The following is a 47,036-nucleotide window of genomic DNA, read 5'->3' as shown; positions in this document are numbered from 1 at the left end:
AGTCACGCAGGCTGGTGCGAGACTACGAGGTGAAAACAAGCCATTCGGAATCGATGATCTACCTGTCCATGAGCAAGAGAATGCTCGCCAGAATCGGCTGATAGATAATTTTAAGACAGCCTCTGAGATTTCGAAGTTGTTCAGCAGTTTTTTGAGCGATTGAAAGCCTTGTTCGTTGAGCGAAAAACCCTGAGCTTTCTCTACCCAGTAGTCTGCAATCTGGTCAGATACGTGATCCTCGAGGTCGAGTAATCCCTTCTGCCACTCGAACATGAGTTCGATCTGTTCCTTGCGTTCTTGGAGTGCTTCGAGTTGCGCCCGCTGCTTGTCGATGACAGGGGAGTCTGATAGTTCCCTGTCTGATTTTCCGCTGTTACAGTCCTCGCATGAAGTGGTGAGATTCAGAAGATCATTGGTACCGCCCTTGGAAGTTGGCTGAATGTGATCAGCATTTAGCAGCACATCCGGAGCTTTTCGCCCACAGTATTGACAGGTGAACGAGTCGCGTTTGAATACCTCGAAACGGATCTTCTTTGATAGCGACTTTCGAGCCATTTTTAGGAGAATGTTATTGAAAGGAACGCCGCATTTGCAGTGGTTGAACCGCACGTTGTATAACCGCGCAAACGTGGCATGAAAGAATGTTTTCGCGGAGCTTTCCCGCCAGTCTTACATTTCCAGAGATTCTGGCCATCGTCGCTTCCCGATGTCGACAAATGATCACCGCTTTCGTCGCGAGGACCGCGCGGTGCGCTGGCAGCGGATTGCTGCCTACATCGCGGAGCACCCGGAGAATCTCCCCATCCCGCTTGCGAATTTCGACCGCCGGCTCTCCGGGGGGCGCGTTCATCCCCCAGGGTGTCGATGTCACCTCGCACGAGCCGAACTATTACTACACCCGCTTGGGCGAACTGAAGCTGGAGATGCTCGCGGAAGCCGCGAAGGACGCACGCGCCCGCGCCGAGAACATCCTCAACTCGGCCGGCAACACTGGCGTGGGCAAGCTGGTTTACGCGGATATGGGCACCATCAATATCAACGCCGCCAACTCCACGGAAACTTCGAACGAGGGCAACAACGATACCTCTTCGCGTGACAAGGACATCATTACCATCATCCATGCCGAGTTTGAGGTAAATTGATTCCCGCCGCACGGATCATCCCTGCGGATGAATCGGGAGAATGCTCTCCCAGTGGAGCAGAAGGCCGTAATCTCGTTGGGATACGCCAGCATTCCTAACCGAAAGGGACGCTTCCGGTTGATCGAGTGTCCGAAAGTGTTGCTCAAGTTCGCGCAGTGGCAGGTGAGCTGGTTTCGTCCGGCTGGGGCGAATGAAACGGGTGAAGTTTCGATGCCGCTGGCCGGTCCGCAGGCGGATTTACAAGTTCTTAACAAATTTGTGAGAACCTCCTCACGCGCATTTCACAAAAGCAGCGTTTCATGGTCGCAAGTTCCGGGACCGCGGAACGCAATCCAGATCAAAGGCCCGATGAAAACCCTCCCCATACTGCTCCTTGCCGCCACTGCTGTTCCTTCGAAGGCTGACCCGCAACTGACTTCGTGGTACACCGCGGATTCCAGCCAGTACGCGCGTCTCTATCAGAGCACTGCCGACGAGACGGCGGGCACGGTTTCCAAAACGTGGAGCCGCGGCACCGGTATCCAGAGTTCTCCGACCTACGCCGGAGTCAGCAAGATCGCCTATTCGACAAGCTGGGTCTATATCCGTGCGACCGGCCTCGCGAGCCACATCATGGGGCCGTGGTATCTTGATGCGGCGAAGACGTCGAATTTCCCCAATTTCCCCTCCAACAACGCGAAAATCTATCGGATCCCGCGGGTGCCTTCGGTTCCCGCATCCAAGACCCTCACCGGACTGGGAGCCACCGGTTGCATGGTCAACGGAGTTTCGATGTTCGACTCGCGCGACGCGTTTTCCTACGTCAGTGCCAGCTCCACGGATGCGACTCCTGTCAATGGTCTAACGGGCTACGGCGTGTGGAACCGCGATGGCTATCACAATGAAAATGTCACCTTCGATCCCGCGTTCGCCCATCAGGCGGGAAACAACTACCACTACCATGCCCAGCCCATCGGCTTGCGCTATCAGCTTGGCGACCATGTGAACTACAATTCCACCACCAACCGCTACACCGAAAGCACCGCCGCGGTGACCGCGCACTCGCCGATCCTCGCATGGGCTGCGGATGGATTTCCGGTTTACGGGCCCTACGGCTATTCCAGTCCGCTCGATCCCAACAGCGGCGTGCGGCGGATGGTTTCGGGCCACGTCCTCCGCAACGGCAGCTATGGAACCACCAATCTAACTAGCACTGGACGGACTACGTTGCCGCCGTGGGCGCAGCGGATCCAGACTGTCGCGTTCAAAAATGGGCCGGGGGTCAGCACGACCTATGCGCTCGGCCATTACATCGAGGATTTCGATTTCCTCGGTGATCGCGGTTACACCCAGGGCGTTGATTTCGACCTCAATGAACAAAACGTCCGCTGGTGTGTGACACCGGAGTTTCCGGCGGGAACCTATGCCTATTTCACTACTATCAACGCGGACGGCACTCCGGCCTATCCCTACACCACCGGCCGCCAGTATTATGGCAATCCGACCGGCGGCACCACTACCATCGGCGAGGCCGTCACGACGTTCTTCGATGGTGGATCTAACAAAATTGAAACATCAAAACAGCCGGCCGTGAATACCGTCAGCGGAAACGTAACCGTCACCTGGAGCGCGGTCGAGGGCGGCACCTATCTGGTCGAAGCCTCGGACGATTTGAAAACCTGGCCCGATCTCACTCCCGCCGTCACCGCCACGGATGATGTGGCCGCTTTCACCGAAACCGGCGCGAAGAACAGCCATTCGAATCGTTTCTATCGGATGTCGCGGACCTCGCTCGCCTCCTTCGACAGCTATGGATTCGACTACACCGCCAGCGGAGGCGGCACCACCACCGCCGTCGCTCCCGGCGGCAGCGCCGCGCGGGGGACCACCGTCACCGTCACGATCACACTGCCCACGACGCCGCCGAATCCTCCCGCGAACCTGGTCCCGACCACCATCACCCTCGGCGGAACGATCACCGGGACATCGATTTCGCGGCCGAGCGCAACCACCGCGCAGGCGACTTTCGTCATTCCGGCGAATGCCACGACTGGCGCGCAGAACGTGGTCGTCACCTTCACTCCCGCACCCAGCTACACGTTGACAGGCGGGTTCACGATCAATTGAGTCGTTGTGATGAAACTCCATCGATGGTTCCTATCAGCCGCCGCGATGGCCTCGCCGTTGTTCGCGACGAATCTGGAGGTCACCATCGAGCCGGTGTTCAACGGCGAACCTCTGCGCCTCGACTCACTGCGTTATGAGACGGCCGCGGCGGAAACCATCTCCGTCACGCGGCTGAGTTATCTATCGAGCGGATTCGCCTTGGAGCGTGACGATGGGAAATGGATCGAGTTTCCGGAAAGCATCGCGTGGATGGATGCGGCGACCCGGCGGAATACCTATCCACTCGCCGATGTTCCGCCGGGGCATTACCGGTCGCTGCGCTTTTACATCGGTCCGGATGCTCAAACGAATGCCTCCGATGTCTCGAAGTATCCCGCCGATCACGCTCTCAATCCGAACCTCGACGGCCTGCACTGGAGCTGGCAGGGAGGTTATATTTTCATGGCGCTTGAAGGTCATTTCCGCACGGGAAACACCACGCCGGAGGGGTACGCGCTTCATCTGGCCCGCGATCCCAACCGCACCCGCATCAACCTGACCGTTCCTCTCGATCTCACCCATGACGCCGGAGTGTTGATTCATTTTGACCTCGCGGCGTTGTTGAACGCGCCGCGGCCGCTTTCGTTTGGAAAGGACGGGACGGCGACACATTCACGCGACGGTGATCCCGTCGCCGTTTCTCTAACATCGAATCTGCCGGGAGCCTTTCGCGTGAACAAGGTGGCGTCGGTCGAGACCACTGCGAGGAAGCTGCCTCCCGTCACGCCGATCGATCTGCCGGAAAAGTTCACGCCGTACCGTTTCACCATGAGCCGGACATTCCCCGTTCCCGATCTGCCGCGGGACAATCCGCTCATCAATGAACGGGTGGCGCTCGGCGAAAAGCTATTTCATGAAAAAGCCCTGTCGCGCGATGGCTCCATTTCGTGTGCGTCCTGCCATCAGTCTGACGCAGCCTTCACCGACCGGCTTCCTGTCAGCAACGGAATCGAAGGCCGGAAGGGCGACCGCAATGCCATGCCACTTCTCAACCTCGCGTGGAAAAAGGAATTCTTCTGGGACGGCCGTGCGAAATCCTTGCGCGAGCAAGTGCTGATGCCAATCCAGGATCATCGCGAGATGGACGAATCGCCGGAGCATATTTGTGAAAAACTAACAGTGGATCAGGACTACCTTCATCTGTTCCAAGCCGCCTTTCACTCGCCCGGAATCACTGCGGAAAAGATCTCGCTCGCTCTCGAACAATTCCTTCTCACCTTGAGTGCCAGGGATTCCAAATTCGACCGTGCGCTTGCCGGCAAAGCCGAGTTTTCCGACGAGGAAAAGCGCGGTTTCGAACTGTTCATGACGGAAAACGAACCCCGCACCGGCCAGCTCGGCGCGGATTGTTTCCACTGCCACGGCGGTCCGTTATTCAGCGATCACCAGTTCCACAACAACGGTCTTGAAGGCGACGAACCCGGTCGCGCCAAGGTTACGGGGCTTCCGGGCGATCAAGGGAAGTTCTCCACCCCGACATTGAGGAATGTTTATCTAACCGCGCCCTACATGCACGACGGTCGCTTCGCGACGCTTGAGGAAGTGGTGGAACATTACAGCAGCGGCATCCACCGCAGCGGGACGCTCGATCCCAACATCGCCAAGCATCCGGAGAAAGGCCTCAATCTCAATACCGCGGACAAGGCCGCTCTGGTCGCGTTTCTTAAAACCCTCACCGACGTGAAGCCCTCCGGACCATGAAAATCCTCATCCTTCTGGTGTCGGTCGCCACCGCTTGCGCTGGAAACAATGTGCTGCTGATCATCGCGGACGACTTCGGTGCGGACAGCCAATCGCTTTACAACACCACCGCCGGAGCCACCGCTCCGACGCCTAACATCAACGCGCTGGCCGCCAGCGGCGTTCGCTTCACCAACGGTTACGCTTGTCCCGTTTGTTCGCCGACGCGGGCCTGCCTGCTGACGGGAAGGTTTGGATTCCGCACCGGAGTGGGAGAGGTGATTTCCGCGGTGAACTCCCTAACATCCGCCGAGCTGACCCTTCCCGAGGTCATCGCGCGGAACTGCGGCCTCGGCATCCAAAGCGCGTTGTTTGGCAAATGGCACCTCAGCGACGGCACGCCCGCCGCCGTGAAGGATTTTCCTAACACCATCGGTGGCTGGCCCCACTACGCGGGTTCCACCGCCGGGGCCCTGACCAGCTACACGAGCTGGCTCAAGACAACCAACGGCAGCAACGCGAACACCACCACCTACGCCACGACCGATCTCGTCAACGACGCCGTCATGTGGATCAACGCCCGCAACGCCGCGAATCAGCCGTGGCTCGCATGGGTCGCCTTCAACGCGCCTCACACGCCGTTCCACGTTCCGCCGACCAACCTTCACGGTTACAGGGCGAATCCCGCCACGAATCTTTTGAAATACCGCGCGGCCGTCCCGGCGATGGACACGGAAATCGGACGCTTGCTTCTATCTGTTAATGCCGCCACGACGGATATCATTTTCATCGGCGACAACGGGACGCCGGGGCAGGTCATCCAGCCGCCCTATGGCAGCACCCACGCCAAGGACACGTTGTATGAAGGCGGCGTCCGCGTGCCCTTCATCATCAGCGGTCCGAGCGTGACGGCCGCCGGCCGGACCGACGCATCGTTGGTTCATGTGGTCGATCTGTTCAGCACGATGCTGGAAATGGCCGGAGTTCCCCTGCCGACGGACGTCACCCTCGATTCCAAAAGCCTGAGGCCCATTCTCGCCAATCAGGGCGATGATTCGCGCAACCGGCTCTACATCGATCAGTTTGACCAAAGTGCCGTCACCACCGGAGGTCGCGTGATTCGTGACGACCGCTACAAGTTGATCCGTTTCAACAGCGGCAACGACGAGTTTTACGACATTCTAACAGACCCTGCGGAAACCACGAATCTTTTTGCCGGAGGCCCCGCCACCATGAGCGCCACCCATCAGGCCCGCTACTACCGTCTTCGTTTCAATCTCGGAGGCTACACCGCCGCCGCCACGCCTTCCGCGTCGGGCCATGGCATCGATGCCGGCGGATTCTGGCTAACAGTTCCGGAAAATGCCGCAGCCACCCAGACGTTGGGGCACAGCACGGATCTCGACTTCTGGTCTCCAGCCACCAACGCCACCCGGAGCGGCGCCGGAGGCAATATCACGTTCACGGTGCCCCCTCCACTGCCTGAAAATGGCTTTTTCAGCGTGCTGACGGAGCAGTCTTGATGGCGGGGCGATGAGAATCCGGGGTTGGCAAGGCGGGTTCCTTCCGCAGGTTCGGGAGTCCCCGGAATTTCACTTCGCGCTTGTGGCAGGCGGGTGGGGATTCCAATGTCCCGCCGCATGAGTGAATTGACGCCCGCCATCGAGGTCTGCATCGCAGGGACCGGCAGTTATCTCCCGGAAAAAATCCTGACCAACGCCGAACTCGCCGCACGCGTGGACACCAGCGACGAGTGGATCGTTTCCCGGACCGGAATCAAGGAGCGCCGGATCGCCGCGGACGATGAGTTCACCTCGCACATGGCGACCAAGGCGGCCCAGCGGGCACTTGAACAAGCAGGGCTCGCCGCCGAGGACATCGAGTTGATCATCGTCGCGACGATCACGCCGGACACCCTGACGCCGGCGACCGCCTGCTATGTGCAGAAAAATCTCGGAGCCTTCCGTGCGGTGGCGTTCGACATTTCCGCCGCTTGCTCGGGATTCCTCTACGCGATGAAAATCTCGAAGCGCCTGATTTCCGATGGGGCCTTTAAGAACGCGCTGATCATCGGTGCCGAAAAACTCTCCGCCGTGACGAACTGGGAAGACCGCGCGACTTGCGTCCTGTTCGGCGACGGAGCCGGTGCCGCCGTGTTGCGCGCCGCCAAACCCGGCGAAGGCTCGATCCTTGCCACCGAGATGGGAACCGACGGAAATCTCACCCATCTCCTCAATATTCCCGGCGGCGGATCGGCCTGCCCGATCACCAGCGCCAACGTCGGCGAGCACCTTTTCGCGCTCACCATGATGGGCAAGGAAGTCTTCAAACACGCCGTCAACCGCATGAAAGAGGCGGCGGAAAAAGTCATCGAACGCGCCGGATTGCAGCCCGAGGACATCGCCTGCGTGATTCCGCATCAGGCGAATTTGCGGATCATCGATGCGATCGCCGACCGTCTCGCGGTGCCGAACGAGCGGGTTTTCGTGAATCTCGACAAATACGGCAACACGTCCGCCGCCGCAGTGGCCATCGCCCTCGATGAGGCGAACCGAACCGGTGCCTTCAAGCGCGGCGAGCACATCGTGCTGGTGGTTTTCGGGGCCGGTCTGACGTGGGCGGCCGCCGCCATCCGCTGGTAACCATCCGGCGGGCGATTTGGAAATCGTTTGGAAACAAGGGGTTCCACCGTGATTAAAAATGAATCAATCTGGCTTGTTTTGCGTCAAGCCTACCTGGAATACCCCGCGAAATGGTCTTTTGAGAGTTGACGGAAGAGTGACAATTCTTAGGGTTTTCCATGTCAAAAATTCATCGTTCTCAGCAGTCACATTACTGAAAGTTGAGAAATTAGCCGCCCGAATCCCCATGGTTTGACGAATCATTGCTATGTTGCCCTCACTCTCCCTTGGAACCTTCCGTTTGGATTCAAACACCAGCGAACTGAGTTCCGTAACGCTGCCAATTCCCGATCAGACCGATCACACGGGTGGCCCGAAGGTGACGAAAAAGCGCAAGGTGCTGATTGTGCAGGGCGACTGGGAAGCGGGAATGTCGCGGTTGGCATTGGATCTTAAGGACTCCGGTCACGAGGTGGGAAAGGTTTTCTTCTGTGCGCCGGATGTCGTTTACAAGTTCCGCGGCATCCAGACCCACTTGTTCCGCAAGACGCTGGCGGATTTCGACTTGTGGCTGCGCGAGCTGATCCGGACCGAGAAATACGACACATTTTTCCTCTACAACCATTACCGGCCTTACAATCAGGTGGCTTGGAAACTGGCGGAGGAAATGGACCTCGGCTGTTTCGTTTTCGAGCTGGGTCTGATCCGTCCGAACTGCGTGACCGTTTTCAGCCGGAAATCCCTGCCGCTCGGGACCTTGGCGAAATCCTGGAAACGGTTGCTCGCTGGTGGCCCGCCGCCGGAGAATGTGGAGACCCCGCGCGAGCTTTGCCAGGTCAGCACCCCGGCCAAGCTGGTTTCATTCTGCACCAACTTTTTCCTCAGCCGGGTGACTTCGCCGCTTTTCCCGAACTTTGTGGATCAACGGGATATGAAGCTCTGGAGCCATTTCAAACATGGCGTGATCCACCTCTGGCGGTTCATCGAGCGCAGCCGGGATTGTGAAATGGACCCGCTTTTCGCCGGGGAATGGTCGGGGCAATATTACGCGGTTCCGCTTCAAGTACACAGCGACACGCAGATCACCAGGTGCTCGGATTTCCAATCCATCGAGCAGTTCATCAAGAAGGTGGTGCATTCGTTCGAGAAATTCGCCCCGGCGGACACCAAACTGGTTTTCAAGGTCCACCCGATGGATCGCGGCTACAAGGACTACACCGACCTCATCGCCGGATTGGACCATCGCCTCGGCGGCGGCAGGATTTTCTACGTGGACCGGGTGCAATTGCCGACGCTGCTCGGGAATTCGCGCGGTGTGGTGAACATCAACAGCTCGGTCGGGATTTCCGGACTCGTTCATCACGTGCCGGTGATCACCTTGGGAACGGCTGTTTATAATTTGGTCGAGCTGACTTATCAGGATGGGCTCGATGCCTTTTGGACCCAAGCCGAACGGCCGAAAGGCCCGCGCGTCAGGCATTTCATCAATTTTCTGCTGACCACCAGCCAAGGGCGCGGGACGCTTTCCCAGCGTTGCTTCGATGTCACCGGGCGTTGTAAAATCCAGTGGCCGGAGCCGTTCCGGAAGGAGTTTTTCCCGGAATATCCTCAGGCTTCGTCCAAGCCGGAGAAAGACTCCTGATTTTACCCGCGCTTTAGGGAACTCGGTCCTTGTGCCGGAAAGCTCATGTCCGTTAGCAATTCCCCTGTGGATGGCCATGATCTCCTGAGCATTCCCCGGCGCGAGAGCTTCGGGCGAATCCTCGGGCAATGCCGGGCGATCCCCGGAGTTTCGAAAATTCTCCGGGTCGGCCGAAAGCGTTTCATCGAGCGCATCAAGAGTCCGCAGCGTCAGGTCTTGATCGGACAAATCCTGCGCTACGGAAGCGGACGGGATTTTCAGGCGGCTTTGGGAAGTTGGGCGCGGTCGGCATCGGTTCCGGTGGAACCCTTTTTTCTACCTACCGGAGAGATCACCAAGCGCTGCTCGGTCATCGTCAACACCGTGGACCGGGCGACCGAATTGGAACAAACACTCGCCTCTCTGAAAACCGAGTGGAACTCCGCCGACGAGCTGATCGTCGTTCTCGGCCCGACAGGCGACCGCAGTGAGGAAATCATCGGGCGGTCACCGGTGCCATGCCAGTTGATCCGTTGCCCGGAGCGAAATCTGGCCATTTCGAGAAACCTGGGACTGCAAGCCGCGTCCGGGAGTTTCGTGGCCTTCATCGATGACGATGCCTCTCCGACACCCGGCTGGCTGGATGCACTTCTCCAGCCATTCGAGGAAGATCCCAAGGTCGGGATTTCCGCAGGCTTTGTGCTCGATGGCGAGGGCCGGCATTTCCTGAACCGCTATGTGGTGGCCGACACGCTCGGCCGTGCGTTTTGGATCGATGACGCTGCCCCGGCTCGGGAAAAAATCGACCGGCTCGGTCCGCAGCGGGCGTTTCTCACCGCCACCGGTTGCAATATGGCTTTCCGCCGTGCGGCACTCGAAAGCATCGGCGGGTTCGATCCATTCTATCGGTATTTTCTCGAAGAAACGGATGTCGTTTGGCGCGTGATTTCCGCTGGTTTCAAGTGCGCGATTTCACCGACGAGCAAAGTAATGCATCGCCTCGGATCGAATCTCGCCCGCACTCCAAGCTTCGATCCGGAGTCCCGGAGCGCTGTCGTCCGCAGCCAGATCCACTACATCGGGAAATTTGGCAAATCGACTTTTACTGCTCTGGAAATCGAAGCCTGCGTCTGGGAACGCGTGCTTCTGGATTTGGAAAAAATCGCCTGGGATTGCTGCGAAAATACCTCGCGAAACCCGCTCTGTGGCGACCTTCAGCAGCGCTATCTATCCGCCGTGGCGGGTGAATTAAGACTCGACTCACCCCCGGATTCATCCAGCCTTTCCCCCCCTCCGCGTCCTTCATAGAACCAATGCCTTGCAGCAATGTCACCGGTCACCCGATTTCTTGACCCACTCCACGAAAGAAGGCGGCGGTTGTTCTGGCACCCCGTGGTGAAGGAAATGAAAAGGCGGGCGGCGAGGGCGTTCAGCCACCTCAAGCCGATCTACGATCGGACCCATCTCATCAAACCCGGAGCCAAGCTCCTGATGACCATGGGGCGCGACGAGAATCCCCGGATTCCCTATTTCCTCGAATATTACCGGAACCTTGGGATCGACCATTTTCTGTTTGTTGACAACCAGTCGGACCCGCCGATGGCGGACGTTCTGGCCAACGAGAAGGATGTCTCGCTGTGGAGTTCCGAAGAGGCCTACGCAGACACCCGCTTCGGTGTGGACTGGATGAACGCCCTGCTCGGCGCCTACGCCGTCGGCCATTGGACGCTAACCGTCGATCTCGACGAGTTCTTCGTCTATCCGTTCATGGAAAACCGTTCTTACGGCGAGCTGCTCTCGTTTCTAACCGACTCCGAGCGGCTCAGCTTCTACACCCTCCTGGTGGACATGTATCCGCAAGGTCCGATCATGGACGCGCATGTCCCGTCGGGCGAGGCACCCTTGAAATACGCGCCGTATTTCGACCAGTTCGGTTATTACGCGATCAAGGGCGGGCACGAGGATACCTTCGTCCGCGGCGGTCCGAGGCTGCGCGCATTCAATACCGAGGATTTCAACGCGGCACCCGCGCTGAACAAGACGCCATTGATCAAATGGCATTCGCGGTTCGCCTACTACCTGAGCACGCACGTCGCCTATCCGGCGATGTTGAATCACGCCCACAAGAAAAACCACGAACCGACCGGAGCGCTGCTGCATTTCAAGTTCGTTTCCTCGTTCCGCGAGAAAATCGACCACGCCATCCAACACAAGAATCACTACAACGATTCCAAGGAGTATCAGAAATACCTCGATCATCTGAAGACCTCGGAAGACTACACCCTGTTCTCTCCTGTATCCACTCGATACGAGGGAACGGAATCGCTGATCAAGGCCAACATCATGACCTCCGGCTGTTGGAAATAAGCCGGATGTTTCCATTTTATTCATGAACCTCGGATTCATCATTCTCGCCCATCACCAGCCGGATGCCGTCCGGCGGCTGGTTGATCTGTTAGCGATCGATGGCAACCGCGTGGTCATCCATTTCGATACCAGCGCCACCAAGGCGGACCAGCAGGCGGTGGAACGCATCGCCGCGGAAAAGCCCGGCCAGGTTATCGTCATTTCCAAAGTCCATTGCGTCTGGGGCGAGTGGAGTCTCGTCGATGCCGTCCTGCACGCCCTGCGCGAGTTCGAGAAGCTTCCCGAGCGGCCGGAGTACATTCACCTGATGAGCGGCGCGGATTTTCCGATCCGCCCGGTCTCCGAGCTGAAAGAGTTCCTCAGCAGGAATCCTAACAGGGACTTCATCGAGTGCTGCGACATCACTCAGAAATCCTGGGTCAAGGGCGGCCTGGGAACCGAGCGCCTGCGCTTTTTCTATCCGTTCAACTTCAGGACCAGCCGCGCCGCGTTCGACCGGATGGTGCGCTGGCAGCGGAAACTGAAGATCCGGCGGCGGATGCCGATGGATCTGAAACCGCACATGGGTTCGCAGTGGTGGACCATGCGTTGGCCGACCTGCAAAAAGGTGCTGGATTTCACCCGCGATCATCCCGAGGTCCCGGAATTTTTCAAATCCACCTGGATTCCCGACGAATCGTATTTCCAGACCGTCATCGCGAAGATCATCCCGAAGTGGCAGATCGCGGATCTCCAGTTGATGTTCCATCACCTGACGCCGGCCGGGCGGCCTTATGTTTTCTATAACGACCACCTGCCGTTGCTCCAGCGCCTGCCGCACTTTTTCGTGCGCAAAGTCTCGCCGGACGCTTCCGTGCTGTTGGAGAATCTCTATCAGCAGAATGGTCCCCCCCGGCGGATTCCGCGGTTGAAGGCGCTGGCCAAAGCGCGCGATCTGATCCAGGCGAAGATCGATGAGAACCACACCTTCACCACCGGTGTTCCCGGTTACTATCAGGACAAGCTGCAGTTCGTGGCGAAGGCCGATGAGCCCGGCGCCCTGCCGAAACAGCTCGTGGTGAAGTCACCGATCACCCGCCCGGTCGTGATGCTTTTCGTTGAGGATCCGGCGGAGCTTGCGGAACTCGAACGGATCACGACATCCCATCCCGGTTTGTGCTGGCTGGGACGGCCGTTCGCCCCGAAATCCATCCGCATGCCGGCGGAGCAACTTTCACGCAGGGGGCTAACTGCAAAAAGCTGGCGGACGCGCGACGGGTTTGCCCGGCAGTTCTGCCGTTACCTGGTGGATGCGACTCCCGAATCCATGATTCCGGTGATGGCGATTCTTCCATTGGAAAGTCGCCCCGAGCTCGAGGTTTTTGACAAGGTGGAGCGGTTGCTGCCGGTGCACGTGATGCCCGCAGACTCCGCGCCGCATGTCGTCACGCGGATGAAGGCGTCGCTTTTTGAAATCTCCCCGAGGATCCTCGCGCGGACCGTGCCGGTTCCCGGCAACGGGATCACGGCGATGTTCGAGGCGCTGCTGGCCGATCCTTCTTACCTGTCCCGACAGCGTTAGAATTTCCTCACCGGCAGCCTGGCCTTTTCCGCCTGATAGTGGGCGAGCAGTGCGGCTCGTTCGTCCGTTTCCCACGGATCGAATTTCTTCGGATGGTCCTTCAGCGGATAGAGACGTCTCGCGACTTCCGCGATCACCGCCGCCGGAAGCGGGCGGCCTGGAAGTTTTCGGAAGTCCCGGATGAATCCGATGGCCCGGTCCGACAGCGACTCGCGAACAGGCTCGTCGATAATCTCCATCGGGGCATCGATGCCGGTCAGGAATGCCAAAACTTTGGCAGGGTGCGCGACCGTGTCCTTGAAATCCCAAAGCGTGACATTTTCCGCTCCGAACACGGTGCTCAGGTCGGCATGGACACTTGACCACAGTGTGGGAATTTCTCCAAACAAGCCCCGGATTTTTCCGAACCGTCGGTACCGGTGATTGCGGAGGATTTCGGAGTAGATGGAGGTGAGAAATCCTGGGTAATCGCGTATCGAGAATGATACCTGGATGTTAGGTCCGAGCTCGTCGTGAACGTGGTGCCATTTTTCGGCCAGGGAGGTGTAGATCTTGCCCTTGATGAATCCGCCGGGCCCGCCTGATAGATTTTCGTCGGAGATGAGGACGGTGTGGCAGCGGGCGAGGTCCTCGCGGCCGAGTCCGTCGAGCACGGCCTCGCGGTGTTCCGCCAGAAGCGCTTCGTCGCGAGCGGACTTCGAAAGCGCGACCAGGTGTTTCGAAAGCCTGGCCCGGGTGTCGGGCAACGACAGGTAGAGCACGCCGTGGTCGAGCAGAGTCGCCTTGTTCGTCGCGAGGTTTTTCTGAATGTAGGTGGTGGCGGTCTTGTGGGCTCCGAGATGGAGATGGATCTTACGATCACCGAGTATCCACGGTTTTTCCTGCTGGTTGGAACTGAGATTGCGGCGGAACATGGTCGGAAAGCGAAATCAGTGTTGGCAGAGTTCCAGGAAATCCGCAGGGAAACGGCTTTGCAGATAGGCCCACTCGGCGGCGGTGCGTTCCTCCAGCAGTTTCACGATCGGCTCGGGAATCGGGTGCTTCTCGGTGACGTGAATCGGCTTCTCCGCCGCCTTCGGGGTGAATGGCTTGATGGCGAGATGGTGAGTGACTTTGCCCAGAAACGCGGCCGGATCGTTGCGGATCATGTCAAACGGAAGGAAGGTAATCTGGTTGCCGAAATGCCGCTCCCAGCGCGGGATGTATTGGGAATAAATGCCGCGCTGATAGAGATTCTCGTCATCGATGAAACCATGCCACTGGGCGGTGGTGAACGATTCGACATTGCGGCCGGTGACCGAGATTTTCATCCGCAGATGGGAGATGACCCGTTTGAGCGGATTGCGGACGATCATGATGATCTTCGCGTCGGGGAGCAGTTCTTTGACGTATGTGACCCCCTCTTCCGGGATAGTGCAATAGGCGGGGCTGATGTCACCGCGGATCATCCACGGTTTGATGGGGAATGAGAAACAGTCCTTGTACCACTCCAGTGACGGTTTGGGATTGCGGGAAATTTTTTCGAGATAGGTGTCCCAAGCGAGTTTGCGGGCGGGATTGTTGAGAGTTTTCTTCTTCTCAATGAGCCGTTTGATCGCCTTGTCACAGTGGTTGGTGGTAAAGTTGCGATGGGACGGGATGAATTCGTGATTGAAGAACTGCAGCTCCTTGAACGGGGGCATCCAGATTTTCGGATGCTGCCGCAACTGGTCCCAAAGCCATGACGTGCCGCCTTTCTGGACGCCGATGACCAGGAAATCCGGAAGCTGGCGGGCGGTGCGGGCGACGCGGGGTTCTTGTTTTTTTGGTCGGAAGATGTCGAAAAATTTCATCGGAGAGAAGTTCAGGCGGGTGAGGCGGGGTGGCAGGGAGCGTAAACCCGGAGTTTGCACTGGCGCAAGCCGGTCTCGTCGAGCGGTGAAGATGGGGGAAGGCTTCCGAGGTCGGGCAAATCCCCGGGGTCGAGGGTGGTCAGGCCCGAGCCAAGGGCGACGATGGACTCGTGTTTCTGCTGATAATAGGAATTATGTGCCAGGTAGAAGCCGCGTGCTCCGGCCCGGGCGGCCGCCAGGTGGACGTGGAACCGCTGGGTGATGAAGACGTCCTCATCGCCGATGGGCGGGCGGAAATGCACCAGTTCGCGTGCCGTGAAAACCGTGCTGCGCGGGACTTCCGCCTGCAGTCGGGCGATCGCCTCACGGTCTTCCCAAGGAAAGCTGACCCAGAAGACGATTTCATCGAAAGCCTCGGATTGTTTCACCAACCATGGCCAGAAAGAGGATGGAAGATCCTTGAGGTGACGGGTGATCAGCGACAGATGAAGGCGGCGCTTCGTCGAGTCCCGCCGGAAAATCCGGTCCACCGGCAGAATAAAACTGTCGTCGATACCGTCGATGATTTTAGCGGACGGAGCGAGGCTGGAAATGAACTGGTAGCTGATCGCATCCCGGGTTTCGAACTGCGTGAAGTACGACATGATTTCAGCGAAGCGCGAAGGATCGGGGCAAACATCATCGAACGGACCGATGCCGATGCCCGTCGCGAACGCCGGCATTCCGTAGATTTTCGCGAAGGATGAGGCAAGCCCGAGGAAGAAGCCCTTATCACAACGGGTCTGATAGAAATATCCGCCGCCGTGAAGGTGGAACGAAATCGCCTCGAACAGATCGCGCGATCCCTTGTAGCCGATGCGGAAAAATCCGAAGTCGCGCATGAAGGTGAACCCGCGCTCGACCTGTTGCCAGAAACTGAGATCCGGGACCGACTTCGCAACCGTATTCAGGTCGTCGCGGAAGAGCACACGCGTCCGCAGCGGGTGTTTCCACGGGATGTGGAATTTGCGCAATGGTTCCGCGGAGTTTTCGAAGAAGACGAATTTCTCGCCGTCGTGGCCGGGCTGGGAAAAGTGCTCCAGCCAGCCTCTGACGATGAGTTCGTCGCCGTAGTTAGGCGCACCCGCACCACCTATCAGGATGCGGGTGGATGTGGCGGTAGGAGATGACGTCACTTCGAAGGAGGATGGTAGGTCCGGTTCAATCGAACAGCCAATCATCGAGACGGATGCGTTTGATCACTTTCATGACCTCGCTGTAGTTCTTGATCTTCTGTTCGAGCGGCTCGGGGTTCTGTCTCAGCGCGGTGACTTTCTCGGAATGAACCGCGCGGTCCGGACCGAAATACGCGAGCAGCCGGTGGAGTGTGGCAGGATCGTTGATCTGGTTGTATTCGATAGGGGTGGTGTGCTGGCCGGTTTGGTGGCAGCGGCTGATGATATGGTAATAATACGCGGCGTTCTTTAGCGCGTAATTTTTGAAATCTCCCATTTCAATGGTGATGGGAGCCCACGGCTTGCGGGTGCCGGCGTGATTCATGATCCACTGATTGTTCTGTTGGGCGATCTGCAACGAGGTATAGCTTTCCAACAGGTCGCGGGTGAGAATGATCTTGTGAACTGTGGGATCCTCGACGAGCGACTTGAGGATGGGGTTGTGATGATCGGGAAAGATCCTGAAGCCGACATGTTCGGCAGGCGTCCGGTCGAGGATGGCGTCGAGATATTCGCGTGGCTTTTCCACACGGAGCGATGGCCGAACGACAGGGTGATCTCCTTCGACCAGGTGGCGGACGGACGAGTTGACTCCATTGGGCTGGTTCAGCAGTTCGCCATGGCAGGTCACGCCTTCGATGGAATTGAGCATCTGTTCTAGCAGATTTGATCCGGTTCGCATGATGGAAAGGATCACAAAGCGGCGGGCTGGAGTGGGCATGATGACGGAAAATGAAATCGGGAATGGATGGTCTAGCGACCGGACAAGTTGTTATAGATCCGGTAATCCGCCGCGAGGTAGGTTTTCAGCCTGGCGAGCAATTCATCGGACAGTTCCATGGGCTCCGGTGGGGGAAGGTTGGCCTCCACCGCTTGTGTTGAGCCGAACCAGCTGCTCGGGTCGAACAGGCGTCGCTTCTTCACCACCGGCGAACCCGTGCTTTCGGGCGAAGCGTTGCGATGGGGAATCACGATGGGTTTGCCAATTTTTTGGCTCAGGTATTCGGCAACGGTGTCCATCTGGTCCAGCCGGAACACGTGGTCCACGCCGAGCTGGCCTTTCGCGAGATTCATGAAACCGGCCTGGGTGCCGATCTTTGCACAGTAGGCGGGTTTGACTTTCGAGATGTATCCTTCGACGAACTGCTCGAAGGAAATTCCTCCGGTGTATTTCTGATGGGTCGGATGCGCCTCGTCGCTCAGCACGGCTCGCGTTTGATATTTATACCAACTGTAAACGCGTTCGACGGGCTCGCGGACGATACAAAACGTTTCCATCTGCTCGGCGATGCCGGCGCGGCGGAGGAGGGGACGGATATGACGTTTGAACGTCTTGGCGTTGATGTGCTTGAGCGTCGGGATTCCGCCGAGACCGCTTTCACAGTAGGGATTGATCGCCTTCTCGATGGATGTGGATCCGCATTTGGGATTGCACAGGAATGCGAACTTGTAATTGGCACTAATTTTCATGTCAGAAGTCCCGATCAGGTGAGTGTTTCGGAATCTGCCACCCGGGGGATGATCAGGCGCGCTCGAATATCGAATGGGTCAGGGCACGGAGGATGAGGAACAGCATTAGTCCGAGGATGATGATGGCGACCGTGGCGTAGGGCCGGCGGGGGATCGCGATGTCTTCGGGCAGATAAGGGGTCTGGATGACGGTGAAGAACTTGGAGCGGGCAACCGCATCGACACGGTTTTTTTCCAACATGGTCTCGGCGCCGGTGCGGAGGCGGGTGGCGAAATCAATCTTGAGCGCGAGCTGTTTGAACTGGAGGAGGAGTTGGTTCATGCGGTCCTTCTCCGGCCCCGAAAGCTTCGCGGATTCGATGTCGATCAATTCGTTGACGGAACGGATGTGGCTGCGCAGCGTTTCGAGCCGCGGGGAGTTAGGCGAGTCGCGCTGGATCGACGACATTTCCGTTTCCGACCGGAGCAGGTCGAGTTTCATTTCCTGGACGGCTTGGAGGCTGGCTGAGATGACCTCGTCAGGGTTGATGAAATTGTGTTCGTTTTGCAGCGTGATCAGCTCCTTGTTCAGTTCCTCCACGCGGGTGGCGGTGCGTTCCATTTCGCTGTTGACGAAACTGAGCTGTTGCTCGGCGATCTGCTGGTTGATCACGTTGATGAACTCTTCCGCGTTCTTCAGCAGTTTCGTGGCGATCTTTTTGGAGAGTTCTGGATTGAACGTGTCCACCGTGATGATCGTCATGCCGGTGTCCTTGTCGTAATGGGCGAGGATGCGGTTCCGGTAATATTCAAGACGCTCTTCCAGATTGGCATTTGACTTCAAACGGAAGAAATAATCCGTCTTGGGCGAGGTGTAGTGTTTGACGAGATCGAAATTCTTCTCAAGTTCCAGCAGAAGGTCCGCCGAGTTGATGTAACCGATGGCGACCTGCGAATCGAGGGAGCCGGAATCGGACAGACCCGGCAAGGCGAGCTGGACCAACCCCGTGGTTACCCCGGATGCGTCTTGCTGTGAGATCTTGAACTCCGCCGTACTGATGAAGCGGTCCTGAGTGAACAACCACAGGTAGACGATCGAGGCGGCAAGCGCGATGAAATAGAGAATGGCGAGGAAACGGATCACGATCTGTGAGAATCCGGCTTTCCGTTGGGTGTGAATGTAGGTGGCGCTCATCAGTTTGGAGATTGGTTGCCGTCAGGCGGATTTTCGGAATTTTCGAGTTTTCTTTTTTCGCGGCGGGCACGGCGGCGGGCGGATTTTTTCGCACCCTTTCCGCCGGACGACCGACCCGCTTGTTTCGGATCGTTGTTGTTCCGGTGTTCGCTGACGTATTCGTTGTAGGCCTCGATGCCTTCATCGATATCAGGATAGAAATCCGCCTTGCCGTCCCGCATGAACAGCGCGGACTGGCAGGATTGTTTCAGGGTCCGGAGGTTGTGGGAAACGAAGATCAGCGAGGCGCGCTTGCGGATGCTTTCAAAGGCGGCCTTGGCTTTTTCCCGGAAAATGGTGTCGCCCACGGAGGTGAGCTCATCGATGAGATAGACATCGAATTCGAAGGCCATCGAGAGGCCGAAACTGAGCCGGCCCTTCATCCCGGAGGAATAGGTCGAAACCGGCATGTCGAAATATTCGCCGACCTCGGCGAAATCGACGACCTGGCGGACGACGTAGCGGCTTTCGTCGAAGTTCAAGCCGTTGATCCGGCAGACAAAGAGGACGTTCTCGCGACCTGTTAGCGAGCCTTGGAAACCGGAGGTCAGTCCGAGCGGCCAGGAGATTTCCTGATCGGTGATGATGGTGCCGCTGTCGGGAGGTTCCGCGCCGCCGATCAAACGCAGGAAGGTGGATTTGCCGGCGCCGTTAGGGCCGAGGATCGCGAGGTTCGTCCGGCTGGGAATGGTCAGCGAAACGTCGCGCAGAACATACCTGACCCCGTTTTTCACCGGATAGTATTTCGTGAGGTTGCGGATTTCGATCATGGCGGGTCCGGATTAGCGCTGGCTCAGGAAATTACGGTTGCCGTGGAACAGCGTGAGCCCGACGGAAAGGACCACGATCGCGACCGTGGCAGGATAGACGAGAGTCGCTTCCCCAGGATTGTAGTAAGGAAAGAGTGCATTCCGGCTCAGCTCGATGGTGTGGACCAGCGGATTGTATAACAAGATCTGCTGCACCGAGCTTGAGGCTGCGGAGATCGGGAACAACACGGCGGAAATGAAAAGCAGCGGGCGCTGGAGGATCATCACGACTTTGTCCACTTCGTTGAAATGGGCGGAGGCTACCCCGAAGATCAGCCCGAGTCCGCAGCCGATGCACCAAGTTAGGAAATGGCAGGCCAGCACGATTTCGAGATGTCCCAGTGACACGAAAATGCCGAAGAACATCCCGAGAATGCAGAACAACGTATAGGAGAAAAGCGTGGTCAGCAGTTCGAACAGGAAGCGGGCGATGAACGTATCGAGCGGACGCACCGCCGGATAGACCAGCAACCCGGTGTTCGACCCGATCGCGTTGATGCCCATGTTCATCGGGCCGGTGAGCAGTCTCATCAGCAACATCCCGTTGAGCAGGAAAAACGGATAGGGAATCTCCGGCACCGTGCGCTCGGCCAGAGTTCCGATGAGCACGCCGATGACGAGCACGCCGAGCAGTGGTTCGAAAAGCATCCAGAAAAACCCGAGGCGATATTCCCCGAAGCGAGTGGACATCTCCCGCTTGAGAAGGGCCCGGATGACGAGCACCTGGGTGACCCACGGGGAGTGCTTGGGAATGGGAATGGGAGAGTACATGGAGCGTGTTCCTGTTGGAACTTTTACCGGTTCGATTTGGTCAGCGAATAAGTCGAAACCGTGGTGTACATCAGTTTCGCTTTTTCAGAGGAAACTCCGTAGGCGATCATCAGGTCGTAAAACATCCGGTCCGCTTCCGAGCGGGAAATCCCCGGCTGGGTAAAGAGCCAATCATGAAAAACGGCGGACCAGGTTTCCTTGTATTCCACGCCGTCACCCAGAGAGCTCTTGATGAACGACGGAGCGGTCATCCCGTTGGAAGTGTAGCCGGCTTGCACATGCCAGACGCGTCCGTCCAGTGCGACCGTCCACGGCTTGCGGACCCGGTAATGGCCGTTAGGCAGCCGTTTCAACTGCGGAGCTTCCGGCGGTGCCGCGGAAATTCCACCTTGTCGCGAAACCGGTGTCACTTGCCGTCCACCGGGAGGCAGGCCCGTCGGTGCGCATCCGAAGACGAGGATGCACAGGATCAGGGCATGACGCATGGAGATATTCAAGGTCGTTGGCGGGCGATGTTATCGGCTGATGCGATCGACGTTGTAAGCTGCCTGCGAAAGCTGCGAGAACGGCAGGAGCTGGGAGATTAGCCTGCTCCAACGAGCCAGCGGAGCCTCGGTCACGTAAACGAGATCCTCACCCCGGATCGGGAATCGTTGGGTCAGGAACATAATGCCCGGATCCTTGAGATTCAGAGTATAGACTTGGTCCGGATTGCCTTTGCGGAAAACGAACACGCCGGATGGATCCGAAGTCCGCACGTCGAAGCCAGCGGCCGCACCCAAGGCATCCGCCAAGGTCGGAGCCGGCACGGGGAACGGCACGGTCGTGGGTTTCATGATGGCGCCCATCACGTAAAAGCGGTTGGACATGTCGGTGGAGACACTCAACAGGTCGCCCTCCTCGACAGGGAACGAGCGCTGACGGAAACCCTGATAGTCGAAGGTGTAGTCGTGTGAGTTCCGGCGAAGCGTGTATTTATAAAGGTGCTCGGCTTCCACCGGACCTCCCGATGCGGCAAGCAGGTCGAGCGAGCTGATGTTGTTCCGTTCCAGCGGCACCGGCCCCGGAGTCTTTACCTCGCCGATGACATTCGCGGTGCGGGCAATGCGGTTCGACCGGCCGACCGACGCCTGGGCGGTATTGGAAATTGGCTTCAGCTTCTCGTTCAGGCTCGCCGAAATCTGTGAGAGACTTTGGTTCATCACCTGAATCTCACCCGCGTAAGGAATGGTAATTCTGCCGTCTTCCGGGACTTCGATCGGGCCGAAATCGTAAGGCTCGCCACGGGTATAGAACGGGCTTTGCTCAGTTAGATCGGTGATGACGAAATGAAGCGCGTCCCGGGTGCGGACTTTATCGGAATAGCTGCCTCCTTTGACTTGGGGCGGCTTTTCACCCGAGCCGTAGCTTCGGCCCGGTCCGGGCAGATCAGCCTTGGATTTTACGTCGATCAACTGGAAGTCGTTTTGCTTCCCCTCGATGGCTGACTTCTGCGGCCCCGTTTGGGACATGTAGGTACATGAGGAGAGCAGATAAAGGCAGGTAAGCGGGAGAAGGCGTAGCAGGGAACGGTCTTGACTCATGGGATGGCTGGAATGCATGCGTTCGTTTCAACAGGGAAAAAGCGTAGCCGGTTGACCGTTGGACGCCGGGAAAGGAAGATGATTTTGAAGCCTGCATGTCAAGCCCGCTAGCGGACGGAACCTCATCATTCAGATGATTTTATGAAACCGGGATTCCCGGAGTATCCGCTTGGAACCAAATGCGTTTCCGGCGTACAACGGCGTTTTCCCGAGGAATATGAGATTTTTTGACATCACCCGATTGTGCAAGCGCGCGACCTTTCCGGGCCCCAGCGGTATCGACCGGGTGGACCTCGCCTATCTCAACCGGCTCCGGTCCGTCGGGCCGGTCGAATATCTGGTCAATGGCGTCGCCGGATTTTCGGTCATCGATCCCCGTCTGGGCGATGCCTTCGGCGACAAGCTCCAAGCCGTCTGGCGCGGTGAACAGGACCCTTTCACCGCCAGCCAACTCGCCCCGCTCTGCGACAACTCGCGGCGCGTGAGAATGGCCGGAAAATGGCAGGCAAGGCGGCGTGGCCTCGCCGGCATCCATGCCACCCAAAGCCTTCACGAACTCTGTGAATCCGGCATCGCCGGGTTGGATTTACTCGATGCCTCCGCCGGCGAAGGAGCCTACCGCGTGGACAATCGCTGGCGCGCCAATGGCAAAGGCGGCTGTTTTTTCGGGATTTCCCACTCGATGCTCGGGCGCAGCGCTTACCTTTCCGCCCTCGCCCGCCATCCGGACCTGAAACGGGTCATGTTCATTCACGACACGATTCCCTGTGATTTTCCCGAGTATTGCCGCGAGCACGAGGGGCCGAAACACCTGCTGCGCCTCCGCAATGCCTTCCGCTACGCGACCCATCTGGTCGTGAATTCCGAATACACCGCCCGGCAGCTGGATCACTGGCGTCGGAAAATGGGTGCGCCGGAGCTGCCAGTCGCGGTGATCCCCATCGGCGTGGATCCCGGCGTGCTCTCACATGCCGACGGCGCGACTGCCGTTCCTTCGCACCGCCCCTATTTCGTCATGCTCGGAACCATCGAGCCGCGCAAAAATCACGCTCTGCTGGTTCACCTCTGGCGTGAATTTACGGAAAATCTCCCGCCTGAGGAAATCCCCGAGTTGCTCATCATCGGCCGCCGCGGCTGGGACAATGAATCGGTGTTCCGGCTTCTCGATCGTTGCGAATCCCTGCGCGGCCACGTCCGCGAAATGAACGGCGTCCTCGACGACGAGCTCTGGCCCTTGCTCCACGGCGCGCGGGCGATGCTGTTCCCTTCGTTTGTCGAGGGCTGGGGGATGCCGATGGTCGAAGCCCTTGCCATGGGCGTGCCGGTGATCGGCTCGGACATCGCGCCATTTCAGGAAGCCGGCCAAGGCATCCCGACCCTGCTCTCGCCCTTGGATGGAAGCGGATGGAATAAGGCGATCCTCGAATTCTCCCGCAACGATTCTCCGACACGGCTCGCCCAGATCGAGCAACTGGAAAACTACCACCCGCCGACTTGGGACGGCCATTTTGAAAAACTCGCGGAGTTCCTCAACGAACCGTCGCTCGCCGAGGGGCGGGGTTGACAATACTCCCGGTGCCTGAGGATGCTAACGGCGGATGAAGCAAGAGTTGCAGGGGGAAGCCGCATGGATTTATCGCAAGGTATTGAGCCATCCGTTGCTTTCGGCCTTTTTGCAGCAGCAGGAGCCCGACGGAAAACCCATCCTCGTCGGCTGGGGATACCGCCCAAGCGGCCGGGCCGCCATGCAGACCGCGCGGCGCAAGGGCGGCAGGCTGTTGCTACTGGAAGATTCGTTCGTCCGCTCCATCCGCACCGGACATGGTTCGACAGTTTACGGTGTGATCGCGGATTCTAACGGGATTCACTATGATCCTGAAAGCAAATCCGATCTTCTAACTCATCTGGAATCGGGACAACCCACCGGTTGGATGCGCAAGGATGCCGGAATCGGAGATCCTGAAAAACTGATGGCCCGCTTCCGCGAAATCGGGGCCTCGAAATACAACTGGTTCCCCGGCGAATACCGCGACGAACCGCTTCCCGAAAAAGAGGGCATCCTCGTCGTCGATCAATCGCGCGGCGATGCCGCCATCCGCTATGGTGGGCTCGCGGTGAAGGATTTTGACCGGATGCTGCGCGATGCGCTCGACGCGTCCGCCGGAGCGCCGGTTTATGTGAGGGCGCATCCGGATCATCTGTTTCGGAAAAAACATTCCTGCTTTTCACAAGACCTTCTGTTGGACGCACGGGTGAAATTACTCTCTCCCGACCTCTCACCGGCGCAGTGCTTTTCATTCTGCCCCACGGTAATGGTTGGCAGCTCGCTGATGGGCATGGAGGCCTTGATCCACGGCAAAAAAGTCATCACCTACGGCAGCCCGTTCTTCGCCGGCCGTGGTCTAACTGAGGATCGCGGGAAAACCGTTTCACACCGCGCTGTCGGTCTCACCGGATTATTCGAAGCCGCCTACCTGCGCTACGGCCATTACTTTGATCCCGACACCCGTGAGCCCTGCGGCCTCGCTGAAATCCTCGACCACCTCTCCCTGCAAAAGGAAATGTTCCGCCGCAACAGCGGCCGCTCAGTCACCGTTGGCTTCTCGCCGTGGAAACGGAGAATCGTCACCGACTACCTGCGCAGCCCTGCCGGCGAACTCACCCAGGTCAACGATCTCGCCGAAGCCCGTCCCGACGCGCGATTGTTAGTCTGGGGCCGCAAACCGCAAATCGACCGGGCCAACGCACTCCGCGTCGAAGACGGCTTCATCCGCTCGAAAGGCCTCGGGGCCGCGTTCAATTTTCCCTACTCGTGGGTCCTCGACTCGCGCGGCATCTATTTCGACGCCGGAGCACCATCGGATCTGGAAGACCTGCTCAACCGCGGTTTCACCGACGCCGATCTCGCCGAAGCCCGCGAGTTGATCGAAATCCTGCGTGAAAAGCGCCTGACTAAATACAATCTAACTGGTGATCGTGTTTCCCTTGACGCGAAGCTCGTCAACGGCCGCAAGGTCATTCTCGCCCCCGGCCAGGTCGAGGCCGATGCCTCCATTGCCTTCGGAAGCCCCGACATCAAATCCAACATCGAACTCCTCCGCCGCGTCCGTGCCGCCGAGCCCGATGCCTTCCTCATTTTCAAAGCCCACCCGGATCTCGTCGCCGGAGCCCGACATGGCAATGTCCTGCCCGCCGGTTTCGCGGAAGCCTGCGACCTCGCCGTGACCGAAGGAAATGTCCTGGACTGGCTCGATGTCTGCGACGAAGTCCACACGATGACCTCCACTGTCGGCTTCGAGGCCCTGATCCGCAACAAACCCGTCGTCACCTACGGCATGCCCTTCTACGCCGCGTGGGGCCTGACCACCGACCGTTTGGAATGCGTCCGCAGACAGCGGAAACTCACGCTGGAAGAACTCGTCTGCGGGGCCCTGATGAAATACCCGCGCTACCTGAATCCGGCGACCGGGGAATTCACCACCGCCCTCAAGGTCACCCGTCTCCTCACCTCCGACAGTGTTGCTGGCGACCAGCGGGCGCTGCATCTCAGGACGGTCTCGTTGTTGAAAAAACTCTGGGTGGAATCCGCTAGAAAATCCAACAACGCGTGAGTTCGGAATCTCCAACAAAGCCGCTGTGGATCGAGGTCGTCACCGACACCTACGTGCCCGATATCAACGGCGTCTCGTTCTCGCTCGGCCGATTGTGCAACGGCCTGCGCGGCCTCGGGCACCGGGTGGAAATCATCCGCTCTGGCAGTTCTAACGGCGAAAATGAAACCACCGTTCTGTCCTGGCCGTTGCCGGGCTACTGGGAAATCAAGGTCGGCGCTCCCTGGCCCGGCGAACTTTACCGACGCTGGAAAAAGAATCGCCCGGACGTTATCTACGTCGCCATCGAAACTCCCTTGGGATTTTCCGCCGCCGCCGCCGCACTCAAGCTCGGCATCCCGGTCGTCGGCGGGTTTCACACGAACTTCCGCGAGTATCTCCAGAACTACGGTGTTCACTGGGTCGGCAAACAGGTGTGGCGCTATCAGAAATGGTTTCACGACCGGCTCGATCGCACGCTCGTCCCGTCGCCCGATGCGCGTGAAAAATTGATCCAAGCCGGATTCTCGAAAGTGTCCGTCCTCGGTCGCGGCGTGGATACGGAATTGTTTTCTCCCGCCCGCCGCAGTGAGGCACTCCGCAGGGAATACGGTGTCACAGGGGAAACGCCCATCGCTCTCGTCGTCGGTCGCGTTTCCACCGAGAAGAACATTGGCCTTGCGATCCGCGCTTTCGCGAAGATGAAACAAGCCTGCCCGGAGATGGTTTGCATGGTCATCGGCGATGGTCCCGCCCGGTCGAAGCTCATGCGCGATCATCCCGACGTCCTGTTTCCCGGCTATCTAACCGGCGAGAGTCTCGCCGCCTGTTGCGCATCCTGTGACATCATGCTTTTCCCCAGCGAGACCGAAACTTTCGGAAACGTCCTCATCGAAGGCATGTCGAGCGGTCTCGCCGTCCTCGGCTACGACTATGCCGCCGCCGGCTGGCACGGCAGCCACGGGGAAAACCTTCTTAAAGTCGGAAAAGGCGATGAAGCCGCGTTTCTCGATGCCGCAGTGGATTTGCTGGAGCCATCACTCCGCGCCAAGCTGGGAGGCGGAGCCCGCCGGACGGCGGAAACACTCGGTTGGCCCGCGATCATCATCGAACTGGAAAACGTCTTCCGCGAAGTCATCAACCGCTAGCACCCATGTCCCATCGAACCACGCCGTTAGAAACCGAGACAATGCCGCCCGGCATTCCCTACATCATCGGCAACGAGGCGGCGGAACGGTTTTCCTTCTATGGAATGCGCACGATTCTCGTCGTGTTCATGGTGAGCTACCTTCACCTGATGGACGGCAGGGGAGCGCATGGCATGTCGGACAACCAGGCGGTCGGAAATTTTCATCAATTTGCCAGCTGGGTCTATTTCACACCATTGTTAGGTGCGCTGATCGCCGATGTTTTCCTCGGAAAATACCGGACCATTCTCTGGCTTTCCATCGTCTATTGTCTAGGTCACGCCGCGCTTGCGTGCATGGGCAACTATGGACATTCCCCGCAATGGTTGTTCTCCGGCCTGCTGCTGATTTGCATCGGCTCGGGGGGAATCAAACCGTGCGTCTCCGCCCATGTCGGTGATCAGTTCGGGAAACGGAACCACCATCTGATTTCAAAAATCTATAACTGGTTCTACTTCTCCATCAACTTCGGCTCGTTCTTCTCCACGCTGATGACGCCTTGGCTGCTGAAGTATTGGGGCCCGCACTGGGCGTTCGGTGTTCCCGGCGTTTTGATGGCCATCGCGACATTCATGTTTTGGATGGGGCGGAACCGCTTCGTCCACATCCCGGCTTCGGGCTTTGGCTTTTTCAAGGAGGCGTTCTCGCGGGAGGGCATGGTCGCGCTCGGGAAATTGATTCCGCTGTTCACCTTCATCGCGGTCTTCTGGTCGCTCTATGACCAGACCGGTTCCTCGTGGGTCTTGCAGGCGGAGCAGATGAATTTGAAATTTCTCGGCATTACCTGGCTCGAATCCCAGATCCAGGCGGTCAATCCGATCCTCATTCTCGTTTACATCCCGCTTTTCACGTTCGTCATCTATCCGTGGCTCAACCGGGTTTTTCCACTCACGCCGCTGCGCAAGATCGGACTCGGCATGATCCTGATGACCGCGTCGTTCGGTCTAACCACGCTGATTCAAACTTGGATCGATGCCGGACACCGTCCGTCCGTCGGTTGGCAGATCGGTGCCTATGTGATCATCACCGCGTCGGAAATCATGGTCTCCATTGTTGGCCTCGAGTTCGCCTACACGCAGGCTCCCAAGGCGATGAAATCCTGGGTGATGTCGCTGTTCTGGCTTTCCGTGTGGGGTGGCAACCAGTTCACGGCGCAGGTGAATCACTTCATCGCCATCCCGTCTACCGGCGACATCCAGTTCGAACAAGCAACGGCGAAACTACCAGCAGATTGGCAAACCTCGCCGCGCACGATTTCGTTGCCGGGCTACGACGGCGTTACCGGCACCGATGACGATCTGGTGGCGCGTTGCAATCAAGGGCAGATGGATTCCTTGGAAATCCCCGGACGCCCCGCATTCACCGCCGCCGCCACCCGCATCGAGGCCGCGGCTGGCGGCGAGTTTCCTTCCAATGAGGCGGGCAGAAAGCTGATAGGCGATGCAAGGGACCCGTGGGGTAACCCGATTGTTTACGACCTCATCGACTCGTCGCACGCGCGGATTTCCAGTGACGGACCGGACCGGACTAACAAAACGCAGTGGGACATCGGCATTATCATCACGAAAAACAGCATGGACCCGCCACCGGGCATGGACACCTGGCTCGGTCGGCGCAACGCCGAGCTCGGCATCAAGGAAATGCCCAGCCAATCCGGCTTCACCCGCACCGAGTTCTGCGGCGGCCAGAGCAAGCTCGAAGGTGCCGCCTACTTCCGTTTCTTCACCTGGCTGGTGCTGGCGACGACCGTGTTGTTCATCCCGTTCGCGTGGTTCTATCGACCGAAGACCTATCTGCACGACTGAGGTTTGTCCCTTGTGTGAAACCGCTCGCGAGCCAGATTGCGCCAGCCATGAAACTTTACACACTCGTCCAGGAACAACGGCTGCCTATTTCCCGTGAAGCCGCTTGGGAGTTTTTCTCCACGCCACGGAATCTCGACGAGATCACTCCGCGCGACATTGGCTTCGAGATCGTCAACCAACCCGGCGAGCGGCTCTACGACGGCCAGATCATCACCTATCGGATTGAGATTTTTCCCTTTGTCTGGGTTTCATGGATCACGGAAATCAAATCGGTCGAGGACGGCATATCCTTCGTCGATGAGCAACGCTTCGGGCCCTACAAATTCTGGCACCACCGCCACACCTTCGAGGAGATTCCCCGCGGCGTGCTGATGACCGATTTGGTTCACTATGGTCTCAGCTTTGGCCCAGTCGGAGCCATCGCCCATGCGGCCTTCGTGCGGAGGAAGCTGGAATCCATCTTCAATTTCCGCCGGGAAATTCTGGCGAAGCGATTTGGGGTGCTTTGATAGAAGTAGCTGGCGCGAGACGCGCCAGCCACGTTCGGAGGATCCGCTCCAGATCACTTCGCCGGAACGCGGAATTTCGCGGTGGTGAAGCCGGGCGCCTCGGCGGTGAATTCCCACGCTCCGCCTTCGCCCGCGGTGGCGGGTTTGGAGGGAAGGGTGATCTTACCGTTGAGGCTGCCTTTGGATTGGCTGATGCCATCTGATAGGCCGAGGATGGCGCGAAGGATGGTATCCGCATCGGTGTCCTTGAGAGCAATTTGTGGCGGCATCGGGACTTCGCCCCAGGCGCCGTTGCCGCCGGTTTTGACTTTGTTTTTCAGGTAGTCGAGAGCATCGGGACGGTCGCGGTATTTGAGCGAGACATTCAGATAGGCCGGCCCGACCGAAGTGTGGTCCACTTGATGGCAGGCAAGGCACTGGTTGGCGGTGACAAGCGCCGTGATTTCCGGTGAAAACTGCGGGCCGCCGGCATCGTGGCCGGTTGCGGGGATGTAACGGGCGGAGACGGTTGTCTGGGCCGCGTCGGGCGCGGTTCCACTGATGACCTTGAAGTCGATGGTATTTCCGAAAACATAGTCCGGGGCTTTTCCGGACAAGTTGAGAGTGAGTTCGGGCGCGGCCTTTTCCGTGGTCAGCGAAATGCGGGCGATTCCGTTAGTGCTCTTGCCGTCCGAGGCGACAGCGCGGATTTCACTGCCTTCACCGGCGGGAACCGTGATCGTGGAACCCGTGCCGAGTTTCTTTTCGGTGATGCCGGTGGTGAGCCACCACGTGACGACGATCGGATCTTTCTCGGCGTCGGTCGCGGATTTCACGCTGAAGGTGCGGTCCTTTCCGGCGACGGGCTCGATTGCGATTTCAGGCGAGTGATTGGCGGAATCAGGCAGGATGCGGCGGAGGAAACCGTTTTTGTTGAACCACCATTCGGATCCGTAATCGAGCAGCCAGATCGAACCGTCGGCGGCCATTTCCATGTCCATCGGGTGGCGGTTGCCTTCATCAAGGACTTCGAGTTTTTCCAACTTTTCGCCGGTCCCGAGTTTGGCCTTCCAGATTTTTCCGCGGATCCAGTCGTAGGTGAGAAGCGTGTGGTCGTCCTCTTTCGGGAGGATGTTGTATTTCCGCTTGGGGCTGAAATAGAACACAGGGCCGGCCATGGCATTGCGCCCGCCCTTGCCCATTGCGGGGAATTCCGGGCTGTCGGCGTAGGGATACCAGATGAAGGCGGATTGCCCGGGCGGTAGATCGATAAGACCGGTATTGCGGATGCCGGTGTTCTTCGGTGCGGCGGGATCGGTCATCCGGCCGGGCTTGCCGGTGGTGAAATCGACGATCGGATAAGGTTTGTTATTTGCTATCAGAAACGGCCAGCCGAAGTTTCCGGCTGCTTTTGCCTGGTTCACCTCGTCGTGGCCGGCCGGGCCTTTGTCGGAGGCGTTCGCTGCGTCGGGCCCGACTTCGCCCCAGTAGAGCGTGCTGTTTTTCGAATCGATGGAAATACGGAAAGGATTCCGGCAACCCATGACGAAGATCTCCGGGCGGGTCTTGTCAGTGCTTTTGCGAAACAGATTGCCGGGCGGGATCTCGTAGCCTTTTTCGGTCGGCCGGATGCGGAGGATTTTCCCGCGAAGGTCGTTGGTGTTGCCGGCGCTGCGCTGGGCGTCCCACGGCATGCGGTCCGGGCGGTCGTCGATGGGAGCGTAGCCGTCGCTGGCAAACGGGTTGGTGTTGTCGCCGACGCTGAGGTAGAGCAACCCGTCGGGGCCGAACTGGACCGAGCCGCCATGATGGCAGATCCGGTCGTGCCGTTGCGTTTGCACGTCGATGAGAATCAGCTCGCTGGAAATATCGAGTTTCCCGTCCTTAAGCTGGAAGCGCGACAGGCGGTCGATCAGCTTGTCCGGCACCGAGTAGTAGAGAAACACCCGCTGGTTTTTCGCGAAATTCGGATCCAGAGCGATGCCTTGCAGCCCGTCTTCCACCGCGGAGTCGCTCTTTGGATCTGTCGAACGCAGCGCGGAAACAGGTAGGTCGCCGATTTCAAAAACTCCGCCGGTCGACGGTCGGACGCGGAACATTTTGCCCTCGCGCTCGACGAAATAGACGTCCCCGTCGGCTGCCACGCTGATCGACATCGGATCGTGAAAACCCTCGGCAATCGTTTCTTTCCGGATTGGGGCGGCAGTGGCTGCACCGATCAGGAGCAGGGAAAGTGGGAGGAAATTTCGCAGGGGTGCTTGCATGACAGAGTGGGATTTCAGTGCTCAGGCAAGAGCGTTGTCAGATGGGAAATCAATCTAAAGCGAAAAGCTCGCCGCTGATGGGGGGCTTGACGACCACTGGAATAGGGGAGGTTTTTTCCGCCTCCGGAGCCTCAACCTCGGTCAGGACAGTCTTGGCGGACGTCCCGGAAGGCTCAACCTCGGTCACGACAGCGTCGGTGGATGTCCCGGGATCCTCAACCTCCGTAACGACAGCCTCGTCGGATGTCCCGGAAGCTTCAATTTCGGTAACGACAGCGTCGGCGGATGTCCCGGAAGCCTCAACCTCAGTAACGACAGCCTCGGCGGATGCCTCGGGAGTCTCAATTTCGGTCAAAACAGCTTCCGCGGGTGCTTCCACTTCCAAAATGGTGGCGGGAACTTCCTCTACCGGCTCGGCAATGGCTTTTTGCTTATTGAGCTCCACAAGCCGGAGTACCTCGGCCTTGGCGGCGGCGATGCGGTTGGAATCGCCCACCGGGCCGATCCTTTTTGAAGGAGCAGGCAGGTCGCGGCCGGTTTCGAGGGCATTGGCGAGCCGGGCCTCGGCTTTTTCAAGCGCCTCGACGGCGGCGGCCTCACGTTTTCTCATTTCTCCGGCGTAGCGGGAGGAAACGGCGACGGACTCGCGCAGGCGCTCGATTTCCACTTGGAGTTCCGCAGAGTCATCGGGGCGGTTTTGCGCCAAGGCGAGTTGCTCGCGGGCTTTTGAAAGCTCATTTTCGAGGCTGAAACTGCGGTCTTTCTGCAACTTGTCCGTCTCGTTGGCGCGGGCGTTGAGGTGTTTGATCGCGTCCTGGGATTTCTTCAACTCGGCTTCGAGTGCGGCGATCCGCTTGGTTTCCGAATCAAGCGCCTTGCGGGCGGCATCGAGATCGGAGGCGGCTTTGTCAAAACTCTCTTTGGAAATGGAGGCGGCCTGGAGGTGGTCGAACTCGGTTTTCAACGCCTTGTGAGCGGAGCGGGATTTTTCCAAGGCGGCTTCCAGATTCTTCGCACGGTCCTGTTGCTGGCTCTTTTCGGGCGAAGGGGCGGGTTTGGTGGCCTTGGCGGGAGCCGCTTTGGACGAGGATCCGCGCGCGGACCAGCCGATGTAGCCGAATAAAACGGACAGGATGACCAGCGCCGGGATGACCTTCGAGAGGTTCGTGAGAATTTCGTTCATGATGGGATTGGGGAAATCACGCGGAAAAGCCGCGTTCGGCGGTGTATCGCGGGATGACTCCCCCGGTCAACTGCATTGCCACCCTGATCCCCCTTACGAACGCGGGGGGAAGCGTCGTTCGCCGTTAGATGGTGTATTCCACACCCGGTTCCGGAACAATGATTTCCGTGGTGGGAAGGCGGCGTTGGATTTCCTGGCGGAACCACTCGACCGCGCCATCGTCGCCATGGACGAGGAAGGTCTTTTTAGGAGCGACCTTCACGATGTAGTCGGCGATGTCCGCACGGGTGGAATGGCCGCTGAAATCGAAAATCCGCACTTCGCAGTTGAGCGGGACCGCCGGGAATGCGGGATCGAGCACGACCGAATCACCCGGCTTTGCCGAGCGGATTTTTCCACCCGGTGTTTCGGGATCCGCATAGCCGACGAAAAACAGGCCGTGCTTTGGATTTTCCAAAACCCCTTGGCGGGCGAAATTATTTGAGACGGTTTTCTCCGACATCATCCCGCTGGAGAGGGCGTAGATGCAGCCGGGGTTGAAGGGGATCGGTCCTTTGCGTTTCTTGCTGCCGGCTTCGAGTTCCATGTCCTTGAGGAAACGGAAATTCGGCAAGTGGCGGCGCGAGGTGGTGCTGAAACGGTCGTAAACGTTGGTCATTTTCGTGCTCAACCCGCCGATGTAAACCGGGGTCTTCTTCGGGATCAGCCCTTCCGCCTTGAAGCGGTGCAGCATGCCTAACACCTCCTGTGTCTTGCCCATCGCGAAAACCGGAATCAGCACCGAACCCTTGCGGGCGAGGACGTTCTTGATCGCCTCGGCCAACGCGTTTTCCTCGTCCATCCGGTTGTAGCCGGGGTCGCGCTCCTGCTCGCCGCGGGTGGTTTCGACGATCAACGCATCCACCTTGTCCTCGGGGAAAAGCGCACCTTTTTGCAGCGTGCTGTGCTCGAAATTCACGTCGCCGGTGTAGAAAATCTTTTTCCCCTCCGCTTCGATGGTCACCCCGACCGACCCGAGGATGTGCCCCGCGTCGTGGAATGTTCCCCGGAACGTGCCCGCCGGATCGAGGTCGAACGGGCGCTCGACGCCGCGGGTTTCGAAGCCTTCCTCAATGTCGTCCAGCTCGCGGTGCTCGAAAAGCGGATACTCGGCGATGCCGTGCTCGATGCGTTTCGCCTGCATCACGTTCACCGAGTTGTGGAGCATCGCGGTGGCGAGTTCGGCGGTCTCAGGAGAGAGGAAAACCTTTGCCTGTGGCTGATCCTGGAGGAAAACCGGCAGCGTCCCGACGTGGTCGAGGTGCGAGTGCGTGATGATGATCGAGTCCACCATGCGCGGCTCAAGGTACTCGTAATGAGGGATCGCCTCGGAGCCTTCGTGTTTCGGATGCATCCCGGCGTCCAGCACCACATTGGCGTGTCCGGATTTCAGCAAATAGGAATTCGCACCGATACCGGCGTGGCGACAGAGACTTTTGAATATCATGATAAAGGCGGAAAGCGGAAACGGCGGGACCATGGGCGTCCGCGCCTGTCCTGTCAACCCACCCGCTTGACGCGATTGTGCGGGGCACTAGGCTCGCCGCCTTGTCCACCCACACCCAACTCGCCGTCATCGGCGGCGGTCCGGCCGGCCTCCGTGCGGCGGAAGTCGCCGCCTCGGCGGGTTTGCAAGTCACGCTTTTCGATGCCAAGCCATCGGTCGGTCGGAAATTTCTCGTCGCGGGAAAAGGCGGGCTGAACCTCACTCACGGCGAATCGTTCGACCGCTTCATCACCCGCTACTCCGGCCCGGCCCAACCTGCGGAAACGTGGGAAAAACTCATCGCCGGCTTCGATCCCGCCGCCCTCCGCGAATGGGCCGCGGGACTTGGCGTGGAAACCTTCCAAGCCACCAGCGGCCGGGTCTATCCGAAAGCTCTCAAGGCCGCACCGCTCCTGCGCCGTTGGATCGAGCGACTGCGCGGACTCGGCGTGCGTTTCGAAATGAATCACCGGCTGACATCACTCGCTCCGGGAAATCCCTATCAACTCGGTTTTTCCAACGGCACCACCGCCGCTGCCGACTCGGTGATCCTGGCCCTTGGCGGCGGTTCTTGGACGAAAACCGGTTCCGACGGCGCGTGGCAGGAGATTTTCGAAAAACTCGGCATTTCCCAGAACCCGCTCGCTCCGGCCAACTGCGGTTGGGAACACGAGTGGTCGCCCGAAGTCCTCGCCGCCGCCGAGGGCAAGCCATTGAAAAACATCCACGTCAGCGTTGGTGATCAGACGGTCATCGGCGAGCTCATGGTCACCCGCTACGGACTCGAAGGCGGTGCGATCTATCAACTCGGTGCCACCCTCCGCGCCATGCCGGAGCCCGCTCTCGCCATCGATTTCAAACCCACCTTCACGCATGAACAGCTCGTCGCGAAGATGGAATCCGTCCGTCGCGATTTCCTAACCGAAGCCCGCGTCCGCTGGAAACTCAGCGACCCCGCCCACGCCATCCTTTCGCGCCACACTTGGACCGATGCCGCCTCCCTCGCCCGCGAGGCGAAACACTGCGTTATCGGGCTGACAAAACCGCGCCCGATCGACGAAGCCATTTCCTCCGCCGGCGGGGTCTGTTGGAACGAGATCGATGCCAATCTCATGCTGAAAAAACTCCCCGGCATCTTCGTCGCCGGAGAAATGATCGACTGGGAAGCGCCCACCGGCGGCTATCTCATGCAAGGCTGTTTCGCCACCGCCACCCGCGCCGCGAAGTCGGCGGTGGAGTGGATTTCACGGTAACTCGCGGCCTTCGAGAATCGCTTGGGAAAACGGGTCACCCGCCGCCGCGAACTCACGGAGGTGGCTCATGGCAAGTTCCCGCACTTCCGCGAAGGGATTTTCCATGGCCGGGATCAGGACCTGCCACTCGGAAAAACGTTCGAGCATCTGCGACGCCTCTTCCAATGAAGCGGTGGGAAGTCGCTTTTTGTAGTCGGCACGGACGACAGATTCGAGATGCAGGATGTCAATGAGGTCTTTATCCCGGCCCGTTTCCAACTTGCTCTGGATCAAATCGAGTGGCTCAGGAAGCAATGTCCCGTCTGCTCGCAATTTGGCCCGTTGGCAAATCACGTCAAAATCCGTGATTTCGATTTCATTTGGCTTTCGAAAAACATCGAGAGGGCAGTCGAGTCCTTGAACCCTGACCATGCTGGTCTCTTCAATCGCATCAACCAGATCCATCCCGGAAACAGGCACCCAGCCGGGAAGACGATGAAGGGAGAGCCCTCCGAAATCGCAACAGGTCTTCTCCAAAAAAGCAGCCCATTCATCACTGTTACTCATTGGATCCAGCCAGATATCCCCGTCAAATGTGGATCGGCTCAGCCCGTGAGCGATCACCGCCAAGCCACCGATCACCAAAACCCGGTGACTCCGGGTCAACTGTCTGACAAAACGGTCTGTTGGAGTTTCCATGCTTCGACTCGTTCGTTGACCCGGCAGGCGATGTACCAATCCTCGGACACCGAATCCGGATTCTTCAGCCATGGTTCGCTGTTATCCGTAATCTTGCTCTTCGGCGGGCGGGGACCCCGGGCCGCGGTGTATTTTCGCCGGGCGACGCGCGCGGCGAAATCTTCCTGCAAGCGCCGGATCGAAGGATGATACTGCGTGAGTTTCACAACGCGGAATCTACCACGCATCCGGGGAATGGGAAGCTTCGAGGAGAATTCCGCCGAATTTCAAGGTTCCACCTGTTTGATTTCCCGTGCTAACTTCCGGCATGGGAAAAGGTTATGAACTGCACCAAGCACGGTCGCTGGCCTTGCAGGGGATCGGCAAGGATCTGGCAAGGCGGGCGAAGTCGAAATGCGAACTGACGGGCGCAGCCGGAGTTCCACTGCGGCCTTACGAGGTGCCGCCGGTGGGACTCGATCCCGACATCGAGAAAACTCTGTTGGTGAGCGAGGCCTGCCATGAAGTGCTGGAGCATCCGGCACGGCTGAAGGGGCGCGAGTGGCAGTGTCTGGCGGAAACTGTTTGGAGCGAGCAAGCCGCGACCCAGGTGGTGGCTTGGCGGATGCTCCATCATCTGGCGAAAACCGAGGATTGGGCGCGCGAGGTGATCGAGGAGGTTTTCCTGGATGATGAGGTTGAAGAATGGGCGAAATCGGCCGAACTTTGAAGCGAACCGTGTCGGACGACTCTCGCGCCATGAATTTCCCTCGCAACTTTGGGCCGGTTCTGAGGTTGGTTCCCGCATGTTCAGCGCCACCGTCGCCGACACACCTTTTTTCCTGAAAATGGAGGCTGACCCCACTCCACATGCAAACGATGGCTGCGACCTTGATTTCGCGCTGATGGAGCGCATCGGCGAGGGGGACCACGCGGCGTTTCGGAGCCTTGTGGAGCGCCACCAGAACGCGGTCATCGGCACCGTCGCCAAGATGCTGGGAAATGCATCCGAATCCGAGGACATCGCGCAACAGGTGTTTCTGCGCATTTGGAAAAACGCCAAACGCTATCGGCCGGACGCGAAATTCACGACCTACCTTTACACCATCACGCGGAATCTGGTTTTCAACGAAACCCGCCGCAAAAGCCGCAAAAAGGAGGTTTCATCCGACGAGCGCGAGGAGAATTCCAACAATCTCATCGAGGCCAGTCCCGACCGCCAACCCGATGCGGAACTGTTGCAATCCGAACTGCAACGCGCCGTCGATGATGCCATCGCCTCGCTGCCGGAAGCCCAACGGATGGCGGTGGTCCTGCGCCGCTACGAACAGCTTTCCTACGAGGAGATCGCGGATGTCCTCAAGCTTTCCGTTTCCGCGGTGAAGAGCCTGCTGTTCCGGGCGCGCACTTCGTTGCGGGAAGCGCTGAGCGGATACCTGGCGGAATAAGGCGCATGGACGTCTCGTCCATGCGCGGGGACGAGACGTCCCCGCCCCCTATTGTTAGGTCACCGCGAAAGCTGGATGGCTTCGCAAACCGCCGGGAAAATCTGGCGTTTGCGGCTGACGACTCCGGGTGCGTGGAAGAGGGTTTCGTCGAGGCGCTCGAAGGGAAGCTTTGAAAGCGCGGAGTCCTCGCCGACGGCGAGGATCATGCTGTGATGCAGCGCGACGTCCGTCACGGCCAACACGGCGAGATCGTATTTCATCTTGGTGAAAAGCTCTTTAAGGGCGTCCTCAAGTTCTTTCCTCCGTCCCGCGAAGCCGTGAAGATCGCGCTCCTCGACTTGGGAAATGCTAACCAAGAGTCCTTGCTCGGTGAATTCCTTGCGGTCGGCATTCAGGATTTCCTCCGGCGTGCCGTTGGCGATGAGCGAACCGACGCCGAAGAATTCATCGGTGAATTTCTTCGGATCCACGCCGGCCACGCCGCTGAGCCAGGTGAGCATCTCGCGGTCTAACAAAGTGGTCGTCGGTGAGGTCAGGCAGAGCGTATCCGAAACGATGCCGGCACACAGGCACATCGCCACGCTGGGTGCGGGCATCAGGCCGCGGTGGAAAAATTTCCGACCGACGAGCGTGCAGGTCGAGCCGACGGGTTCGTTCAGATAGCGGATCGGCTCGCGCGAGACGAGGTCGCCTGCAAGGCGGTGGTGATCGATGACTTCGGTGATTTCCGCTTCCTCCACGCCGTTGACGGCCTGGGCGTATTCGTTGTGGTCCACCAGCGCGAGACGGGTGCGCGGCGGATCGACGAGGTCGGATTTTGCCAGCACGCCGATCATTTTCCCGCCAGTGTGTTCGACGACGGGGAAGAGGTCCTGATCGATGGCGGCGAGGTGCTTGCGCAACCGCGAGATCGGTTCCGCGGCCGTCACAGTTAGAAAATTCTTCTCCATGACGTGGCGCACGGTCCGAGAACAACGGATGAGTGTCGAGGCGCTCGCGGTGTCCTGATGGCAGCGCAGAACGACGACGCCTTTTTTCGCCGCGTAGCCGAGGATTTCCGCGGATACGGTGTTTTCACCGGTGACTAGCAGCGCACGCGCGCCGTGGTCGATCGCCGAGCGCTGCACGATCGGCCGGTCACCGCAGATGACGAGGAATTTTCCGACGTTTCCTTCTTCGATCGCCTGCTTGAGCCGCTTGTCGATGGTGGATTGGGAGGACGCGCCGACGAGAAGAATCAGGTCTTCCTCGAACTCCGGCGACGGCAGCATCGCGCCGAGGCTTTCCGCGTTGAGCGTGTCGGCGAGCTTTGCCAGTGACACATGGACGGTCCGCACGCTGAGGCCTTCGGTATCGGCGGGGAGGAGCAGCTTGAGCAAATCGAAATAACGCAGGATGCCGCAGAGATTTCCGTCGTCATCCTCGACGGGCACACAGCGGATTTCCGCGGCGAGCATCCGGCGATAAGCGGTTAGGAAAGTATCGGCCACGCTGACCTTGATGATCTTGCGATGGCAGATCATGCCGGAGTTCACCCGTACGTCGGTTAGCAGCATCGGCGCATCGAGTCCGGCCCGTTCCAGCACCCATTTCGTGCGCTGGGAGATTTCCCCGCAGCGGGCGGCAATGGCTTTGGGCTCCTCGCCGACGGCGCGGAGGAGGGCTGCGTAGCCGATGGCGGAGCAGATCGCGTCGGTGTCAGGGTTCTTATGGCCGATGACGTAGAAGGGGGGCATGGGAGCGGTGAGAGGTAAATATATGGGAACTGTCTGCCAAGCATAGGCAGCGCCGGACGGACATCAAGATTCTTACCGGTTGCGGAAAGGATTGGCAAACAGTGGTTATTAAATCCTCCAGGACCGGATTGGGGAGAAATCAAATGCGGTAGCCAAATGCCTGGCAAAAGGGCTCCAGCATCGCCCGCACGGGCTCCATTTCCTTGGCATAGCGCTCCCAACGCCCGACGGCGCTGGAGTAAACCTTGCGGGTCACGTCATGATAGGTCGGTGCGAAGAGGATCTTGCCGCTTGCGTTTTCCTCATGGCGTGCCTGGTCCGGGTGCCAGTCCAGGCCGAGAAAACGGGTGACCTTTTTGCCCTCCGTTTCGAGATCCTCCACGACATCCTCGTAACGCGATTCGATCCAGTCGAAGCCGCCGAGATCGCGCATCCGCAACCAGATGCCCATGAGGTCCGCGTAGTGTTTCGCCGTGCGCTCCATGCTGAGAAAGTTCGCGTTGGTCGCGTTCAGCATGATGTTGAGGAAAAAACAACTGATCACCACGTCGCGTGGATCTCGCAGGGAAATGATCACCTTGAGCTCGGGAAAAACCCGCAGCCAAACGGGGAGCGACGACGTGGGCGAGGGATTTTTATCCAGCAGCATGCGGGCTGGATTTTCACCCGGAACTTCCCGCATCAGGCTTTGGACATAGCGCTGGCGCATCCCGGCCCGTATCGTCGCCGGTAGTTGGTCCAGCGCGTGTGCGGAGTTCCGGCCGGCCATTTTCGGGTGACCGGCAATTTCCTGGGCGAAACCAACGGGCTCATCGAACGCCATCACCTCCGGATTCGCCCCGAGGATCTGCTCCAACAACGTGGTTCCGCTGCGGGGATGGCCGCCGAGAAACGCGAACCTGTGGCTTCCTTCCGAAGCCGGAGCCTCCTCGCGCCAGCTCCGGATCGTCTTTGATGTTAGGGATGCCATCAGCTCCTGCCGGCGGCGCTCTCCCTCGTCATAGCCGCGCTCCAAAGCGGAAGTATCGGTGAGCGTGCGCACCACCATCTTCGCTTCGAGCAGCCAGTGCATCGCCTCCTGATAGTGTCCGAGTTCGTCAAGCACCACGCCGAGCAGATGGCGGCTTGCATATTTCACGTAGGGATAGCGCGGGCCATCCTTGATCAGATCGCGCAGTTCCATTTCTGCTAGGGAGGTCTCCTTCCGCCGGTGCCGCAGGAACGCCCGGAAATAGCGGGCCTGGTCGTCCCGCGGATGACGGGCGAGACAGGCTTCGACCTGTTCCCACGCTTCGGGAAGACGCCGTTCTTTTTCCAACCATACGGCGAGGTTGATCCGCGCGTCCACGGAGTCCGGATTGGCGACAACCGCCTTTTCAAAACAGGACCGCGCATCATCCAACTGCCGCAAACCCTGATATTGATGGCCGATGGAGGAAAGCAGCGAAGCGTTCCCGGGTGCCAGTTCCAGTGCCCGGCGGTAAGCTTGGTTTGCAAGCGGGAAATCGAGAGCCCCCGATGCCGCGTTTCCGAATTCGAACCATAGCTCCGGCACTCCGGCATAGTGGCGGACCAGTTCCCGATAGTCGGAAAGCGCCGCTGCGCAGTGTCCGCCTAGCAGTTTTTCGCGTGCCTTCCGCCACCGCACGCGATCCCGTGGGGAGCGTTGCAATGCGACCAGATCGTTGTTCGGATTCATGGTGATAAATGGTCGGCTTTCATCGCGGATTGGGAAGCATGTCGATGGGAATAAATGTGTTAGGCGGTGGTGGCGGGTTCAGTTTTTCGCGGGGCCGATGGTCTGGCCGGGGATCCAGGTTCCGGCGATCTCCTTAGAGCCGAACGTTTTCAATCCGTGTCGCGGTCCGCTCACCCATTTCGCCATTTCCCGTGCCATGCGTTCGAGCGGATGCTTGAAATGACTGGGCGTCGGCTCGATCCAGTCCACCGTTTCATCGGATGACAAACAGACCAACGACACGTCGGCGGGAATGCGATAACCTTGCGATTCGAGCTGGCGCTTGACCCATAGAAATTCCGCCCAATCCAGACAGATCCACGCGGTCGGCTGGAACTCGCCATCGACCCGCCGGAAGATGCGGCGCAACTCCTTGGGATGGTTGAACGCCACCGCGGGTGTTTGAAGTCCTTCACGAAACGGCAGACCGCGAGCCGAGGAGACATCACGGAATTTCGCCCTGATCGCGTGGATGAACGGCGTGGAGCGATTGCACAAAGGAAATGCGATTCGCGCGTGCCCGAGATTCATCAACTCGCCAAGCGCGTGTTCAAGCATCGACGCCGTGGAAATCCCGATCACCGGAATGTCGTTGCCATCGGCATTTCCTCCGCAGAACAGAATGCGCAGTTCCCGGCGTGTCGCCCACTTGGCCAGCATGCCGTCTCCCAGGATTGCCACCACTGCGTCCGGATTTTCCATCGCGAGGAGCCGATCCCAGTGGCGGTGACGGATCACTCCGCCGCCCATGTTCGCGGTGTGAAATCTAACGCGCCACCGTTTGGGGACTAACAAATCACTCAGGCGTGCGGCCAATTGCCAGTGCTGACCCACCGTATGCTTGCCCGGCATTTTCGGAATGATGACCAGCAATGTCATGATTTCCGGCTCGGAAACCGCACCTGCCGCGGAGCGATGGCGAATCCTGTAACGCGTTCTCAATCCAGCACCTTCAATCAGGCCCGCCGTTTCCAACCGTTTGAGAACCTTGGCGAGCGTGCCGCCGCTGATGCCCAGCATCGCTGCCAGGGTGCGGCTTCCCGGAAGCTTTTCCTTCCAGCGTCCGCTCCGGATCATTTTGCCCAGCACGGCCTCCGCTTGCTCGGATTTTCCGACAACCTTGTCCTGGCGGGCAATTCCATGGCTCCTTGCGGTCATCGCCTCATTGCTCATATCCGCGAAACTAGGCATTCGTCGTGCTGTAGCAATTTCGAATTTGATTTTCGCCTTTGGCATCACGGTATTTGATCCAATCTGTATCATTTGTGACGCAGAAAAACACTTCAAATTTGTTTGACGCTCCAGCGCTGAAAGAGAGTCTTCGGATTTAATTCAAGTGGTATCAAAGCCAGCGGAAACAATTATTGTTAGGTTGTCCTCCGCATGATTTCCCCAGTCCGTTCCAAGCCATATCTTCAATCAATCATGAAACGCCCCAAGTTTAAGAAAGTGTTGCGACCCACCCTCCAGGCGGTGCCGCTGGCCGCACTCATGCTCGGAGCCGCGGAGGCTGGAACCACCGTGGGTTTGAATTTCCAATCGTGGTATTACGACTCGGGAGTCACTCCGCAGACCGTGGGCTACGGTGCGGGTTATCAGACCACCGGCTTTCCCGTCACGGCCAAGGCATTCGGGATCGATACAGCCGACTGGACCAACGCCGATCCGTTCGACTGCAGTAATCCCATCAGCGAAACCGTCCCGTTTGGCGGGACGCTTTCCGCCGCTGTCACGGCGCCGAACGCCTGGCAATCCGGGATCGGGGCGAAAATCCCCGGCTTTGTTTCTGGAATCACCGTGGATCCGGGGAACAACGAAGTCACTTGGGGATATCTCGACGACGGCAACACCGACGGCGGGCATCCCTCCGTCGACCTCACCGGCCTGGCGGCGAAATTTCCAAGCGGCTACGTGATCGCAACCATCACCGGCGGCGGGGGAACGAATGTTTTCAACGATGTGGACATCACCGATGGGGTGACCACCAGCACCGTGGCCTATGCCACCGAATTTGTCGAAAACCCTCCTTCGAACACCGATGGTGGTGGCGGGACCGTGGGCATCAGTGCGGCCAGTGCGGTTTTCACCAGCGACACCATCAGCGTCATTCCTCAGCCGAAAACGGCGGGGAAACGGTCCACTCTGGCGGCGATCGTCGTCACTGACAAACCGGTAATTCTCAGGGAACCGTCGGGGGGTGGCACTTTCGCTACCGGCAGCACCGTCAGTCTGACGGCAAATGTCATCGGACTTCCTCCTTTGATCTATCAATGGAAGCGGAACGGAGCGGACATCCCTGGTGGGACCTCCTTGAGCTATACCGATGCCAGTCTCGCTCCGGATGAGGCCGGCGACTACACATTGGTCGTGACTAACGGATCCGGAACTGCCACCAGCGTGGCAGTCCATATTAATGTGGTGACCCCGTCCTACCGTATCTGGGCTGGCAATGTGAACGGCACCTGGGACATCGGAACCACCGCGAACTGGACGGATGGCAGCAACCCCACAACATACAACGACTTGGATAATGTCGTGTTTGACGATTCCGCCACCACCACTGCGATCACTCTGGCCGCGCCGGTGAATCCCTCGGCCATCTTTTTCACCAACAATACCAAGAGCTATGACCTGAGCGGCAGTCCCATCGCTGGGCTTGGGTCGCTGATCAAAATGGGAACTGGTAATCTGACTCTATCCGGAGCCAACACGTTCACCGGAGCAGTCGATATCCAAAGCGGAAAGGTCATCACTAACAACTCGGGAAGTCTCGGTTCCGGAACATCGGCCGTCTCGCTCGGAGCGAACGCCATACTCGAGGCGAGCGTGTCCCACACCCTCAACCGGGGACTTATATTGGCCGGGGGAGCCGCTCAAATTTCCACCGCTGCCGGAGCCACCCTGACCATGACCACCTCCTTCGCGGGAGGTGGCGGCGTGCTCACCAAGACCGGCACCGGCACGCTGCGGATCCAAGGCTATGTGGGAGGAAATTTCGGGCTTACCAGCATGCAGATCAATGCGGGAACCATTGAAATGGCGGGGCATGCCTTCAATTCCGACCTCGGCTTGGCCTCCATCACGGTCAATCCCGGGGCTGTATTGGCCATTCCCGCGGGATCGGCCCATGCTCTCGGCGGCGCTTACACGAATTCACCGGTCATCAATCTGCTAGGTGGCACTTTCGCCATCGGCCAGGAACAGTATCTCGACGCGATCAACATGACGGGAGCCACCATCCAGCCAAACGGCGGGCCTCCGGAAATCCGATCCGATTACAATTTCAACCTCCACACGCTGGCCTCACCGAACAGCTCGTTCATCAACGGAATTACTTTCAACCGGGTGAACTCGAACTTCGTTTTCACCGTTGATGACGGTCCGGCGGCAGAGGACCTGATTTTCGAAGGGACCATCATGACCGGAACCGATCCCGTTACGAAAGCCGGCCCGGGAGTCATGGTCATGCAAGGGGCGCTGGGTTATACCGCACCGACTCTCGTCGACGCAGGAACGCTTGTCGCCAACGCGGTGTTCGACACTTCGTCCGTCACGGTTGCCGCGACCGCCACCCTCGGCGGCACCGGCAGCATCTTTGGTTCGGTCGTCGTCAAATCCGGAGGCACGCTCGCTCCGGGTGTCGGAGTCGGTGAATTTTTCACTGGTCCGCTCACTTTGGAAACCGGCTCGACGCTGGCGGCCCAGCTCGATTCATCAGGTGCTCCGACGGCTGATGCCGTCAATGTGGACGGTGACGTCACGCTCGCCGGCACGTTGTCGCCCACGGATATCGCCACGACTCCCGTAGCGTTGGCAATCGGCACCAAGCTCACCTTGATCACCTACACCGGTGCTCTGACCGGCACCTTCACGGATCTTTCCGAAGGCTCGTCGATCAACGCCGGAGTGAACAATTTCACCATCTCGTACAACGACTCATCCGCCGTGACGCTCACTGCGGTCGCCGGAAGCCCTTTCACCACTTGGGTCACCGGAGCTCCCTACAACCTTTCCGGATCCAACGCCTTGCCCGGCGCCGATCCCGACCACGACGGGATCGCAAATTCCATCGAATTCGTTCTCGGTGGAAATCCGGCCACCGTCAGCGACACCGCGCTGCTTCCCACCAGCGAACTGGTCACGAACCCGGGCGGATCGGTTCCTAACGGAAACTATCTGAAGTTCACCTTCCGCCGCACCAGTGCCTCGGCTTCCCTCACACCCGCCGCCCAGTCCGACACCGATCTCGCCGGACCTTGGACCACCGCGGTCGCCGGCCAAGGCGGTGTGGTCGTAGTTACCACCGCCAACTTCTACGGCACGGGAGTGGACCGCGTGATCTGCTACATTCCACGTCCTGCAACCGGCCCGTTTTTCGGCCGCCTGTCGGTGACCACTCCTTGATCCGTCAACTCACATCCGTTCCGGAACTTCGATTCCTAGCAGACCCAGGCCCGTTTTTAAGGTCCGGGAGTGAAGTCGCAAAGTGCCCGCCTGCTGGAGCGGAACACCTTTTCCTTAAAAAACGCGAGGTCAGGGAGGTAGATCATCTTTCACTGTCGGTTTTGATTGCCAGAGGCTTTGGGAAAACGGGAGCGTGTGGAATGGAACACGGCAGCGACAACGTGACTCTCATCCTCAACGCAGCAAGCGAGGGAGACAGGCAAGCGGCGGAAGATCTGATTCCGCTCGTCTATGGGGAGTTGCGCAAACTGGCGGCCTGGCGCTTGGGGCAGGAGGCAGAGGCACACACCCTGCAGGCGACCGCCTTGGTTCATGAAGCCTACCTGAAGCTCTCGCCGGGGGAACCGCAGTGGCAGGGGAGAAAGCACTTTTTCTGCGCGGCCGCCGAATCGATGCGCCGCATCCTGATCGACCGCGCGCGGCATCGGAAAGCCGTGCGGCATGGTGGCGAATTGCAGCGGACCGGGTTCGCGGAAGACCTCATCGCCGTTCCTGCCGTGAAAGATGACGAAATTCTCGCCATCCATGAAATCCTCGATCGCTTCGCCCAAATCGAGCCTCGCAAGGCCGAGGTGGTCAAGTTGCGTTATTTCGTCGGAATGACGATCGAGGAAACCGCCGAGGCCCTCGGCATTTCGACGCCCACTGCGAAGCGTGACTGGATTTATGCGCGGGCCTGGTTGTTCCGGGAACTGAAACGGGACGTTTGACGGAGCCTCCGGTTTTTCGCGATCCATCGAGGAAATTTGATCCCATCTCCGGGGGGATTTCGCATAGTCAGGTCGAGGTCAAAGATGGTCTCAAAATTTTTCACCAAGAACCACCCGCCGTGCCAAATCACCTCGCTCCGGAAATCATCCTGCAGGCCGCCTTGGAAATCCCGTGCCCGCAGGAACGCGCCGCTTACCTTGACGGGTCGTGCGGGGACGATCCGGCGTTGCGCGAAGAGGTCGGGATGCTCATCGCCGCGCACTTTGCGGATGAAACTTTCATGGAACCCTTGGCCGATCCTCTTTGGCTCGAAGCACGCAGTGAGCGGGAGGGCGATATGATCGGGCGCTACAAGTTGCTCCGGCAGATCGGCGAGGGCGGTTTCGGCACTGTCTTTCTAGCAGAACAAAGCCAACCGGTGAAACGTGAGGTGGCGCTCAAGGTGATCAAGCCGGGAATGGACTCCAAGGAAATCATCGCACGCTTCGAGGCGGAGCGACAGGCGCTGGCCCTGATGGACCACCCGCATATCGCGAAGGTCCATGATGCGGGGACCACGGAAGGCGGGCGGCCCTACTTCGTGATGGAACTGGTCATGGGGGTGCCGATTACGAAATACTGTGCCGATAGCCATCTCGACGCCAGGGAACTGCTGGAGCTTTTCACCGGCGTGTGCGCGGCCGTGCAACACGCGCACCAGAAAGGCATCATCCACCGCGACCTGAAACCGTCTAACATTCTTGTCCCGCTCCACGATGGCAAGCCGGTGGTGAAGGTGATCGACTTCGGAATCGCTAAGGCGCTCGGGATGGAACTCACCGAAAAAACGGCCTTCACGCAGTTCGGCCGGATGATCGGGACGCCTCAATACATGAGCCCGGAGCAGGCGGAACCCAACGCGCTGGATGTGGACACCCGCAGCGACATCTATTCGCTGGGGGTGATCCTGTATGAACTG

General features: G+C 58.9%; 38 protein-coding genes and 1 pseudogene. 20 read left to right on the top strand and 19 right to left on the bottom strand.

Annotation, left to right across the window (positions count from 1 at the left end):
- A partial coding sequence (locus ABIQ96_RS06445) for an HNH endonuclease (protein WP_348213743.1) occupies nucleotides 1–555 on the bottom strand: 555 nt, incomplete at its 3' end.
- Nucleotides 556–716: 161 nt separating this feature from the next.
- Here ABIQ96_RS06445 and ABIQ96_RS06440 point away from each other — a divergent pair.
- The 9 genes from ABIQ96_RS06440 to ABIQ96_RS06400 all read left to right on the top strand — a co-directional run bounded on the left by ABIQ96_RS06440 (nucleotide 717) and on the right by ABIQ96_RS06400 (nucleotide 13,137).
- Nucleotides 717–1,142, top strand: coding sequence for a hypothetical protein (locus ABIQ96_RS06440; protein ID WP_348213742.1), 426 nt, complete (start codon nucleotides 717–719; stop codon nucleotides 1,140–1,142).
- 348 nt (nucleotides 1,143–1,490) lie between these two features.
- Entirely contained in the window at nucleotides 1,491–3,248 is a 1,758-nt protein-coding gene (locus ABIQ96_RS06435) for a YHYH protein (protein WP_348213741.1), read from the top strand.
- 9 nt (nucleotides 3,249–3,257) lie between these two features.
- A complete protein-coding gene (locus ABIQ96_RS06430) occupies nucleotides 3,258–4,988 on the top strand; it encodes an MbnP family protein (RefSeq protein ID WP_348213740.1) in 1,731 nt (576 codons plus the stop codon).
- A complete protein-coding gene (locus tag ABIQ96_RS06425; protein ID WP_348213739.1) occupies nucleotides 4,985–6,490 on the top strand; it encodes a sulfatase-like hydrolase/transferase in 1,506 nt (501 codons plus the stop codon). Before ABIQ96_RS06430 ends, ABIQ96_RS06425 begins: the two co-directional genes overlap by 4 nt.
- Nucleotides 6,491–6,607: 117 nt before the next feature.
- On the top strand, nucleotides 6,608–7,609 hold the full coding sequence (locus ABIQ96_RS06420) for a beta-ketoacyl-ACP synthase III (RefSeq protein WP_348213738.1): 1,002 nt from the start codon (nucleotides 6,608–6,610) through the stop codon (nucleotides 7,607–7,609).
- A gap of 247 nt (nucleotides 7,610–7,856) precedes the next feature.
- A complete protein-coding gene (locus ABIQ96_RS06415; RefSeq protein ID WP_348213737.1) occupies nucleotides 7,857–9,230 on the top strand; it encodes a hypothetical protein in 1,374 nt (457 codons plus the stop codon).
- Between the two features lie 45 nt (nucleotides 9,231–9,275).
- Entirely contained in the window at nucleotides 9,276–10,517 is a 1,242-nt protein-coding gene (locus ABIQ96_RS06410; protein ID WP_348213736.1) for a glycosyltransferase, read from the top strand.
- A gap of 18 nt (nucleotides 10,518–10,535) precedes the next feature.
- Nucleotides 10,536–11,576: a glycosyltransferase family 2 protein gene (locus tag ABIQ96_RS06405; protein ID WP_348213735.1), complete on the top strand. Its 1,041-nt coding sequence runs from the start codon at nucleotides 10,536–10,538 to the stop codon at nucleotides 11,574–11,576.
- Between the two features lie 22 nt (nucleotides 11,577–11,598).
- A complete protein-coding gene (locus tag ABIQ96_RS06400) occupies nucleotides 11,599–13,137 on the top strand; it encodes a beta-1,6-N-acetylglucosaminyltransferase (protein ID WP_348213734.1) in 1,539 nt (512 codons plus the stop codon).
- Here ABIQ96_RS06400 and ABIQ96_RS06395 read toward each other — a convergent pair.
- The 10 genes and pseudogenes from ABIQ96_RS06395 to ABIQ96_RS06350 all read right to left on the bottom strand — a co-directional run bounded on the left by ABIQ96_RS06395 (nucleotide 13,134) and on the right by ABIQ96_RS06350 (nucleotide 22,029).
- Nucleotides 13,134–14,051 (bottom strand): hypothetical protein, encoded by a 918-nt coding sequence (locus ABIQ96_RS06395; RefSeq protein ID WP_348213733.1) that lies wholly within the window; start codon nucleotides 14,049–14,051, stop codon nucleotides 13,134–13,136. The two genes, ABIQ96_RS06400 and ABIQ96_RS06395, sit on opposite strands and share 4 nt — an antisense overlap.
- Nucleotides 14,052–14,066: 15 nt before the next feature.
- A complete protein-coding gene (locus ABIQ96_RS06390) occupies nucleotides 14,067–14,969 on the bottom strand; it encodes a sulfotransferase (protein WP_348213732.1) in 903 nt (300 codons plus the stop codon).
- Nucleotides 14,970–14,980: 11 nt separating this feature from the next.
- The gene (locus tag ABIQ96_RS06385) at nucleotides 14,981–16,144 is read right to left on the bottom strand and encodes a polysaccharide pyruvyl transferase family protein (protein ID WP_348213731.1); all 1,164 of its coding nucleotides are present in this window, start codon (nucleotides 16,142–16,144) and stop codon (nucleotides 14,981–14,983) included.
- A gap of 25 nt (nucleotides 16,145–16,169) precedes the next feature.
- The gene (locus ABIQ96_RS06380) at nucleotides 16,170–16,904 is read right to left on the bottom strand and encodes a hypothetical protein (RefSeq protein ID WP_348213730.1); all 735 of its coding nucleotides are present in this window, start codon (nucleotides 16,902–16,904) and stop codon (nucleotides 16,170–16,172) included.
- Between the two features lie 32 nt (nucleotides 16,905–16,936).
- Complete coding sequence (locus ABIQ96_RS06375) at nucleotides 16,937–17,653, bottom strand: sulfotransferase family 2 domain-containing protein (protein WP_348213729.1); 717 nt, start codon at nucleotides 17,651–17,653, stop codon at nucleotides 16,937–16,939.
- Between the two features lie 52 nt (nucleotides 17,654–17,705).
- Nucleotides 17,706–18,827, bottom strand: coding sequence for a hypothetical protein (locus ABIQ96_RS06370; RefSeq protein ID WP_348213728.1), 1,122 nt, complete (start codon nucleotides 18,825–18,827; stop codon nucleotides 17,706–17,708).
- Between the two features lie 164 nt (nucleotides 18,828–18,991).
- Nucleotides 18,992–19,636, bottom strand: a pseudogene (locus ABIQ96_RS06365) (ABC transporter ATP-binding protein); the annotation flags it as partial.
- Between the two features lie 12 nt (nucleotides 19,637–19,648).
- Nucleotides 19,649–20,446, bottom strand: a complete 798-nt coding sequence (locus ABIQ96_RS06360) for an ABC transporter permease (protein ID WP_348213727.1) — start codon at nucleotides 20,444–20,446, stop codon at nucleotides 19,649–19,651.
- A 23-nt stretch (nucleotides 20,447–20,469) separates the two neighbouring features.
- A complete protein-coding gene (locus tag ABIQ96_RS06355; protein WP_348213726.1) occupies nucleotides 20,470–20,931 on the bottom strand; it encodes a DUF1353 domain-containing protein in 462 nt (153 codons plus the stop codon).
- A gap of 30 nt (nucleotides 20,932–20,961) precedes the next feature.
- Nucleotides 20,962–22,029 carry a polysaccharide biosynthesis/export family protein gene (locus ABIQ96_RS06350; protein WP_348213725.1) on the bottom strand — a complete coding sequence of 356 codons (1,068 nt, stop codon included), beginning with the start codon at nucleotides 22,027–22,029 and terminating at the stop codon, nucleotides 20,962–20,964.
- A gap of 217 nt (nucleotides 22,030–22,246) precedes the next feature.
- Between ABIQ96_RS06350 and ABIQ96_RS06345 the strand changes: the two genes are divergently transcribed.
- From ABIQ96_RS06345 to ABIQ96_RS06325, 5 genes are read left to right on the top strand one after another with little or no spacing between them, the layout of a single operon-like run.
- Nucleotides 22,247–23,593 carry a glycosyltransferase family 1 protein gene (locus ABIQ96_RS06345; RefSeq protein ID WP_348213724.1) on the top strand — a complete coding sequence of 449 codons (1,347 nt, stop codon included), beginning with the start codon at nucleotides 22,247–22,249 and terminating at the stop codon, nucleotides 23,591–23,593.
- A gap of 34 nt (nucleotides 23,594–23,627) precedes the next feature.
- Nucleotides 23,628–25,640 (top strand): capsular polysaccharide biosynthesis protein, encoded by a 2,013-nt coding sequence (locus ABIQ96_RS06340; RefSeq protein WP_348213723.1) that lies wholly within the window; start codon nucleotides 23,628–23,630, stop codon nucleotides 25,638–25,640.
- On the top strand, nucleotides 25,637–26,767 hold the full coding sequence (locus ABIQ96_RS06335) for a glycosyltransferase family 1 protein (RefSeq protein ID WP_348213722.1): 1,131 nt from the start codon (nucleotides 25,637–25,639) through the stop codon (nucleotides 26,765–26,767). The genes ABIQ96_RS06340 and ABIQ96_RS06335 overlap by 4 nt, the downstream gene beginning before the upstream one ends.
- Nucleotides 26,768–26,772: 5 nt before the next feature.
- Nucleotides 26,773–28,611, top strand: coding sequence for a POT family MFS transporter (locus ABIQ96_RS06330; RefSeq protein WP_348213721.1), 1,839 nt, complete (start codon nucleotides 26,773–26,775; stop codon nucleotides 28,609–28,611).
- A 47-nt stretch (nucleotides 28,612–28,658) separates the two neighbouring features.
- Nucleotides 28,659–29,120 (top strand): SRPBCC family protein, encoded by a 462-nt coding sequence (locus tag ABIQ96_RS06325; RefSeq protein WP_348213720.1) that lies wholly within the window; start codon nucleotides 28,659–28,661, stop codon nucleotides 29,118–29,120.
- Between the two features lie 53 nt (nucleotides 29,121–29,173).
- Here ABIQ96_RS06325 and ABIQ96_RS06320 read toward each other — a convergent pair whose 3' ends face one another.
- From ABIQ96_RS06320 to ABIQ96_RS06310, 3 genes are all read right to left on the bottom strand, one after another.
- On the bottom strand, nucleotides 29,174–31,363 hold the full coding sequence (locus ABIQ96_RS06320) for a PQQ-dependent sugar dehydrogenase (RefSeq protein WP_348213719.1): 2,190 nt from the start codon (nucleotides 31,361–31,363) through the stop codon (nucleotides 29,174–29,176).
- 49 nt (nucleotides 31,364–31,412) lie between these two features.
- Nucleotides 31,413–32,546: a hypothetical protein gene (locus ABIQ96_RS06315; protein WP_348213718.1), complete on the bottom strand. Its 1,134-nt coding sequence runs from the start codon at nucleotides 32,544–32,546 to the stop codon at nucleotides 31,413–31,415.
- A 124-nt stretch (nucleotides 32,547–32,670) separates the two neighbouring features.
- On the bottom strand, nucleotides 32,671–34,032 hold the full coding sequence (locus tag ABIQ96_RS06310) for an MBL fold metallo-hydrolase (protein WP_348213717.1): 1,362 nt from the start codon (nucleotides 34,030–34,032) through the stop codon (nucleotides 32,671–32,673).
- A 101-nt stretch (nucleotides 34,033–34,133) separates the two neighbouring features.
- On the opposite strand from ABIQ96_RS06310, the gene ABIQ96_RS06305 reads away from it, so the two are divergent.
- Nucleotides 34,134–35,324: a TIGR03862 family flavoprotein gene (locus ABIQ96_RS06305; protein ID WP_348213716.1), complete on the top strand. Its 1,191-nt coding sequence runs from the start codon at nucleotides 34,134–34,136 to the stop codon at nucleotides 35,322–35,324.
- On the opposite strand, the gene ABIQ96_RS06300 is transcribed toward ABIQ96_RS06305, so the two are convergent.
- Complete coding sequence (locus ABIQ96_RS06300) at nucleotides 35,316–35,768, bottom strand: hypothetical protein (protein ID WP_348213715.1); 453 nt, start codon at nucleotides 35,766–35,768, stop codon at nucleotides 35,316–35,318. The two genes, ABIQ96_RS06305 and ABIQ96_RS06300, sit on opposite strands and share 9 nt — an antisense overlap.
- A gap of 197 nt (nucleotides 35,769–35,965) precedes the next feature.
- The gene (locus ABIQ96_RS06295; protein WP_348213714.1) at nucleotides 35,966–36,208 is read right to left on the bottom strand and encodes a hypothetical protein; all 243 of its coding nucleotides are present in this window, start codon (nucleotides 36,206–36,208) and stop codon (nucleotides 35,966–35,968) included.
- A gap of 101 nt (nucleotides 36,209–36,309) precedes the next feature.
- On the opposite strand from ABIQ96_RS06295, the gene ABIQ96_RS06290 reads away from it, so the two are divergent.
- Both ABIQ96_RS06290 and ABIQ96_RS06285 read left to right on the top strand, forming a co-directional pair.
- Nucleotides 36,310–36,711, top strand: coding sequence for a phnA protein (locus ABIQ96_RS06290; RefSeq protein ID WP_348213713.1), 402 nt, complete (start codon nucleotides 36,310–36,312; stop codon nucleotides 36,709–36,711).
- 76 nt (nucleotides 36,712–36,787) lie between these two features.
- Complete coding sequence (locus tag ABIQ96_RS06285) at nucleotides 36,788–37,429, top strand: sigma-70 family RNA polymerase sigma factor (RefSeq protein ID WP_348213712.1); 642 nt, start codon at nucleotides 36,788–36,790, stop codon at nucleotides 37,427–37,429.
- 59 nt (nucleotides 37,430–37,488) lie between these two features.
- Here the strand turns inward: ABIQ96_RS06285 and ABIQ96_RS06280 are convergent, their stop codons facing one another.
- The 3 genes from ABIQ96_RS06280 to ABIQ96_RS06270 form a co-directional block, all read right to left on the bottom strand.
- Nucleotides 37,489–39,165, bottom strand: coding sequence for a putative manganese-dependent inorganic diphosphatase (locus tag ABIQ96_RS06280; protein ID WP_348213711.1), 1,677 nt, complete (start codon nucleotides 39,163–39,165; stop codon nucleotides 37,489–37,491).
- A gap of 139 nt (nucleotides 39,166–39,304) precedes the next feature.
- The gene (locus ABIQ96_RS06275; protein WP_348213710.1) at nucleotides 39,305–40,864 is read right to left on the bottom strand and encodes a sulfotransferase; all 1,560 of its coding nucleotides are present in this window, start codon (nucleotides 40,862–40,864) and stop codon (nucleotides 39,305–39,307) included.
- 78 nt (nucleotides 40,865–40,942) lie between these two features.
- Entirely contained in the window at nucleotides 40,943–42,094 is a 1,152-nt protein-coding gene (locus ABIQ96_RS06270) for a substrate-binding domain-containing protein (RefSeq protein WP_348213709.1), read from the bottom strand.
- A 234-nt stretch (nucleotides 42,095–42,328) separates the two neighbouring features.
- On the opposite strand from ABIQ96_RS06270, the gene ABIQ96_RS06265 reads away from it, so the two are divergent.
- The 3 genes from ABIQ96_RS06265 to ABIQ96_RS06255 all read left to right on the top strand — a co-directional run.
- Nucleotides 42,329–45,307: an autotransporter-associated beta strand repeat-containing protein gene (locus ABIQ96_RS06265; RefSeq protein ID WP_348213708.1), complete on the top strand. Its 2,979-nt coding sequence runs from the start codon at nucleotides 42,329–42,331 to the stop codon at nucleotides 45,305–45,307.
- Nucleotides 45,308–45,507: 200 nt separating this feature from the next.
- Nucleotides 45,508–46,077, top strand: coding sequence for a sigma-70 family RNA polymerase sigma factor (locus ABIQ96_RS06260; RefSeq protein WP_348213707.1), 570 nt, complete (start codon nucleotides 45,508–45,510; stop codon nucleotides 46,075–46,077).
- A 119-nt stretch (nucleotides 46,078–46,196) separates the two neighbouring features.
- Nucleotides 46,197–47,036, top strand: an 840-nt coding sequence (locus ABIQ96_RS06255; protein ID WP_348213706.1) for a serine/threonine-protein kinase, incomplete at its 3' end; no start/stop codon positions are given.

Origin of the sequence: Luteolibacter sp. (genome assembly GCF_039920825.1) — a bacterium.
In the GTDB taxonomy this organism is placed as follows: domain Bacteria; phylum Verrucomicrobiota; class Verrucomicrobiia; order Verrucomicrobiales; family Akkermansiaceae; genus Luteolibacter.
This window is presented reverse-complemented; position numbering and strand designations above follow the sequence as displayed.

Excerpts from the sequence above, each read along its gene's own strand:
- ABIQ96_RS06260 (WP_348213707.1), top strand. The coding sequence starts at position 45,508 with ATGGAACACGGCAGCGACAACGTGACTCTCATCCTCAACGCAGCAAGC.
- ABIQ96_RS06440 (WP_348213742.1), top strand. The coding sequence starts at position 717 with ATGATCACCGCTTTCGTCGCGAGGACCGCGCGGTGCGCTGGCAGCGGA.
- ABIQ96_RS06415 (WP_348213737.1), top strand. The coding sequence starts at position 7,857 with ATGTTGCCCTCACTCTCCCTTGGAACCTTCCGTTTGGATTCAAACACC.
- ABIQ96_RS06390 (WP_348213732.1), bottom strand. The coding sequence starts at position 14,969 with ATGAAATTTTTCGACATCTTCCGACCAAAAAAACAAGAACCCCGCGTC.
- ABIQ96_RS06370 (WP_348213728.1), bottom strand. The coding sequence starts at position 18,827 with ATGAGCGCCACCTACATTCACACCCAACGGAAAGCCGGATTCTCACAG.
- ABIQ96_RS06310 (WP_348213717.1), bottom strand. The coding sequence starts at position 34,032 with ATGATATTCAAAAGTCTCTGTCGCCACGCCGGTATCGGTGCGAATTCC.
- ABIQ96_RS06380 (WP_348213730.1), bottom strand. The coding sequence starts at position 16,904 with ATGCCCACTCCAGCCCGCCGCTTTGTGATCCTTTCCATCATGCGAACC.
- ABIQ96_RS06375 (WP_348213729.1), bottom strand. The coding sequence starts at position 17,653 with ATGAAAATTAGTGCCAATTACAAGTTCGCATTCCTGTGCAATCCCAAA.
- ABIQ96_RS06275 (WP_348213710.1), bottom strand. The coding sequence starts at position 40,864 with ATGAATCCGAACAACGATCTGGTCGCATTGCAACGCTCCCCACGGGAT.
- ABIQ96_RS06405 (WP_348213735.1), top strand. The coding sequence starts at position 10,536 with ATGTCACCGGTCACCCGATTTCTTGACCCACTCCACGAAAGAAGGCGG.
- ABIQ96_RS06425 (WP_348213739.1), top strand. The coding sequence starts at position 4,985 with ATGAAAATCCTCATCCTTCTGGTGTCGGTCGCCACCGCTTGCGCTGGA.
- ABIQ96_RS06320 (WP_348213719.1), bottom strand. The coding sequence starts at position 31,363 with ATGCAAGCACCCCTGCGAAATTTCCTCCCACTTTCCCTGCTCCTGATC.
- ABIQ96_RS06300 (WP_348213715.1), bottom strand. The coding sequence starts at position 35,768 with ATGGATCTGGTTGATGCGATTGAAGAGACCAGCATGGTCAGGGTTCAA.
- ABIQ96_RS06340 (WP_348213723.1), top strand. The coding sequence starts at position 23,628 with ATGAAGCAAGAGTTGCAGGGGGAAGCCGCATGGATTTATCGCAAGGTA.
- ABIQ96_RS06290 (WP_348213713.1), top strand. The coding sequence starts at position 36,310 with ATGGGAAAAGGTTATGAACTGCACCAAGCACGGTCGCTGGCCTTGCAG.
- ABIQ96_RS06330 (WP_348213721.1), top strand. The coding sequence starts at position 26,773 with ATGTCCCATCGAACCACGCCGTTAGAAACCGAGACAATGCCGCCCGGC.
- ABIQ96_RS06420 (WP_348213738.1), top strand. The coding sequence starts at position 6,608 with ATGAGTGAATTGACGCCCGCCATCGAGGTCTGCATCGCAGGGACCGGC.
- ABIQ96_RS06355 (WP_348213726.1), bottom strand. The coding sequence starts at position 20,931 with ATGCGTCATGCCCTGATCCTGTGCATCCTCGTCTTCGGATGCGCACCG.
- ABIQ96_RS06315 (WP_348213718.1), bottom strand. The coding sequence starts at position 32,546 with ATGAACGAAATTCTCACGAACCTCTCGAAGGTCATCCCGGCGCTGGTC.
- ABIQ96_RS06430 (WP_348213740.1), top strand. The coding sequence starts at position 3,258 with ATGAAACTCCATCGATGGTTCCTATCAGCCGCCGCGATGGCCTCGCCG.
- ABIQ96_RS06360 (WP_348213727.1), bottom strand. The coding sequence starts at position 20,446 with ATGTACTCTCCCATTCCCATTCCCAAGCACTCCCCGTGGGTCACCCAG.
- ABIQ96_RS06265 (WP_348213708.1), top strand. The coding sequence starts at position 42,329 with ATGAAACGCCCCAAGTTTAAGAAAGTGTTGCGACCCACCCTCCAGGCG.
- ABIQ96_RS06325 (WP_348213720.1), top strand. The coding sequence starts at position 28,659 with ATGAAACTTTACACACTCGTCCAGGAACAACGGCTGCCTATTTCCCGT.
- ABIQ96_RS06285 (WP_348213712.1), top strand. The coding sequence starts at position 36,788 with ATGTTCAGCGCCACCGTCGCCGACACACCTTTTTTCCTGAAAATGGAG.
- ABIQ96_RS06410 (WP_348213736.1), top strand. The coding sequence starts at position 9,276 with ATGTCCGTTAGCAATTCCCCTGTGGATGGCCATGATCTCCTGAGCATT.
- ABIQ96_RS06395 (WP_348213733.1), bottom strand. The coding sequence starts at position 14,051 with ATGTTCCGCCGCAATCTCAGTTCCAACCAGCAGGAAAAACCGTGGATA.
- ABIQ96_RS06270 (WP_348213709.1), bottom strand. The coding sequence starts at position 42,094 with ATGCCTAGTTTCGCGGATATGAGCAATGAGGCGATGACCGCAAGGAGC.
- ABIQ96_RS06350 (WP_348213725.1), bottom strand. The coding sequence starts at position 22,029 with ATGAGTCAAGACCGTTCCCTGCTACGCCTTCTCCCGCTTACCTGCCTT.
- ABIQ96_RS06435 (WP_348213741.1), top strand. The coding sequence starts at position 1,491 with ATGAAAACCCTCCCCATACTGCTCCTTGCCGCCACTGCTGTTCCTTCG.
- ABIQ96_RS06345 (WP_348213724.1), top strand. The coding sequence starts at position 22,247 with ATGAGATTTTTTGACATCACCCGATTGTGCAAGCGCGCGACCTTTCCG.
- ABIQ96_RS06280 (WP_348213711.1), bottom strand. The coding sequence starts at position 39,165 with ATGCCCCCCTTCTACGTCATCGGCCATAAGAACCCTGACACCGACGCG.
- ABIQ96_RS06400 (WP_348213734.1), top strand. The coding sequence starts at position 11,599 with ATGAACCTCGGATTCATCATTCTCGCCCATCACCAGCCGGATGCCGTC.